Origin of the sequence: Sphingobacterium corticis, from assembly GCF_042684745.1 — a bacterium.
GTDB lineage: Bacteria > Bacteroidota > Bacteroidia > Sphingobacteriales > Sphingobacteriaceae > Sphingobacterium > Sphingobacterium corticis.
The window spans coordinates 227,862-279,743 of record NZ_JBHUMA010000009.1; the positions used below are offsets into that span (position 1 = coordinate 227,862).

A 51,882-nucleotide genomic window follows, 5' to 3' on the forward strand; every position below is an offset into this window, starting at 1 on the left:
AACCGCATAGAAAAAATTGTCTTGATGCGTGATTACCTGAAACGTTTTATCGCCGTAAATAAACACGATGACGGTTTGGAAGAGGATAAATACCGATTCATAGCCCATAATGGCGGGCGTTAAGATTTTGTTGTTCGTGATGGTTTGGAAAATAACCGAAGAATACGCTACGCTAATGCCTACAAGTAGAATGGTCGCCAAACGAACTGCGCGGCGCGGAATTACATAATCCAGGTTTGGACCAGTGTCGTAGGTCATAAATAGCCCGATAAGCGCTAGCAATGCAACGACCAAAAAAATCCATGTACGCTGTTGCTTCATCGGTTACGTTTTAGGATTAATATCAAAAATACTACGCCGCCGATAACGCCGACCATCAATCCGATAGGCACTTCATAAGGAAAAATGATTAATCGGCCCACTACATCGCAAAAAAGCAGGAAAAGTGATCCCACCAAAGCCGTCATAGGCAAGGTACGACGCAGATTGTCGCCCATCATCATACTGACCATATTCGGTACAATAAGTCCGAGAAAAGGAATAGCTCCAGCGGTCACCACGCTAACGCTCACCGTCAACGACACGGCGAACAATCCCAGATTAACAATGGCACTATAAGAGATTCCCAAGTTTTTCGCAAAGCTTTCGCCCATACCAACGATCGTAAATCGATCCGCATAAATGTAAGCCAAAACTACCGTTGGAAGGATGAGATAGATCGATTCATATTGTCCTTGCAACACCGACGAAAAATCGCCAATCATCCATTCTTGCACATTCTGCACAATATCGTACTTGAAGGCAAAAAAGGTCGAAATGGCCGCCAAGATATTGCCGAACATAATTCCCACCAACGGAATGAATACCGAACTACGGAAGCGAACGCGGCGAACCATCATCACAAACAATACGTTTGCTGCTAGGGTAAACAGCAAAGCAGCGACCGACTTGGTGGCAATGGAAGCTTGCGGAATCAGCAGCATGCTGAATAAAATCCCCATTTTGGCAGCTTCCAACGAACCCGCCGTAGTCGGCGACACGAATTTATTTTGCGATAATTGTTGCATGATAAATCCGGCAACGCTTAGCCCCGCTCCTGTTAACACCAGCGCTATAGCCCGCGGAATGCGTGCGATGGTGAAAACCAGCAGTTGATCTGGCGACATCGCGAAAACATCGCGCATAGCGATATTTTTCACTCCTGTAAATAGCGAAACCCAAACAAGAATAAGCAAGCCTAGAATCAGGCTTGCATAAAGTAAAATCGGCGACAAACGCTTTTTAGCTAAAGCTTCCAAACAGAATGATTAAATCTCTTTACAACCTCTAAGAATTGTGTCTCATTTAATTTTACTGATTGTATCACCATTCGTATCCGGTGCTGGCGCTGGCTGCCCTTCTACCGGGCGTGCGCCTTTCGTTTTGTTGATGACATAAGCAACGCCGGTTTTTGGATTTACGCGGACGTGATTCGGATGAGAACCTGTTGCTAAGTCCGCCAACACTTCATAGCTTTTCGCGTCAATAACTGTTGTTGTTCCTGTTTGGCGATTTGCCGAATAGATGCGATTTGATTTCTTATCGTACGTGATGCCGATAGCGCCCGCTCCAGTAGGAATGCTTTTCAAAAGTTCACCCGTTTTAGCATTTAAAACAGTTACCGTTCCTGATTTTTGATTCGCCACGAATAAGCGTTCGCCGTCAGCAACTAAGTTCACCGGCGATTCGCCGCCCGATGCAAAACTTTTTTCTACTTGTCCGCTTTTGATATCGATGATCGCTATTTCATTCGTCCCCATCACGGTCGCGAAAAGCTTATCTTTCTTTTTATTGAATGCTAAAGCGGTGGTCGTTTTGCCAACGTTATCAATGGTACGCACCACCTTATTGGTTTTACCATCGATTACCCAAATATCACTTGGATCACCAACATTGGTTACGTAAACCATATTGTTATCCTCGTCGACGAGCACTTCGCGCGTATGCGATTTCTCGCCACCAGCGTTGAACGTAGCTAACACCTTTTTCGATTTTAGGTCGACGGCGCTTACCGAATTGCTGCGCGTATTTGTGGTGTAAACAACCTGCGTTTTGTTGTTGATACCTAAACCGAACGGTGGATTTTCTTTCATCGGGATGCTATCCACGATCGCCAGCGTCGTTGGATCAATTTTGTATAATGCTCCGCCCGGATTATTTCTGGAACCCGCACTTGAAACGAAGATGTGTCCATCCGCCTGATTGATAACTGCTTCGTAAATTCCCGTTCCGGCTGGTGCAGATTTTTCTACTTCCTGCGCAGCAACGAATTGACCGAAACCTAGCAGCCCGAAAGCTAGCGCAAGGCGAATGATGTGTTTTTTATTATGGATAATGTTCATGATATGTAATGGATATGATTTAAAAAATAATTGATTTATTATTGCTTTTGCATCCACCAATCGTAGAAATTGGGAAATGCTTTTTGCCAATACCAAGCACCATGTCGGCCTTCTGGATTGATCGTCACTTCTACTTCCTTACTACCGCTAGCGCGTAATTGGGTTAATATTTCGTTGATGTCGTCATGCATTTGCACGCGTGTTCCATCCGGTTTCAACCGATTTTCGTTCCCACCGCCATAGAAGTAGAAGTTGGGTTGCGCTCGCTTCTTTTCCACTTTATGGGCGTCGATTGCTTTCGCAATATTGCCTTCATCCAACCAAATGGAGGGCGAAAGAACACCGACTGTACCGAAAACTTCGGGATATTTTAATCCGGCGTAAAAGGTCAATAAACCTCCGACAGAACTTCCCGCCATCGCGGTATGTTTTCTATCCGATTTTGTTCGATAATTGCGATCGATATACGGTTTCAGAACCTCAACAATATCCGCCAGATAATCTCCGCCAACAGGATTAGGAAAGCGCGAGGTTGGCTGTACGAAATATTCATTTTGCCTTTGCTGAATATCCTCCGCATGCGCTACGGCAACAACAATTGCTTTCTTCGTAGCGCGATCGATTGCTTCATCCACTTGCCATTCCAACGGTCCTATTCGGCCTTTCGATGTTGCTTCGTCGAAAAGATCTTGACCATCGTGCATATACAGCACGGGGTATTTCGCATTCGATTTCTCGTAATCTTCCGGCAGGTAAACCCAAACCCGACGATGAACATTCAATTTCGGAAAGTGAAATATCAAATTAATTAGGTGCACTTGCGGACTTGCCGTGGAAGCGGGAAAATCATCGCGCCAGCCATCAATACTTGCGTGCACTGTCGTATCGCCGACGAGATTTACCTTTATTGGTCCTTCCAAAGTACCTTTGGATGTTGAAGCTAAAGTTTCCCAATTACCTCGATTGAACTTGTACTCGAACAATCCTTTTGGCGCAGAAACCGTAATCTCTATTGATTCTCCAAAAGCAGGAATTCGACCGATCAAAACATCCGCTGGTTTCCAATTATTAAATGAACCCGTCAAATAAAATTGCTCACCGATGTGCGCAGAACGATCGTTGTTTTGTATAATAATTGTTACCTGATATTTCTTTTCTTTTTGCTGTGCCACGATGGTATTTCCAGCTATCATCATTAAAACCATCATCACAAAAGCCTTGTACGCTATTCTCATAAGTCGAATAAGGGCATCCGCTCCTTAGGGCAGCTAATTTAGAAATATTCTAAACAAATTACAAAGCTTTTAGCCTCATTTGTTCGAGCAAGTTTAGGTACTATAGTTTGATATTATTAAGATTTAATCTAATTTAGCGGTCATTCAATTAGTTCGCGCTGCATGATAGCAAAACACATCTTACTTCTTCTTTCGTTTCTTTGCTGGAATGTTACATTGCACGCGCAAAATAAGGATCATGTATTCGGACAGGTACATGACAAAAACCAAAAAGCATTATCAGGAATCACGGTGTCTTTGGGTTCTGCTAAATTACAAACTGATAAGAATGGAAGGTTTCAATTTGCGAACATCAAATCGGGCAACTATCCACTTCATCTTTCAGGCATTGGCTATCAGCATTTCCAAGACACAGTGGTAAAAATAGCTAATGAGCCGCTTTATCTAAACATCACGATGTCGGCCGATGATCAGGAAATAGCTACGGTGGAAGTGGTCGGACAATCGGAAACAGAACGCGCAAAGCGACAAGCGATTCGTGCGGTGGTAGTTGACACAAGAGCTGTCGCCGAGCAACCAGTTACGCTGGCGGAATTGATCAATCGGTCTTCGGGCGTTCGCATTCGCCAAAGCGGTGGATTGGGTAACGCGGTAGATGTTTCCCTCAACGGATTTCAAGGAAGAGCGGTTCGCTATTTTAAAGATGGCGTTCCTTTAAATTATTTGGCTGGAGGATATGGCATTCACAACATTCCCGTCAATTCCCTAGAACGTGTGGAAGTATATAAAGGCGTGCTGCCGATTTCCTTAGGAGCGGATGCTTTAGGTGGCGCTGTGAATTTAATTACCAAAAACTCGCCTGCCGGCGATCAAGTTGATGCCAGTTATGAAATCGCATCCTTCAATACGCATCGATTTTCAGTCAACGCATCGACTAAAAGAAAGAGCGGACTTTACACCGGATTAGAAGCATTTTATAATTATTCGGACAACAACTACAATGCCTTCGTGATGGTTCCTGATCCAAATACCGGGAATTCAAGCGAGCAATCCGTCGAGCTGTTTCACAATGGATATCGCGGCGTTTACGGAGAAGCTTTCGTCGGGGTGCAGCATAAACCTTGGGCAAAAGATTTGCGATTTGGGTTAGCTTATTTCAACACAGAACGGCAACAACAGCATCCTATTTTGATGAGTTCGCCTTACGGTGCTGCTTTAGCGAAACAATCGTCGGTCGTGCCGACCTTGCGTTATGCAGGAAGTTTCTTTGACGATCGATTGACCGTGGAACAATTTGCAGTAGCAAATACACTGCAGTTCAATACCGTGGATACATTACAAGGGCGCTATGATTGGTTTGGCAACTTTACCTCCACGCCGGGAAGCATTGGCGAAAGCGGAAGACCTTCTTTATCGGACATTCGCATCCAGCAATTTACTTCACGAACGACAGCCGCTTGGCGATGGAATGATAAAAACACCATCTCGGCTAATTATACCGCTACGGCAAGCAAACGGACAGGAGAAGATCCCTTCGGACCGCGATTTACCGATTCCAATGTAGACGTACTTTCTGCGCGCACGCGATTCAATAAGCAAGTTTTAGGATTAGATTGGTCAGGAAATGTGAACGATCAATGGTCATATTCCCTGATGGGAAAATGGTACAATTACCATTCGCAGGGTACAGAAGCTTGGGCGAGTCGCCCGATTAGCGAAAATGAGGAAGTTCAGGTTTCAAAAAGTTACTTTGGCGCTGGCGGATCCTTGAAATATGCTTGGGATGGAGATCGCCATGTGCGCTTTTCTACCGAATATGCATACCGCATTCCGGAGATCGACGAACTCTTTGGTGATGCCGTTTGGACTGTTCCGAATTTCCAGTTGCTCCCAGAAAGAAGTTTAAATTTCAACTTGGGAATGCGCAATCGCTACCGCCAATTGCATTTCGAGGTCAATACATTTTATCGACGCACGCGTGATCTTATTTTGTTGATGTCCGTACTCGCGCCATACGCGCAGTATCAAAACATCAATAATGTGGAAGGTTATGGCGTGGAGTTGGATCTTTCGCATCCGATAACTTCCTTTTTGGATGCGCGAGGAAATGCCACTTGGCAAAGTTTACGTTTGTTCGGTTTTGATTTACCGAGTGATCAATGGCGAAATGGAACGCGTTTGCAGAACACTCCCTATTTCTTCGCGAACTTGGGTTTGAATGCGCACTTCGATCGCGTCGGAACGCCTTACAATCGATTGGATGTTTACATGAATTATAATTTCGTTCGGGAATTCTATTTGGAGACCATTCCACGCCAAGCCGAGCCCGGGGGTTTTCTGGGCTTATCGGGCAGCGCAAGCGTTCGATCGGAGTTGGTCATACCCAATCAACATTTGCTAAGCGCGGGCGTGAGCTACCGTATCGCACAAGATAAATACCGCATCAGCATGGAGGTAAAAAACATGCTTGATGCGCGCTTATACGACTATTTCCGCGTACAACGTGCCGGACGTAGTTTTCATTTAAAATTCACTTATCAACTATTTAACGCACATGAAATGTCCAAGATTGCCAAGTAAAAACCCCAAAGGGATCACCGAAGGTAATGGTCTGGACATTACATATAGCTAAAAAAAATAAATAACTACTATATGAAAACTAAGTTTATATTTCAGGCAATCGCTATTTCTATTTTTGCCTTATCAGCTTGTTCTGATAACGATACGCCGGAAATCGACGGCAATAACGAAAGCGTGTACATCTTACAAACGATGAGCGAGGTGACACAACAGAAGCCCGGATTTATGAGTTCGTACACCGAATTTCCGACTGGAACAATCAGCAATTCCTCACAACCAACGGCGCTTCAAGGGCAGGCCAACGAAGGATTCCGAAACTACAATGGACAAATCTTTAAAATGTTTAGCTCATCGTTTCAACGTGGAATTTACCGAGTTAATGTTTCCGCGCAGGGAGCCATTTCTTATGGCGCTTCCATTGTAACTGGTAATTCGATTAACGGTTCCGGGAATTTCGTCGTTGAAAACGATACGAAAGGTTATTTCTGGGATGCGAACGAACCTTGGGCAATCCAAACTTTCAATCCATCTGTCGTGCAGAAGACCGGAAAAATTGATCAGGATTTTCAAAGTAAACTTCAAAAACAAGATAGTCGCATCACGTTTCAAGGTATTGGTCAACATTTCTTAGCTATTAAAGGCGGAAAGTTATATGCTGACGTGGTGTATAGTAGCGGTACAGGTTTGCAAAGCGGTATGTTCAACGATGTATTCAGCGAAGTAACCATCGCTGTTATCGATTTAACTACACAGAAATACGAGAAAACCATTACCATTCCAAATACACGCTCGATCGGTTTTATCAATGACAATGAAATGTATTCATTCGATACGAATGGTGATTTGTACATTTTGTGCCAAGGCGGTCCCGGACCATTGGGCGGTAGCTCTAAAATTGCTCGTATAAAAGCAGCAGAAACAGATATCGACAGCACTTGGGAACTGAATTACAAAGATATCTACTCGGAAGATAAAGGTAAATTTACCAGCGTTTTCGCTAGAAATGGACAGCTTGTGGTAACGGCCAATGACGTTCCGTTGTCCACCACGCCAAATAACATTAACACAGGCGAAATCTGGAAATTTTATGTCGTTGATATCGCTTCGGGAAATCATACGGCAGTTGAAGGAGTGGAATTGTCGACAAATTCCGGCGGTGCATATGCAACGTTTGAATTAGACGGAAAAACCATCCTTCGGATTAATGCGCCATCGAAAGCGGGCGTATCTGGATTCTATGAACTAAATGGCACTGCAGCAAAACAACTGTTCCACGTTTCCGATGGGCACGTTACTGGTTTTACAAAAGCTAAAGTTCGGTAAACGTAAATTTGTGTCGCACGAGCAACAAACGCCATCTTTCGAGATGGCTTTTTTATGCGAAAAACTTTTTTCATCTAACTTGCAACATTCTTCAAACTTTATCGACTATAAGATAGAGAACAGCAAGAAAGAATACATCAGCATTACGAAATGTCCATGATTGCCAAACATCAAAAAAATTGATCAGGACATTCCGTATGACAAAAAAAAACAGATCACTTACATACGAAACAGACCAGTGAAAGCCAGTTGGAGCGATAAGGAACTCATTGCATTGTGCATTGCCGGGAAAGACAGCGGATACAGCCGATTGTATGAGCGGTATGCCACATCAATCTATAATTCGATTTATCGACTGGTTAACCATGTTGCGGAAGCGGAAGATTTGTTGCAAGAGGTGTTTGTCAATGTATTTTCAGACGTGAAACGATTGACCGAACTGGATAGTTTTGAAGCGTGGACGAAGCGCATTGCGATTAACAAAAGCATTTCGCATTTGCGTAAAAGAAAGATGTATTTCAGTGATATTGATGAGTTGAAAGGTGATGAATTAGCAGATCAGATTGATGAAGAGGCAGCTTGGCAGGAAAGCCGGATTGAAGATATAGAACGTGCAATTGAGCAACTTCCGGAAATGACAAAAACAGTGGTGAACTTATATCTTTTCGAAGATATGTCGCAGGAAGAAATCGGAAAAACACTCGGGTTATCACACACCGCGGTACGCAGTCAGTACCACCGAGCAAAAAGTAGAATAGCACAAATGATAAAGGAGAAAGCGTGTTATGGAAGATAAACTAAAGAAATTTGTGAGCGAGAACAGAAGGGCATTTGATAATAAACAACCTTCTCCGCTCGTATGGGATCGTATTAAACAAGAATTACCGAAGACGGAATCGGAAATTCCCGTTAAGCAAATACGCTCGAAACGTTTTTGGTACGCTGCTGCGTCCGTCATTGCATTTTTAACCGTTAGCGGCATTATTTGGAAGCAATTGGACATTGCAAAGAACAAATCAGTGGAGGAAACGCGATTAGCAAACCATGAGCATTCGCCGCAAAAAAATGATGTACAAGTTCAGATCGAGGAAAAAGAAACATCGAATGAAGGAAATCAATCTGCGGAACATCGGATAGCAGACGGGTACACATCAAATCATGCGGAATATGCGGTTTCGCAGCAGTCGGTAACGCATGATGACCATCAAATGGGAACATACGCATCAAACGATCCGCTGAAAAAGTCTTTGGCTTTGTTGGATGATGAAAGCTCAACGATGAATCGTATGGACGGCGTGATGCAACTAGCTAGCTTGGAAGAGGTTCCGGATGAAGCGATGGTAAAAATCCAGCATTTAATGAACAATGATGCCAACGAGAATGTGCGCATCGCTGCCTATGATTTATTTGTGGAACATGCCTCACTTCATCAAAAGGAACAACAAATGCAAGATATTTTCCTGCAGCAAAATGATCCGGCCATGCAAATGGAATTGATGCAAGCCATGGCAAAAACGGACAGCCTGCAACTAAATGATGAAACAACACGACGACTGGAAACGATCGCACAGGATCCATTAGCTATCGATCTAGTCAAAGAACAGGCTTATGCCGTATTAATGAAAAATTGGTAACACAAGAAAGATATGAAAACTACAACACAAATCATTTGCGCTATAGCGCTAGCGCTGACCACAAATTTTCTATGGGCACAGAATAATATTGAAGCTGTAAAAGTGACTCGCAATCAAGAGAATTCATCCAAAAAAAATCTAAAAGAATTTAGATTCAAGAAAAACAGTGGAAAACTGGAAGTGAATGTCAACACCATCACTGTGGAGGGTTATGATGGAAACGAAGTGATCATTAAAACGCATATCGAGCAAGAGAAAGAAGATGCACGCGCTGCAGGATTGCAATCGGTAAACAGTTCCGGCTTGCAGGACAACACCGGAATCGGATTCAATCTTACGGAAAGTGACGGCAAAAGCATTTTGCGCGTTATCAATGCGCAAAAGCTGGAGCGCCTACATATTCAATTGCCAAAAAATGTTGGATTGATCGTCAACGGCACACAAAGTAGTTGGATGAGCGACAATAATATGTTTCTAACCAATCTTTCGGGCGAAATCGAAATATCTAATATCATTGGCGATATTAAACTGGATAATGTAAATGGACCTATGGCTGTAAAAACAGTACATGGAAATATCGAAGCGATCATGAAAAATCGCGTCAAAGGGCCTGTTTCATTGGTTACCGTACAAGGATTTGTGGATTTGGCGATACCAACATCGATAGCTGCAAACGTTGATCTTCGCACTACATATGGAGATATATTAGCTGCCGATGAGCTTAAAATGAATATCCAAACGCCAAAGAAAGCAACAAGTGCGTTCACAGCAGTAGCCACGTATGTAGATACCGACGAAATCGAAAAATCTGTTGAAGATGCACTGTCTTCATCATCAACATCGCGTGGCGACTCTCTAAGAGTTGAAGTTAGAGCCAAAGCTATAGCGAAAGCCAAAGAAATAAAAGAAAAAACCAACAAGGTAACCAATGAGCTTATTAACAGCACAATCAACAAAGAAATCAGCGTGTTCGCCGTGGACGGTGTAGGTAATCGTATTCAAAGCACTATCAATGGCGGCGGAGAAAACATCAGCCTACGTACCACACACGGAAAAATCTATTTACGCACAACGGATAAATAAGATGCGTGGGGCAAAGCACAAAAGTCGTCTTTAAAATGCGTAACTTTGCCCCCTGCATAATACAGGAATCCAATGGCAAAAAGCAAGACGATAGATCTGGGTGAACAACGTGAAGTAGAGGTTTTTGGAGCGAGGGTACACAATCTTAAAAACATTGATGTATCCTTTCCGCGTAATGAGTTGGTCGTCATTACCGGATTAAGCGGGAGCGGAAAATCTTCGCTTGCTTTCGATACAATCTACGCCGAAGGACAACGCCGTTATATGGAAACATTTTCGGCCTACAGCCGTCAGTTTTTAGGCGGAATGGAACGTCCGGATGTCGATAAAATTTCCGGATTGAGCCCGGTGATTTCCATCGAACAAAAAACAACTTCCAAGAATCCACGTTCCACCGTCGGAACCATCACCGAGATTTACGATTTCTTACGTTTGTTGTACGCACGTGCTGGTGAAGCTTTTTCCCACATTAGCGGACGCAAAATGGAGCGCATGTCCGACGATCAGATCGTCGACCGTATTATGCAAGAATATGATGGCGACCCGATCTACATTCTCGCTCCGGTAATTAAAGGTCGGAAAGGGCATTACCGCGAACTTTTTGAACAAATTCGTAAACAGGGTTACACCAAAGTGCGTGTCGATGGAGAAGTATTGGATGTTGTAGCCAAAATGCAGGCAGACCGATATAAAATTCACGATATAGAAATTGTAATCGATCGTTTGTATGTCAGCAAAGACGACCGCAAACGCCTGTACACATCCGTTCTTCAGGCTTTGAAAACGGCGAAAGGAATTATAAAAATCGTCAACAAAGAGGATAAAGAAAATTTCTACAGTCGCTATTTGATGGACGCGGAATCTGGAATTTCCTACGACGAACCGCAACCAAATACTTTTTCATTCAATTCTCCTTATGGCGCTTGTCCGAAATGTGATGGCTTAGGTTATGTCTTTGAGATTGACAAAAAAATGGTTATTCCAGATCGCTCAATAAGTATTCAAAAAGGAGCCATTGTGCCGATTGGAGCGCTACGCGAATCCTGGACATCAGCAATCATTAAAGCGGTTGCCGAAAAGTTTGGATTTTCCGTCACAACACCGATCAGCAAATTGAGTGAAGAGCATATTGATTTGTTGCTTTATGGGGATGATGAACCGATTCCATTGACGATTTCGTATGGTAGTTACGGCGCACGCGAATACAAGGTCAATTTCCAAGGTATCTTTACGATGTTGGAGGAACATGCTCCAAAACAACGGGAGGATGGGCTTACGATGGAAGATTTTCGTACCAAAGTGACTTGTCCATCTTGTCAAGGTGCACGTTTGAAAAAGGAATCATTGCACTTCAAGATCGATGGAAAGAACATTTACGAATTAGCTTCGGCTGATATCGATAGCTTGCATCTATGGTTTGATGGATTGGAAGATCGTTTGGATGATCGTCAGCGAACTATCGCGACCGAAATTCTGAAAGAAATTCGCACACGATTGGGCTTTCTGCTCGATGTCGGATTAACCTATTTAACCTTGAACCGTAGTTCCAAAACGCTGTCCGGCGGAGAAGCGCAACGTATCCGTTTGGCGACGCAGATCGGGTCTCAACTGGTAAACGTATTGTACATCCTTGATGAGCCAAGTATTGGTTTGCACCAACGTGACAACGAACGCTTGATTAGCGCATTGAAAAACCTACGCGATATTGGAAACTCCGTACTCGTTGTCGAACACGACAAAGACATGATTTTGCATGCAGATTACGTGATTGACATGGGGCCATTCGCTGGATTACACGGAGGTAAAGTCGTAGCGGAAGGAACACCGGAAGAAATCATAAAAGCCGATACGCTGACCGCAGCATATTTGAATGGCGAAAAAGAAGTAGCTATTCCGGAAAAACGTCGAGAAGGGAATGGCAAAGAATTAGTGCTTTCCGGTGCAACTGGACACAACTTAAAAAAGGTGGACGTCACTTTTCCTTTGGGTAAACTGATTGCAGTTACGGGTGTTTCTGGATCAGGAAAATCATCACTGATTACAGGAACGCTGTATCCGATCTTAAATCACCATTTCTTCCGTGCGAAAGCAACGCCGCTTCCGTACAAATCCATTACCGGATTAGAGCATATTGACAAGGTCATCGAGATTGACCAAAGTCCTATTGGAAGAACTCCACGTTCTAATCCGTCGACTTACACGGGCGTTTTCTCGGATATCCGAACCTTGTTTGTGCAACTTCCCGAAGCGAAAATTCGCGGTTACAAACCGGGACGTTTCTCCTTTAACGTTAAAGGCGGACGTTGCGAAACCTGCCAAGGTGCCGGAATGAAAATCATAGAAATGAACTTCCTGCCGGATGTGCAAGTACCTTGCGAAACGTGTCATGGCAAACGCTACAACCGCGAAACATTGGAAGTACGCTATCGTGGGAAATCCATTTCCGATGTATTGGATATGAGTATCGACGAAGCGGTAGTTTTCTTCGAAAACATACCTTCCATCTTCCGAAAAATTAAAACGTTACAAGATGTCGGCTTAGGATATATCACGTTGGGACAATCGTCGACTACATTATCGGGTGGTGAAGCGCAGCGGGTAAAGCTGGCAACTGAACTTTCAAAAAAAGATACGGGAAGCACTTTCTACATCTTGGATGAACCAACGACTGGATTACATTTTGAGGATGTGAATGTCTTGATGGGTGTGATTAACCGATTGGTCGATCGTGGAAACAGCGTTTTGATTATCGAGCATAATTTGGATGTGATTAAAACGGCAGATTGGATAATTGATATGGGACCAGAAGGTGGTGCAGGCGGCGGAAAGCTAATGTTTGCCGGAGTTCCCGAGGATTTGATTAAGGTGAAGAAAAGTGAAACGGGTAGATTCTTGAAAGTGGAAATGAAATCTTAAGAGAGACGAAGGGTGAAGCAATCTAATAGTTTTATTTCGAAACGAATTAATGCTATCAATTTCAAAAATAGACTGCTTCGTCATGCTTTCTCGCAGTGACGTAATCTTCTGTAGGTCTACCCACAAGCAACGTCTTTGCGAACGCAAGGTACGAGCAGTGAAGCAATCTCAAAGATTTACTTCAAAAGCAAACTAATTAGCTATCAATATTAAAAGTAGACTGCTTCGTAATGCCTCCTCGCAGTGACGTAATCTTATGTAGGATCTACCCAAGCAACGTCTTTGCAAACGCAAGATACGAGCGGTGGCGCCATCTTACAACTTTACACCTCTCAACTTTCTAAACCTTATTAACGCAATAAACCAGCTTCTAAGTCAACGGCAAATCCAACTGATCTCGAAACTCGCCTGATTCATCCAAAATAAACGTCATCGGTGATTCCGGATTTTTGATAATTTCGAACAATGTATATCCCCACGGTTTCCAGAAGTTTTCCAAGACCTGTCCATACGTTTTCACTTGCCAATGGTCGAAAATAGGTTTCATCGTCCAATCTTGTAATGGCATAGGTTCCACATAAATCATCTTTGGCGTATCCATGTAGGTATAATCTGGCAGCTTGTTAAACAAATAAGCAGAATAGAAATAACGCGCGCAAATTTCTTCAAACTGAATCGGATGAAGCACCTTATCTTTCACCGTTGCCAGCGCATCTTCATGGTATATAGCATGGGTACCATTATCCTGTAACGTAGCGATGATTGCAAAATCATTCATCCGCAAGGAAAAAATCAATGTGTTGATTTCATCGCGGTAGATAAAGGTTTCTGGCGCATTTTCCACGGGTAGAACGATCACAGAAAATGGCAAACGATTTTCGAATTCCATAGGATGAATTGCCGACTGCAACATAGCGTGTAAGTTGCGAAACTTATGTACCAGCGCTTGCGAAAAGTTCATGGATTCTCCACTTAAAGCAGCTTGGCGAATACCAGCTTGAATTTCATTGAATACAACACCATACAAGATTTTGGAAACCCACTGAAATAATGTTACGGTGTCGAGTGCTTTTACCGCTTCATAGCCGTTAGCCATGGCGCGTTCGACCGTCGACTCTACGCTTTCCAATTGCAACGCCACTTCCGCAGCACAAGGTAATTTCAACTTTTTGTACGTCGAAATGCTCTCATCCAACATTTTAAACGGCTTTTCTTCCAAATCAAATGCCCGCATCATCCAAACCGGAAATACCTGAATTTGCTCGTCGGCAGATTGCAATTTCGCACCCGTCAAAAAGCAAGTTTGATTATCAAAAGTAAACGTATCGAAAGGATTGTATAAACGTGTTGCCATATCTGTCACAAAGGTAGGTTTTCGAATCATTTTATCTGTTCCACGAGGTTGGAATGACGAAAATATGGCGTTCAACTGTCAAAGATTTCTTTTCTAGCTACGCGATCTATCTAAAATGCCGTACTTTTGCGCCACATTTAATCCGCACTATTGAAATTTCGCTTACTGATATATATCTTCTTCTTACAAATCATTTCTTCACAGGATCTGTTCGCTCAGCATGCGCGTCACTTATTTTCCTTACCGAATGATTCCGTTGCTCGCAAAAAGTCATCAGTCATCTTTGAAATGGAAGTGGAAAATGGCGGAATTCTGCAGCAAAAAAAAGCTCGAATGACGTATGAAGATGCATATTACGAAGGGTTAAACTTCAAAATCGGTTGGCAACAGCGTAATCGTAAAGATCCTTATTTCAAGTTATACAATGAGCCGATTTACGGTGTAGGATTCTATTCCAGCACATTTAACAACGATATTATCGGCAATCCATATGCGCTTTATGGATTTGTGCAAACACCGATCGCGCCCCGTTCCTATAGCCGTTGGTCATATGATTATCGTATTGGTCTGGGACTTTCCGGAAATTTTAACCCATACAACGCGGAAGATAATCCGCTGAATTTGGTGATCGGATCGAAGAATAACGTGTTCATTGACTTTGGTATTCGTGCGCAATATGCTTTTCATCCGAAATGGCGTGCCGGAGTTGGTTTTGCGTTTCACCACTTTTCAAACGGCGCATTAGCTTTGCCAAACACAGGCGTAAACTTGGTTCCATTGACCATTTCGGTTAATTACCAACCCAACCCAACGCCGATTAGTAAAAATAAAGCAGAAATACGTCCTTACAGCCGAAGGGTGCTATTTCATGTAAACTATGGTATCGGTGCAAAGCAACTACGTGAAGAACACGATCATCGCTATCTGAAAACGACATTGAGTGCATACGCCAGTCGGCACGTGAGTCATAAATGGCGAATTGGTGGTGGTGTAGATTTGTTTTATTCGTCTTCGGGTAATGATAATGAAATTGCGGGCGATAAATCGGGTACTTTAGGATCAAAACTTTCGGGTGGTCCTTCCTTTTATTTAGCACACATACTGAACCATCGTTTGGTGCTCAACGGAAATGTGGGTTATTATGTGCATAATCAAGTTTTCAACGGAGAGATCAACAAAATCTTTCTGCGTGCGGGAGCGCGATATTATGTTTACCGCAACGTGAATGCAGGAGTTTCGATTAAAGCACATAAAGGCAAAGCCGATTTTATCGAATGGACCGTCGGTTATACCTTCAATCGAAAACCATAAACGTGGTTATTCAATCGGTTTTACGCGAAAATTTTCCAGCTCCAAACTAGCTTCAACCAGCTGTCCTTGTTTATTTTTCACGCCTTTCAACACCGAAGTTTTGCCTTTTTCCAACAAATTCTTCATTTCCTTTTCGTCGAGAAGAACGCCATTTAACGTTCTCCAAATCTTAAAATCACATCCTTGCGCATAGCGATCGCATTGCGCGATTTTTTCATACAAATGAATTTGTCCCGATGCACATTTCGGACATTTTATTTTCCCCTTTTGCAAAGGCTTGGGCGCTTCATGCGCAATAGCAATTTTAAGCTGCAACAATTCGTTGGTGATCTTCGCTGTGTAATCTTTAATGTGTTTCATAAACACATCATAGGAAACCTTATTGGCGCGCATTTCTTCCAACTTTTGCTCCCATTTTCCGGTTAAAGTAACCTTCGCAATCGAACGATCTTTGACTAATCGGTAAATAATTAATCCTTTATCGGTAGGAACCAATTTTTTCTTTTCGCGTCGGATGTATTCACGTTGAAAAAGCGTTTCGATCGTCGCCGCGCGTGTAGCGGGCGTTCCCAATCCGCAATCTTTCATCGCTTGGCGCATTTCTTCATCTTCGATTTCTTTACCTGAAGTTTCCATCGCTTTCAGCAAAGAAGCTTCGGTATGAACAGGTTTTGCTTTGGTGAATCGTTCAGACAAATCAAGCGACAAGATGGGTTGCTGTTCGCCCGTGATCAGCTTCGGCAATTGCGCATTTTCATTTTCTTGATCATCGTTCCCTTTCTCGTCTTCCACTGTTTCGACTTGATCCGCCGATAATCGCCAGCCATATTGGCGAATTACCGTTCCTTTAGCGATCAATTCCGTATCCGCCGCTTTCAGCGTCACCGTCGTAATATCCTTAATACAGATTTCCGAAAAGCTTTCCACCATTCGCTTCGCGATCATCTGATAAATATGTTGCTGATCTTTCGGCATGGCGCTCGGTGTTTCGTCCGTAACCAATAGCGCGTGGTGATCCGTCACTTTTTTATCGTCGACGGAGCGTTTGTTTAGCTTTGCGCCGATTAAATTTTTGCTGATTACTGCAATATTTTCCGGTCCGGTTGCCGCCAGATGTTGAAACAAGCCGTCGATCGTTTCAAAAACATCTTCTCCAATATAGCGCGATCCGGTACGCGGATACGTAATAACCTTCTTTTCGTATAAAGTTTGCGCAATGCTCAATGTTTGATCGGCCGAATAGCCGTATTTTTTGTTTGCATCTTGTTGCAAACTTGTCAAATCATACAGCAAAGGCGGTTGTTCCTTGGTTTCCTTCGCTTCGACTGCGGTCACTTCTGCCATGTCACCGACTGACAGCTTCGTGAATTCTAGTTCAGCAGCATCTTTCTTTTCGATCTTCGCCGATGTAGCGTTAAATGCGATTCCATCTTTTTCAAAACCAGCCTGAATTTTATAAAACGATTGTGGTTTGAAATCAAGATTTTCCAAATAACGCGCGCAGATCATCGCCAAAGTGGGCGTTTGCACACGTCCTAAAGAAAGCAAACCACGATTTCCTGCAGCAATCGTAATTGCTTGCGTTGCATTAATCCCAATCAGCCAATCCGATTCCGATCTTGATTTGGCGGACATATACAAACTGTCGTATTCCTGCCCTTCTTTCAAGTTGGCAAAGCCCGCTTTGATAGCTTTATCGGTTTGCGAGGAAATCCACAATCTTTTAAACGGTTTATCGGATTTTAAGTGGTAATAGATATTGCGAAAAATCAGTTCGCCTTCGCGTCCAGCATCCGTTGCAACGATTATTTCTTCGGCTTGCTCCAACAAGGATTTGATGGTATTCAATTGCTTCGCGGCACCGCCATCATCAATCTGCTTTCCATCTTTACGCACTTTCTTCACTTCCAAAGCGAAATCCGTAGGAATAATCGGCAAGTTGCCGGCCGACCAACTGTGATAACCGTATGCTTGCGGCGTACACAATTGCACCAAATGTCCGAATGCATACGTGAACGCGTAACCATTTCCTTCGATATAGCCATCGCGAATATTCTTCGCTCCCATCACTCGCGCCAAATCTCTCGCTACGGATGGCTTTTCCGCAATTACAACTTTCATAATATTATTTAGAAATGCTCGACCGATTTAGTCCAATGATGGAATGGTGATTCCTTGAATGCGTCGATATAAATCAACGGCATATACATCCGTCATGCCAGAAACAAAATCCAAAACCGATCGGATTTTGCTATAAACATCATCCGAGGTTGCATGAAATTGTTCGGGAATCATTGCCACAACCTTCTCATCAAATTTCGTTTTTTCCTCTTTTAGATAAGCGGGCAGAAATTCGCCCAATAAGGCATTCATAACTTTAAAACCTGCAATTTCAATTTGCACCACATTGGGCGCATTATAGATCCTTTTAATCGAAACTTTCTCTATTTTTTTCATCTGATCCACCAAAGGTTGATCAAGCGCATCAATCAACGAAGATTGAAATGTTCCGGAAAGAATCTCCGCTTGCTTCTCAGTAAAAACACGAGAACAGTCGTTGATTAACGTATTAATCGCTTTCGCACGAAGCAAAGAAACCTTGCTCCCAACATCTTTTAATCCATCCAAACGTGGACGTAATTGATCATCCATACACAGCGGCAACAATAAATCTTCGACTTCCTCGTAAGATAGAATACGTAGATGATGTGCATCTTCGAGGTCGATAATATTATAGCAAATATCGTCGGCTGCTTCCACTAAATATACCAAAGGATGGCGTAGGTAGCCGTCGGCGTTTTCTGGATCGACCTGCAAGCCAAGTTCCGTGGCAATTTTATCAAAAACTGGCTTTTCACCTTCGAAAAACCCATATTTCTTGCGATGATGACTACCTTTCACATGCCCATCAATAGCGCGGCAAGGATATTTCACAATCGCTGCCAAGCTGGTGTATGTTAGCGCAAAACCTTTATCGTCTTTCCCATTAAATGGATGCGTCAGAATACGCAATGCATTCGCATTTCCTTCGAAGTGCGTCAAATCCTCCCACTGCTCTTTGGTAACCAATTCTCGGTAAGCTAATCCGGCACCTTGCGTAAAATACGATGAGATAGCGGCTTCGCCGGAATGTCCAAAAGCGGGATTCCCTAGATCGTGCGATAAACAGGCTGCAGAAACGATATTGCCCACTTCCTGCAAAAATGGAACTTCCACATCGATGTTTGAGTTTTGCTTTTTGGTCATCGTATAAAACAAGCGCCCCAGCGATCTTCCCACACTGGCTACTTCCAAGCTATGCGTTAAACGATTGTGCACAAATACGGGACCTGGCAAAGGAAAAACCTGCGTTTTATTTTGCAAACGACGGAATGGCGACGAGAAGATCAGCCGATCATAATCGCGCTGAAACTCAGAACGTGCATCAATTTGATCACTCAACTTACGCGTTTCGTAGCCCCATCTTTTAGCTGATAATAGCTGTTTCCATTCCATGTAATACCGTGTTTTTGCCTCCAAATATACGTTTTATCCGCTAGATGTCGGCTGATGCGCCACAGAGAAAACGTGTTTGCCGAGGTGCTGAAAATTCAGTACCTTTAGTCACCAAAATATATGAACGCACCTTCATGACCAAATACGCAATACCTGATACTGATCGCTTCAAAACAAAACATCGCGATAAAAACACACATCTTATTGTGCTTCAAAATCAAGCCGGCATGCAAGTCGCGCTAACGGATTATGGCGCACGCATTGTCAGCATTCTTGTCCCTAATAGCCAAGGAGAAGCGACTGATGTTGCTTTGGGATTTGGCTCCATCGCCGATTATCTAAAGGCGGAATCTAAATTCTTAGGTACTACCGTGGGACGATATGCCAACCGCATCGCCAATGCACGTTTTGAGTTGGACGGCCAAACCTACCAGCTCGAACAGAATAACGGCAGCAATTGCCTGCATAGCGGTAAGGATGGATTTCATGATCAGGTTTGGGACAGGCAAACCAGTGTACAACGCAAGGTCGATTTCTATTATACGGCGAAAGACGGCGAAAGTGGTTTCCCTGGGAACCTGAATGTTCACATTTCTTATGAATTAACGGATCAGAATGAATTGAAGATTGCTTATCGCGCCGTAACCGATCGCAAAACGGTACTCAACCTGACGAATCATGCTTATTTCAATTTACATGGAGAAGGCCAAGGCGAAATATTAGATCATCTAGTTTACATTCCATCACAAGAGTACATTACGACAGATGAAAACCAAATTCCGTCCAGCGCAGGCGAATCCGTAGAAAATACGCCATTCGACTTTCGGGAGCGCACACGCATTTCTGATCGCTTGGATTTAGATCATCCGCAATTGAAGGTTGCCGCAGGATTCGATCATAGCTATGTCGTTGTTCCAAGTGCGGAGCAGTTAGTTGCATCGGCGCTTTCCGAGCAATCGGGCATACAATTGGATGTTTTTAGCACCGAACCGTCGGTTCATTTTTACATTGGCAGTCATTTGTTGGGAAAGGATACAGGTAAATCGGGCGTAGCATATCAGCCGTATTCGGGATTCTGTTTTGAAACGCAACATTTCCCAAATTCTCCAAATGATTCGAAATTTCCTTCGGTGACACTTGACAAAGGGCAAGAATATCAGTCAAAGACTACGTACAAGTTTTCGTTAAATAAAAAATCGTTAATTTAGATTATTATCCCAAACAAGAAAATATGAAAAAGGCAACATGGATAGCGCTAGCATGCAGCGCCGCATTGTACTTCCAGCAGGCACAAGCGCAGGAAGTGGTTTCCGCGACAGACACAGTAAGCTACCAATCTGCGATGAAACAAATCAGCAAATTGGCGAGCAGTGGAACGGAAGAAGACAAAGCTTTATTGAAATTGGAAGCAGAAGCATTGTCCAAAAAATCAAGCGAAGATTTATTGACTTTGTCCGCGATGGTTTACGAGCGCGCGTTGGACAATAAAGAAGAAGCAGAGAAAATCCGCAAAGAAATTGAAACAAAATTCCCAAATGGTGAATATGTTCGTGATAAAGAATTTTCAGCCACTTTCGGCGGTGGTAAGCCAGATAAAAGTCTGACAGGAAATGACCTAGAGCAAAAATACCTAGAATTTGCTAAGAGGTTTCCGGCGGAAAACAAAGATGGAAAAGGTTCTAAGCACGAGAAAACAGCTTACTATTTAATTTCTACGCGATACGCGGAAGAAGGTAATCCCGCAAAATTACAAGAATCTTTGGGCAAACTAAAAGGAACCGACTACTACCTTCCTGGTGTTGCAAATGCATTGGATGATTTTCCTGAAGACAAAAAAGATTACAAAGTTTTCGGACCGATGCTAAAAGAGGCATACGACAGCAGCAAACCGAATCCGGATGCAGCTACTCCACAGTCTGAAAACGATGCATATTTCCACGGCGCTTTAACGCCACATTATGCGAATGCATTGATTGCTGATAAAAATTATGACGAAGCGATTTCAGTTACGAATGCGGCTTTGGAAGAAGCACATTACGGCGGATACCATGCGTTGAAAAACACGAAAGTTTTAGGTAAAGCGTATACGGACAAAGGAGAGAAAGAAAAGGCGTTGCAAACGTATGAGAAGTTTATGGTGGCTAGCGGTAAAGATTCGACAATCGTAGCTGATGCTCAAAAACTTTATGGCGATATCCACGGTCCTTCTGCAGATTTCAACGTTTATTTAGCTGATTTAGACAAGCAATTGACGGCTAATTATTTGGCGAAGTACGAAAAGGAAATGGTGAAGAAAGAAGCGCCAAACTTTACTTTGATGAATCGCGATGGTAAAGAAGTTTCCTTAAGTGATTACAAAGGAAAAGTGGTTGTTTTGGATTTCTGGGCAACTTGGTGTGGACCTTGTATCATCTCATTCCCAGGTATGCAAGCAGCAGTTAATAAGTACGCGGATGATAGCGAAGTGGAATTCCTATTTATCGACACGTGGCAACGTGAAGAAAACTACAAAGAGTTGGTGGCTGAATTCTTAACAAAAAACAATTACAACTTCCACGTATTGTTCGACGAAATGAAAGATCGTTCGAAAGCAGCGGTTACCGCTTACGGCATCCAAGGTATTCCTGCGAAAGTAGTAATTGACAAAGAAGGATTTATTCGTTTTCAAAATTCTGGCTCTGAGGCTAACGTAGAAAAGTTGGTTAAAGAATTAGACACGAAAATCGAGTTAGCAAAACGCGGATAAGCATTTTTGAATTCCCGCTACTTAGCGCAAGCTAATCAAAATAAAAACGCCTAGGAATGAAGATCATTTCTAGGCGTTTTTTCGTGGAATATCCAGCAATTACTCCGCTAATAATGCCTCCAACGCTTGCTCTACTTTTTCGAAACCAAAGGCGGCTTTGCTTTCTGCAAACAAACGAACAATCTCCTCGTTGCATAAGTTTCCAATACTACCTTCGTGCGTATGATTTACCGATTTTTCCGGATTGAATGTTCCTTCCTCAATGGCCAATCCAATGTTTTTATACGCTTCGCGGAATGGAATTCCTTGAAGCACTTCATTATTCACGACTTCGACGCTGAATAAATAATCATATTTCGGATCATTCAAGATGTCATTCTTGATATCGATGTGTTGCAACATAAACGTCGCAATCTCCAAACAATCGTTTAGTGATTGAAATGCCGGAAACAAGTTTTCTTTCAACAATTGCAAATCGCGGTGATAACCAACAGGGAGATTTGTCGTCATCAACGCAATTTCGTTCGGTAGCGCCTGAATTTTGTTACAGCGAGAACGAATCAATTCAAAAACATCCGGATTTTTCTTGTGTGGCATAATACTCGACCCAGTGGTCAAATGCGCTGGGAACGAAATAAAGCCAAAATTTTGGTTGATGAACAAACATACATCCATGGCAAACTTCGCCAACGTCGCTGCGATGGAGCTCATCGCTTGCGCAAGCACGCGCTCCGTTTTTCCGCGCCCCATTTGCGCATAAACAACATTGTAATTCAGATCTTCAAAACCCAGCAAATTGGTGGTCATCGTACGATTTAATGGAAAAGAAGAACCATAGCCAGCCGCCGATCCTAATGGATTTTTGTTGCATACTTTCCATGCGGCGTTCAACAAATGCAAATCGTCCACCAAACTTTCCGCGTACGCGCCAAACCAAAGCCCAAATGATGAAGGCATAGCAATTTGCAGGTGCGTGTACCCCGGCATGAGCACATTCGCATGCGTGTTACTCAACTCAATTAGCTGATTAAATAGTTTCTCCGTTTGTCCGACCAAATTTTGAATTTCTGAACGGAAGTACAATTTCAAATCCACCAAAACCTGATCATTTCTAGAACGTCCAGAATGAATTTTCTTTCCAGCATCACCCACGCGTTGCGTCAGCAACATCTCGATTTGCGAATGCACATCTTCCACCACATCTTCAATCTCGAACTTCCCGTCCAACACATCACGGTAAATATTTTTCAATTCCTTTTGCACCGCTTCCAAATCTTCGGAAGTCATCAAATCAATGCTGTACAACATTTTGGTATGCGCCAACGAACCCAAAACATCTGCGCCAGCAAGATGCAAATCCATCGCACGATCATTCCCTACCGTAAAATTCTCCACAAAAGAATCTACGTCTATATTTTTTTGCCAAATCTTCATATCTGATTCATTTTTCTACACCAAATCCCAGTAAATACGAGCTACTGATTATATTTGTGCGAAGTCCGCACATTTTTAGGGCACAGATTCATTTTAAAACTAACAAAAATACCAATTGCAGTCCGAAATTCAATATATTCGGCAGTCCAATTTAGAACAACATCTTTACTTATGAATTTCAAACCTCTCGTTTTATTAAGTGGTTTATTGTTGAGCTCCTTGACAGGAGTTGCGCAAGAACAAAAACCAGCAATCACTTGGAAAGACATTCCGAAGTGGGAATACCTGCGCTTGAATGTATTGGCGATCTCAAACGATTCCAAATGGTACGCATACGCTGGCGGACCAACGCAAGGCGATCTTAAATTGCAACTGAAAAGTGCCTTTGACACGACATCTTACCACTATAATATCGGCGGAGCTACTGGACCAATTCGCTTCAATGAAGGTTCGAGCCACGTTGCTTTCTTCGAATCACCATCTTACAAAGAGATTAAGGCGAACGAAAAATCGCGGAAGCCAAACAGCAAGAAATTACGTTTAGTAACGATCAAAGATACGAGCAGCGTACTTTTTGAACGCGCGACCTCATTTGAGTTTTCTAATGATGGTGGCAATTGGTTGGCAGTACGTTTCGAATCCGCCGGACCAGCACAGAAAGGCTCGGACGCTGCGAAGGGCAGTGATCTGCTTTTATACAACCTAAACAACAAGCAATCCTTCAACGTCGGTAATGTCAACGAATTTCAATTTAACAAATCCGGACAATATTTGGTGTACACGATTGATGCGAACGGCAAAAATGGAAATGGTGTTTTCCTTCGCAACATGCAAACGGGAACGACCTACGCGCTAGACAACGACAAAGCGAATTACAGCAAATTGAACTGGAACAAAGAAGGAACAGCATTAGCCCTGCTGAAATCGAAAACGGATAAATCGTATAAAGATCCGGTTTATACCTTGATTGGTGTGAAGGACATCAAAGGCGACCAGTTCGATCTTACTTCTTACACAGGATTGGATGAAAAAGAAATCACGGCAGGATTTGGTATTAGTGAAAATAGCACGCCCTATTGGTCGAAAGATTTAAGTGCCTTGTTTTTCGGGATTGCAAAATTGGAAAAAACAGAAAAAGCCGAAGCCGATACAACGGCGAAAGATTCGACACAAATCGCTGATAACAAACCGCAAAAAACAGTAGCTAAAGGAAATAAGGATACCGAAAAACCCGATATGATTATTTGGAATTGGCAGGACAAGCGATTACAATCTGCGCAGCGTAAACAAGCCGAAGGCGATAAAAATCGCACCGTACAATCTGCGTATTTTATTAAGAACAAACGTTTTGTTTCCTTAGCCGACAGTGCATTGAAGAATATCACCTTGTCGCCAAAACAAGATATGGGTTATGCATTCGATTATTCGCCTTACGAGCGCGAAGCGAACTTAGATGGACAACAATTTGCCGATTTATATTTGGTGGATATCGCATCAGGCGATAAACGGAAAGCCATCGAAAAGCTGTATTTAAATGCGATCCGAAACATCCTCTTTTCACCAGATGGGAAACAGCTTTTGTACTACCGCGATGGCGATTACTACAACCTAAATACGCAAACGCTAAACTCCGTCAATCTGACGAAAAACATTTCAACAAGTTTCGTTGCGGAAAAAGTCGACAATAACGTTACTAAGCCGGCTACATCCAGTTTCGGTTGGACGGCAGACGGTAAATTTGTGCTATTGAAAGATAACTTCGATTTGTGGAAAGTTTCCGCCGATGGCAAATCCGCTGTTTCTGTCACCAAAGATTGGAAGAAAGAGCAATGGACGCCAATGCGCTTGTTGAGTAACTTCTACAAAGACGACGATTTCACGGATTTGAAAAAGGATCAATATTTTGTTGTATTTAATGATGCGACAAAGCAATCCGGCATCGCTACTTGGAAAGCTGGAAGCAATACGGTATCGATCAACATCCATTCTGACGACGTGTATCGATCGGTAGAAAAACCAAAAGGAAGCAACACCATCTATTATACGAAGGAGAACAATACGACAGCGCCCGAACTTTACATCGCGGAAAAGGGCGATTTAAGCGCGGGCAGAAAATTAACGGAAAATACGCCGACGGCGAAAGATTACGCGCTATCGAGCGGATCAAAATTGATAGAGTACGTGAATGACTTTGGCGACACGTTGCAAGCAACGATATTCCTTCCAGCCAATTATGTAGAAGGCCAATCCTACCCGACCATCACGTACATTTACGAGCGATTGACAGACGGAACGAATAATTATGCACAACCTGCATTTCCGGGCGGTGGATTCAATCGCGCCGTGTACACCAGCAATGGTTACGCCGTTTTGATGCCTGATATTGCTTACAAGCTAAACGATCCGGGTATGTCGGCAGTTGCTTGTGTTGTTCCAGCGGTGAAGGCAGCCGCAGCGACGGGAATTGTTGACAGCGCGCGCGTGGGAATCCATGGACATTCTTGGGGCGGTTACCAAACCTCGTTTTTGATTACGCAAACCAACATCTTTAAAGCTGCGGTAGCAGGTGCGCCATTGACAAACATGATTAGTATGTACAGTTTGATTTATTGGAATTCAGGCAGCACGAACCAAAGTATTTTCGAATCGTCACAAGGTCGATTAACAAGCGGATATTGGGATAATTGGGATGCGTATACGCGTAACTCACCAATCTATCACATTAAAAATGTGGAAACGCCGCTGGTTATTTTGCATAATGATAAAGATGGCGCGGTAGATTACACGCAAGGTATTGAATACTTTAATGGCCTGCGCAGATTACAAAAACCGGTAACCATGCTTACCTATAATGGAGAAAATCATGGATTGATGAAGGAAGTTAATCAAAAAGATTACGCCGTTCGGATGATGGAATTTTTCGATCATTACTTAAAAGGTTCGGAATCGCCAGACTGGTGGGCGAAAGGAATTGACTATTTAGATATGGAAAAACATTTGGAAGCAAGATCGTTTTAGCAAGATGTTGAAGGATATGTATGCGTTTTAGATTATTAGATTTGGTCATCAAATTATCACAGACTAACAATAATATTAAAAAGTAACCACTTACTTTTTTTTAAAATATAGTTTGTAGGCTTAATTCAAAAGCCTATGTTTGTGATGTAAAGGGAGATGAAAAAAGCTGTTTGAGTAAGTTTATCCTTACTTGAATTACTGCCAAAGCTAAACTTTAAACATGATAGACCTAAAAAGTCTTAAAACTTACACGAAATTCATGCTATCCAATTATAAACTAGTTTTTGATGAAAAGCTTGTCTAGTCCTTAGACAAGCTTTTTTGTTTTTAAAAGGTGCTTGGATGAAGTGTTTATTATTGTTTCTACTATCTTTTTAAAAAATCAGTGCGCCAAGAAGTTATTCAAGGGCATTTAAGACTTATGTTTTAGATTACCCACAATTCCGCCAAATACCATATAATACTATTTGATTATATTTGCTAGGTATTAGCAGTAAGCTATAATTCCTATCATCATGGCAACGGAGAGCAAGAGACAACAACGATTTGCTGGAGTAATTCAGCAGGATTTAGCGGAAATATTTCAACGAGAAGCACAGCAGTGGGCGCCAAATGCATTTATCACGGTGACGCGTGTACGCGTTACGCCGGATTTGGCGATTGCTCGCGTTTACTTGAGTTTCATCAATACCGCTACCGCGAAAGAAGATTTGGAAAAAATCAAATCGAAATCCAGCGAAATCCGCTACAAGTTGGGCACAAGAATAAAGAACAATGCACGCATTGTCCCCCATTTGGAATTCTTCTTGGACGATACCAACGAGTATGTGGAACATATGGATAAGTTGTTTGATCAAATCAGCAAAGAACCGCGCCAACCCGACGAAGATTAGTATGCTATCTGTTACAGCATGATCTTTCAACTGGAAACTGATCCAAGTATTCTACCTGATCCGGCCCTTGCCGAGGAAGATGGATTGCTTGCCGTTGGCGGAGATTTATCACCAATTCGATTGCTACACGCTTATCAAGCCGGTATTTTTCCGTGGTACAGCGAAGACAGTCCGATATTGTGGTACGCACCGCATGAACGCTTTGTATTATTTCCGGAAAACATTCGGATAAGCAAAAGCATGAAATCCATCTTGCGGAGCGATAAATTCCATTATACGATAAATCAGGTGTTTCCAGAAGTGATTCAAGCTTGTTCGCAGATTGAGCGAAAAGAACAAGACGGTACTTGGATTGTCAACGATATGATCCAAGCATACTGCGAATTGCATACCTTGGGGTTTGCACATTCCGTAGAAGTTTGGAACAACAATAAAGAATTAGTTGGCGGATTATACGGCGTACTTATTGGTCAGTTATTTACTGGAGAAAGTATGTTTTCCAAAGAATCGAACGCGTCGAAATACGCGCTAATTCAGTTAGCACAGAATTTCGACCTCCAACTTATTGATTGTCAAATCCACTCTGCGCATTTGGAACGTTTAGGTGCGGAGATGATTACGCAAAGTGATTTTTTGGGGATTTTGGATCAACAGGAATACCGAAAGAATGGTTTGTCATTATTAACAAAAGAACATCATCGAGAGATATGAAATTTAAAATAGGCGATTTCGTACGATTTGTAGACGAGGCGATTGAAGGGCACATCACCTCATTCCATAGCGAAGAAATTATGGGTGTGACCGATGAATCGGGATTTGAAATTCCAGTTCACGTCAGCAAAGTAACTGCGGTGCACGGCGATATGAAGCGAGCGGACGATGAGGAAGTTGAGACGGCTGTGCCAACGGGACAGTTTATTGAGAAAGGCGTTTACATCGCAGTAACTGGAGAACAGCGAGAAGGTTTGGCGCGTTTTCATGTGATAAATGAAACTTCCTTCCGACTTGTTGTTGCTATCTCGGAAGTGCAGGGAACGAAACATAAAGGACAGTTTGCTTCTATACTTTCGGCTCGAAGCACGGAAGAGTTTTACACGGCCAATTTCTCCGCGGTAGGCAAATGGCCAACCTTTTCTGTTCGCATTATTAAATATACAGACAGTTTACAAACTGCCCATCGCGTCATCGAAGAAGAAGTGAAGATCAAAGCTGGGCAAATCAATCAGTCCAAAGGGCGTTTGGATTTGCTTTCCGAAAAAGCGTGGATTTTCCCTTTGGATGCGGAGAAAAAGGACATCGGTCTAGATCGGCTAAAACAATTTGGCAAATAGCAAGCAGAATTTTCTGGCAACGATCGTATCAGGCACGACCAACAAAGCTAAAAACCACTGACATACAGTATTTTATTAAATTTTAAGCGCTATTTAAAATCGTTCTAAATTTATCCGTTTGACAGATTTTTGACAGAAACAATGCCCTTTTGATCTACATTTGCAGGACGAATCATAGCGCGAGAAGCAGACTTTGGAAAATTTAAAAGTAATAGCGTTTACCCACAAGCATGTCGAACTAAAAGACTTGGGAAACTTGGTTATCTGCAACGATGAGTTGAATCACAGATTGATCAATCTAAAAAACAGCTTAGATATTCCGGAAATTTTTTACATCGGTACATGTAACCGTGTTGAGTTTGTTTTCTATGGCGCACACGAACTTACTGATGAGTTTGTTGCCGCATTTATGCATGGCATGAATTTCTGCGTACCAAGTGAGCGTTTGCAATGCTATCTCGGACAAGTTAATAAATACAGCGGTTTAGAAGCTTTGAACCATTTGCTTCGTATGTCTTGCTCGATTGAAAGTTTAGTCGTTGGCGAGAAAGAAATTTTAGCACAAGTTCGTCGCGCATACGAAAGATGTCGCGATGCTGGTTTTACCGGAGATTTCATGCGTTTGATGATGGATCGATTGGTAAAAACGGCGAAAGAAGTTTATACGCATACCAATATTTCCAGAAATCCAATTTCGGTGGTTTCCTTGGCTTACCGCAAACTTCGTGAAGTAAAATTGGTAGATGATCCACGCATTTTAGTGATTGGCGCTGGTGAAACCAACCAAAACTTGGCGAAATATCTTAAGAAGCATAAATACAAAAACTTCGTTATCTTCAATCGTACAGTGGAAAAAGCGCATGCTTTAGCGGAAGAACTGCAAGCGGTAGCGTATCCACTTACTGAATTGGAGAACTACAAAGGCGGATTCGATGTGATGATTACTTGCACTGGTTCGTCAGAACCGATTGTTAATGCGGAATTGTACACATCCCTTTTAGCTGGAGAAACGGACAAAAAAGTCGTTGTCGATTTGGCTATTCCAAACGATATCGACGCCGAAGTCATTGCACAAAACCCAATCCACTACATTGAGGTAAGCAGCCTTCAGGCAATCGCACAAAAGAATATCAAAGAACGCTATGATGAATTGCATCATGCGGAAAAAATAATACACCAAAACATCGAGGAGTTTCTTCCGATGATCAAACAGCGTCGTGTGGAAGTAGCTATGCGTCAGGTGCCGGATAAGATTAAAGAAATCCGCGCTATGGCGATGAATGAGGTTTTCGCTCGAGAATTGAATGGTCTTGATCCACAAGCACGCGAAGTGCTGGAGAAAGTCATCAATTACATGGAGAAAAAGTACATTAAAGTTCCTATGGTTATGGCTAAGGAAATATTGGTACAATCTTCTGCTGTAGAACAAAACTAGTCGAATTTCCCCGTTATTTTCCGGCCGCTTTGTATGGTGTTTACGCATCGTTTTGGGTAACTTTGCCCTACATCTTTATAATTTCGTTGTGAAAAGAAAACTTACAATCGGCACGCGTGGAAGTGCTTTGGCGTTATGGCAAGCGAATCACATTAAGGACAGATTACAAGAAATCGGCATAGAATCCGAACTCAAAATTATCAAAACGCAGGGCGATATTGTTCAACATCTGCGGTTAGACAAATTGGAAGGAAAAGGATTTTTCACCAAAGAACTGGAGGAAGAATTATTATCCAGCCAAATTGATTTAGCGGTTCATTCACACAAAGATTTACCTACCGTTAATCCGCCAGGATTAATTATCGCTGCTGTATCTGAACGCGAAGATCCGTCTGAATTGCTGATCATCCGTAAAGAAGCTTTCGACATTACACAGAAATTCTCCCTAAAAAAGAACGCAACAGTTGGCACATCGTCCAACCGCAGAAAAGCACAGTTGCTATCTTTCCGTTCGGATTTGGAATTTGATGACCTACGAGGAAATATCCAAACGCGTGTGCAGAAACTACGCGATGAAAAATACGATGCTATTATGTTGGCGAAAGCCGGAATCGGGCGCGTAGAAATGGATTTGTCGGAATTTCATGTAGAAGTAATTTCTCCGATCAAAATTATTCCTGCTCCGGCGCAAGGCGTTTTAGCTGTACAAATTCGCGAAAATGATCGAGAATTATTCGAAATGCTACAGCCGATTAATGATCAATCCGTACAGGAAACCATCGCTGTGGAACGAAAAGTTTTGAACCTTTTCGATGCAGGTTGCCATGCTCCGCTTGGCTCCTACTGCCGGAAGCACGATGGCAAATACGAAGTTTGGACTTCCGTTGCGGAGGACAATGAAGAATTTCCGGATCGTTTATTTGTTCGATCAGCATCCACGGAAGGACTATCGGAGCAGATTTTCAATAAGTTTCAAAAAGACCGTAAGCTACCAAGCTCCGTATTCATCACGCGCGATTTAGACGAAAAAGGTTACTTAGCTCGCTTCTTGCAGAAACACAATATTGAAATTGAAGGCAGATCGTTGATCAAGATATTTCCGATCATCAAGCATTTGGATTCTTTCATTTTAAAACATGCAGATTGGTTATTCTTCGGCAGCAAAAATGCGATTGAGTATTTTTTCCAGCTAGAGCCTTTCTTGATGAAGAAAACAAAAATTGCCGTTCTAGGCCAAGGTTCTGAGCAAGCATTACGCAAATACAATCGCGTCGCGGACTATTCGGGCGACCGCGCTGGTTTGACGGTGGAAGAATTTGCCATTGAGTTCGCCAAAATCGCAGACGGTACAAAAGTCGTGATTCCTTGTGCGAAAGAAAGCTTAGGAACGATTCGCGATGCATTGAGCGCAGAAACCGAAGTGATTAGTATTCCGGTTTACGAAACCATTCAGTTGGAAGATGTCGATAAAACCAACGCACAAGTTTTGATTTTTACGTCGCCAAGCAATGTAGAAGCTTATTTTAAAGAGCATTTACTTGATCCCGGACAAAAGATCATTTCGATTGGAACTTCCACCGGGAAAAAGTTCGAAGAAATGGGGATTCCTTACGTTATGCCATTTTCTCCTGATGAAATTGGTTTGTCGGAGGCGGTGTTTGGCTTAGATATTTAATATTATGATGATTAGACCACGTAGAAACAGAAAATCGGCGGTGATCCGCGATATGGTACAGGAAACACAATTGCAAGCTGCAAACCTGATTTTTCCGTTATTTATTATCGAAGGCAATAATCAAAAAACGGAAGTGAAATCGATGCCCGGTATTTATCGCTACAGCATTGATAATCTACTTCGCGAAGTAGAAAGCTGTCTAAACCTAGGTTTGAAAGCATTCGACTTGTTTCCCAATATCGAAGATTCGCTGAAAGATAAATATGCTACGATAAGTTATCAGAAAGATAATTTATACTTACGCGCTATCGAAGCCGTGAAGAAAAACTTCCCGGAAGCTTGCGTTGTAACCGATGTAGCGATGGATCCATACAGTTCAGATGGGCACGATGGTATTGTGGAGAATGGGGAAATCCTGAACGATGAAACGTTGGAAATTCTGGGCAAAATGGCTTTAGCACATGCGGAATCCGGCGCTGATATTATCGCTCCTTCTGACATGATGGACGGTCGTATTGGATACATCCGTCAGGTTTTAGATCAAAATGGGTTCACTAATGTTTCGTTGATGTCCTACACCGCTAAATATGCTTCTGCATTTTACGGTCCATTCCGCGATGCGTTGAATTCTGCACCTAAATCCGGTGACAAGAAATCGTACCAAATGAATCCGGCCAACGTGCGCGAAGCGCTGATTGAAGCACAGCTTGATGCTGAAGAAGGTGCAGACTTTTTAATGGTAAAACCTGGACTTCCGTACTTGGACGTGGTCAAAATGTTGCACGATAATTTCGATCTTCCAATCGCAGTATATAATGTAAGCGGCGAATACGCAATGTTGAAAGCTGCCGCGCAAAACGGCTGGCTTGACGCAGAACGTTCCACGATGGAAACTTTATTGAGCTTCCGTCGCGCTGGCGCTACTGCCATTCTTACTTACCATGCTAAAGAGGTTTTGGCGAACGGTTGGTTGACACGGTAACTGTAACGTCATCGCGCGGAGGCACGACAAAGCGATCTTATAATTATGTCTGAAAATACGAGCAACATGTTTATATGATGTGAGATTGCTTCACCACTCGTTCCTCTGGGTTCGCAATGACGAAATAATTAGAATAAAGAGCTTATAACAACATTATACAATAAACAGAAAACGGGTTCTCTTCAATTGAAGAGAACCCGTTTTCTATGTTATCTAAACCGTTCTAAACGCTTATTGTGCATTCAAGAACATCGATTTTTGACTGTATAATTCGCGGAAGTGAGGATCGTTCAAATCTTTGATAAAGCGAATTGCTTCACCTGTTGATTTCATCTCAGGACCTAATTGCTTGTCAACTTCTGGGAATTTAGAGAAAGAGAATACCGGCTCTTTAATCGCGTAACCTTCTAATTTACGAACGATGTTGAAATCGCTCAACTTTTTCGCGCCTAGCATTACTTTCGTTGCGATATTGATGTAAGGAACATCATACGCTTTTGCGATGAATGGTACTGTACGCGATGCACGTGGATTCGCTTCGATGACATAAACTTTTTCATCTTTGATAGCGAACTGGATGTTTAACAATCCACGAACGTTTAACGCTTTAGCCAATTTTTTCGAGTATTCTTCCATGTGCGCTTGTACCGATTCAGAAAGACTGAATGGAGGTAATACCGCCGATGAATCTCCAGAGTGAATACCTGCAGGCTCGATGTGTTCCATCATACCGATGATATGTACATCTTCTCCATCACAGATTGAATCAGATTCAGCTTCCTCAGCACGATCCAAGAAATGGTCAATCAAAATTTGATTACCTGGAAGGCTGCGTAATAATTTCACGACTGCTTTTTCCAAATCTTCATCGTTGATGACGATACTCATTCCTTGTCCACCCAATACATAAGAAGGACGAACTAATACTGGGTAACCTACTTCATTTGCCACGCGAATCGCTTCTTCTGCGTTCGTAGCTACGCCGTATTTCGGATAAGGAATATCCAATTCTTTCAATAAATCCGAGAAGCTTCCGCGATCTTCTGCTAAATCCATGTTTGCGAACGATGTTCCGATAATCTTCACACCTAAATCTTCCAATTGTTTCGCCATTTTCAACGCTGTTTGTCCACCTAACTGAACAATAACGCCTTCCGGTTTCTCCAATTCGATGATTTCACGTACATGCTCCCAGAAAACAGGCTCGAAATATAATTTATCCGCCATGTTGAAATCCGTAGATACGGTTTCCGGGTTACAGTTGATCATAATCGCCTCGTAACCACATTCTTTTGCTGCCGACAAACCATGCACACAAGAATAATCAAACTCGATACCTTGGCCGATACGGTTAGGTCCGGAACCTAAAACTACAATTTTCTTGCGATCAGAAACTACAGATTCGTTCTCATCTTCGAATGTTGAATAGTAATATGGCGTTTGTGCCGGGAATTCAGCCGCACACGTATCTACCATTTTGTAGACGCGATTGATGCCTAATTCTTTACGGCGATCATACACTTGATCTTCCGTTACGTTGCCTAACAACCAAGAAATCTGTACATCAGAATATCCTTTTTGTTTCAACGTTAAGAAGAAATCGCGTGGAATATTATTCAATTGATAACGGCGTAATTCCGTTTCCAATTGTACCAATTCTTGGATTTGAACCAAGAACCATTTGTCGATATGTGTTACTTTACGGATGGATTCTAAAGGCACGCCCAATTCAAATGCATCTTTCACATGGAAAAGACGATCTGCACTTGGATGCTCCAAAGAATACATAATTTCTTCCAAATCGCGCGACTGACGACCATCAGCACCTAAACCTGCTCGACCAGTCTCCAAAGATTGCGCTGCTTTCTGCAAAGCTTCGATGAATGTACGACCGATGGCCATTACCTCACCTACCGCCTTCATCTGCAAGCCTAATTCTTTGTTAGCACCTTTGAATTTATCGAAGTTGAAACGAGGAATTTTCACGATTACATAATCCAACGTTGGCTCGAAATAAGCTGATGTCGTTTTTGTAATCTGGTTTTGCAATTCATCTAAGTTATAGCCGATTGCCAATTTCGCAGCAATCTTCGCGATTGGATAACCCGTTGCTTTAGAAGCTAACGCTGATGAACGAGATACGCGAGGATTGATTTCAATCGCAATAATCTCTTCATTTTCCGGATTTACCGAGAATTGTACGTTACAACCTCCGGCGAATGTACCAATCGAGCGCATCATCAAGATTGCTTGATTACGCATATCCTGATAACATTTGTCCGACAAAGTCATACCCGGAGCTACCGTAATGGAGTCACCGGTGTGAATACCCATTGGATCGAAGTTCTCGATCGTACAGATGATGATCACGTTATCGTTTGAATCGCGAAGCAATTCTAATTCAAATTCTTTCCAACCTAAAACCGCTTGTTCTACCAAAACTTCATGCGTTGGAGAAGCGTGTAAACCGCGGTTCAATGCAGCATCAAAATCTTCTTTCTTGTGCACGAAACCACCACCGGTTCCAGCCAAGGTATACGAAGGACGAATAACCAATGGAAAGCCGATCAGCTGAGCTGCTTCTTTACCTTCTAAGAATGAGTTCGCAATTTTAGAGTTTGCGATACCAACACCGATATCGATCATCAACTGACGGAATTCTTCGCGGTTTTCCGTTTTTTCAATTGCAGCAACATCAACACCAATCACTTTAACGTTGTATTTGTCCCAAATACCGCGATTTGAAGCTTCAATACATAAGTTTAATGCTGTTTGCCCCCCCATTGTTGGTAATACCGCATCGATTTGTTGTTCTTCCAATATTTGCTCGATACTCTCGCAAGTAAGTGGCAATAAGTACACATTGTCCGCCACGATGTTATCCGTCATGATCGTAGCTGGATTGGAGTTAATAATCGATACGCGAATACCTTCTTCTTTTAGAGATAAGGCTGCTTGAGATCCAGAATAGTCGAACTCGCATGCTTGTCCGATTACAATAGGACCCGAACCGATAATTAAAACCGAGTTAATGGAAGTGTTTCTTGGCATTTCTTTTAATTCAAAATGTTAAAATACAAATTGTTAATTGTGGGACAGCGCAACGAAATGTGCAGTGTAGAGTGCGGAATTCCGACTGCTTTGTCGGAGTGCAAAATTATATAATAATTTGCAATAATCCATCAATTATTTACAGACTTTTAGTTGCTATCCTCAGGAATGTACATTTGTAGATCAAAATGCTGATTAATATATCTTTTAACATCGGGAGTAAGTACCACCTTCTCTTCCACAAGTGGCAACAAAGCAGTATCTATCGCCAACCGTTGATGATAATCATTAATCGCTTTCACGGTAATTTGATATAAAAACTCCTGCTCTTCATCCGATTTTTCGCGATACAGATATTCGCCATCATCGTATTTCGCATCCGCAACATTATCGCAGGAATCTTGTATGGTGTAGTGATAATATTTGTAAAAGTCGCCAAATAAGACGTTCTGCTGATCCAACGTATTTAGCACGCTGTTAAAAGCATCTGCGGTGTCCTTTTGAAAGTTCATTTCTTCAACCAAGTTTCGGAGTTCATCATTTGGTTGAGGTGCTTTGCTACAGGCTACTAAGCAAACAACCGCGGTAAAGATCATTAAGGTATATTTCATTTTGGCAGATTGGGTTTTAATCGATAACTACTTCGTCGATAAATAAAAATGATTTCTTGGTATTCTTCGCCTGAAACTTCACAAACTTCGCCATGATTGGCTTATCAAACTTAATCTCAAAAGATTTAATATCCATCACAGGCGGACGTTCTTCCGCACGGATTTTGAGCGTTCCCGCTTCGCGATAACTTTTCCCATTATCAGAAACTAAAACTTTGATTTCTCCCGGAAAATGCACTCCAGGCCCCGGCATCTGCATAAATCGCGCTGCGACGCGCTTCAATTCTTCGCGACGATCCAAATTCACCACCACATCAATATCGGAAGTAAATCCTTGCCAATTTCCATCTTGATAAGTTACACCACCTTTGCGACCATCCACCAACGTCGTTTCGCCTTTTGCTGCATAACGCTCGTTCCACGGACTATTATAATGCACCGCTTTGCCAATCGCCTTATGAATATCTAAATCAATGACCTTCACCGGACTCATTCGCGCAGAACCCAAAAAAGTTGCCGCCTTCAGCGTTGCGCTAACCGCCATATCAATCGGTGCAATGTACAAAGGAGAATCGTTATCGGGATCCGAACCATCCGTGGTATAGCGAATGGTTGGGTCAAATTGTTCTGAAAAGAGCGTAATGTGATTTGATCGCTTTTGCGCGTCATATTCCACTTCGTACGAAACATGGAAACTTGGACGATGATAATTCACCTCCAGTTGCTGCAATATGGCGTAATGTTTTTGCAACCTTCTTTTAAAATCAGGAAAATCCCGTTGTTCTTGATCCGTCCAGTTTACTTCCGCTAACGCCAAAGCGCGCGGGAAAGCCATGTATTCCACGTGCTGTGGATTAGGCATAAATTCGGTCCACACATTCGCTTGCGCGCCCAAAATGTGATGCGCTTTCTCCGGATCGATCTTTTCCGAAATGGGATTATAACTGTAAACCCGCTCCAAAGGAAGGTAACCACCAAAAGCGGTCGGTTCAGTACGCGGATCAAATTGGTAGAAATCAAAGTAAAGATGGCTTTGTGGAGTCATAATCACGTCGTGTCCTTTGTTGGCAGCTTCGATACCACCTTCCTCGCCGCGCCAGCTCATCACGGTAGCACCATCCGTCAATCCACCTTCCAAAATCTCGTCCCAACCAATCATCTTGCGCCCTTTGGATTGCAAATATTCATCCATCTGCTGGATCGCATAACTTTGCAATTCTTCCTCCGTTTCCACACCCAGCTTTTCCTTCAACGCGCGACATTTCGGACAGGTTTTCCAATGTGTTTTGTCGGCTTCGTCGCCACCAATATGAATATATTCCGATGGAAAAATAGCGATTACCTCATCCAAAACATTTTTCAGGAAGGTAAATGTTTCTTCATTGCCGACGCAAAGTTCGTTTTGTCCGTGCGCTAATCCTGTACAGGATAATTGCGGATAAACGGCAAGCACTTCTTCGGAATGACCCGGCATTTCAATTTCCGGGATAATATTTATGCCCTTCTTCGCCGCATAATCCACCAATTCGCGAGCTTGCTGTTGGGTGTAAAAGCCGCCGTTCGCATTGGATGAACCTTGTTCGACATACCGTTTTCCATAATGCTCCCAATCTTTAAAGCTGGCGTGCGGACGCCAAGCTGCTTTCTTAGTCAATTCTGGATACTGCTTTATTTCCAATCGCCATCCTGCACCGTCAGTCAGATGCCAATGAAATTGATTGAACTTATATAATGCCATTACATCGATGTACTTCTTTAGAAATTCGAATGGCATAAAATGGCGCGATACGTCCAAATGCAAACCACGATATCCGAATCGCGGCTTGTCCTCAATTTCCACGAAAGGCAGCGCATTTCCATCTTGTAATAAGCGAAGTTGATGCAGTGTTTGCATACCGGCTAAGGCGCCAGCTGGATCCGAAGCTTTGATCAAAATGCCCCGCGCATCAATTTTTAAGGAGTATGCGCCCTTACCGATCTGCTCGCCATCTTTAGGTTGCAGTAGCCAAATGCTGGTTGGCGGCTGCTTGCGCGATCGTTTGTAGATCTCGTAATTGTAGATATTTAATCCCGGAACATCCGACGCCAATCGAGCGATCTCCCCAAAAGGTTCTTGATAGTAAACGAACAAAGGTTGGTTGAGATCCAAGCTACCGTCATTAATCACGACACGATCCGGACGAGGAATAATATCGGCGTTTAATGTTTGAGCAGATATACGCAAACTAAACAATATGGACAGGGAAAAGAGCCCTAATAACCGCGTAAATAACATAATAGATAAGTGATTTGAGTATGTCAAATATCCTAAATAAACCAGCAAACGCCAACGTCGGTTTGTAAAACTTTTATGAAACTTGGTCGACAAATCTCGTGTGGAAAAAATGAAATAATGTGTACCTTTGTTTTATGATTGAATTACCCGTTATTCCAGTACAACAAACTCAAAGAAAACCCGATTGGTTGCGTGTTAAGCTACCTGTGGGCAAGGAATATCGCCACGTGCGCGGGCTAGTTGATGAGCACAAACTACACACGATATGCGAAAGTGGCAATTGTCCGAATATGGGCGAATGCTGGGGAGCCGGCACTGCGACTTTTATGATCTTAGGCAACATCTGTACGCGCTCATGCTCTTTCTGTGCGGTAGCGACAGGAAGACCATTGGCAGTGGATTTGGATGAGCCGAATCGTGTCGCGCAGTCCGTAAAATTGATGGAAGTAAAACACTGTGTTATTACTTCTGTAGACCGCGATGATTTGAAAGATGGCGGCTCAACAATTTGGGCAGAAACAGTCAACGCTATCCGTCGCGAAAGTCCACAAACGACGTTGGAAACCTTGATTCCGGATTTTAAAGGACAATGGGATAACCTAGATCGCGTTTTGGCGGTTCGTCCGGAAGTCGTTTCGCACAACTTGGAAACCGTTCGCCGTTTAACGCGCGAAGTGCGTATCCAAGCGAAATACGATCGTTCGTTGGAATGCTTACGCAGAATTTCTGAAGCCGGGCTTCGCACGAAATCGGGCATTATGCTTGGATTTGGCGAAACCGAGGAAGATGTAATCGAAGCGATGCGCGATTTGTATGAAGTTGGGGTTGATATTTTGACAATCGGGCAGTATTTGCAACCTACGAAAGGACATCATCCGGTTGTGGAATGGATTACGCCAGCACAGTTCAAACGTTACCAAGAAATTGGTTTGGAAATGGGCTTCAAATACGTAGAATCCGGACCATTGGTTCGTTCTTCGTATCATGCAGAAAAACACCTTTTCGATATGCAATAATCGCACAGCAGATGATTCTTTGTGAAACCACCTATTTTTAGGTAACTTACAGAGGATCATGCAGGGCAAAAGAAAATATATTTTTACAGGAGCAATGCTATTGGCATTGCTTTTTGTTTTGGTAGTGCTCGCCATCGGCTACGCGTATTATATCCACACAAGCGATGATACATTTCCCGAATTATTCACGCGCGTTGCCATTCCCTCGTTAGTTGCATTTGTCCTCTTCTCCATCATATTGCCTTATTTTATTTCTCGAAGCACATTTAATCCGAAATGGCGCTGGTTGAAGGAAGAACATCGCTCCAAATATACAATTACGACAATACAGGTGTTCTTTGCCGTTGTGCTATTTCAACCTATTGCGACAAGTCTACAATATAATGTCGGAAAGCTTTTGCATTTGCAGCGCATCGACGAAATGCCGCCGCACCAACAACCGCAATTTCTATCTTTGGAAGAATGGCATATAGATCGTTTGCGCGTCATTCCTATCCATACCTACGATTATGGAAAATGGTGGAATTACAAAAAAGTACATCTAACCTCGTTATTTCTACTTCCGATTTTTTCCAAAGAAACGGCTTATCGGCAATCTGCAAAAGCTTGGCTTGCCTTTAAATACGAGCATAGCATTTCTGAAGAAGAATTTAAGGATAATGCCGGGCGCCCCTACTTTTCCCAATCGTTAAATCATTTTAAGAAAATCAACGTCGGTGGTTTCTTGTATTTTGAAAGGTATCCGGCCGGAACAGAAAAACAGGTGCTCGCGAAGTTGGCAAGCAACCATTCTTATTTTCAAAGTTCTTATGCAGGTGTTTACCGCGGACAAAGTGTGGATCAGGATTTGATTTCCTTACGTTATGCCCTTTATTTCCTGATTGGATTTCTATTCTTCGCTGTACCGAGTTACTGGATAATTTTCACGCACATGTTACGCGGATCATTTCGATCGGAAGATTAACGTTTAAAAACCGTTTCGCCGCCAACAACTGTACGCACCACTTGAATGCCGCGTAGTTCTTCATTCGGTACGGTCATCATATCTTTCGACAGCATAACGAAATCGGCATCCTTCCCACGCTGAATGCTGCCGCGTTGTGAATCTTGAAAACAAGCATGCGCCGCCCAAATCGTCATTGCCATAAGCGCTTCGCGCCTAGTCAACGCGTTTTTCATTTCATAACCTCCGCTCGGTTCTCCATTGGCATCCACACGCGCTACCGCGGCATGAAAGCTAAACAAGGGATTATAGCTTTCCCCGGGAAAATCACTTCCTATCGCTACCATTCCATAATTATCCACCAAACGCTTCAACGCATACGCATTGCGAATACGATCCGAACCGATGCGATCCGTCGCCCAATACATATCTGTTGTTGCATGAATCGGTTGCACCGAAGGAAAAACACGGAAACGTTTAAACTTTTCGAAATCAGATTCATTAACCACGTTCGCATGTTCGATGCGCCAGCGTCTGTTATTGTTAGTGCCGATATATTTGCCGTACAAATCCAATATTAACCGCGTAGCAGAATCTCCAATTGCGCGTGTACTCAATTGGAACTTGCTATCAGCCACTTCTCTGATGGCCTTTTCCAAATTCTCAGTCGTTTGCAGCAAAAAACCATTATTCGTACTATCGTCGGAATATGCACTCAATAACGCAGCACCGCGCGTACGTAACAAACCATCTGCCGTTAGTTTCACACTACGAATCGTCAATCTGCCATCATCGTAAAAACCACTGCGCATAATCTTGCGAATAGTACGTTGATTATCTTCAATCATTGCATAATTGCGGATTTTGAGTTTCTTATCGGTATAAAGGTTGCGAAGAAATTCCAAGTCCAATTCGTTCACTCCTGCATCTACAATCGATGTTAAGCCAACAGAAAAAAGCAGCTCTTCCGCTTTGGTTAAGGTGCGTAATTCTTCTTCATCGCTGACTTCCGGAATGTGCATACGTACCAATTCCATCGCATTATCCATCAAAACGCCACTCAAATTCCCAACGGAATCTGTAGAAATTAATCCGCCTTCCACATAAAATGCAGAATCAATGTTTGCGATATTTAACGCACGACTATTCACGGAAGCAGCCTGATAATCTACGCGCGATAGATAAACTGGAATATCCGGAAAGTATTTATCTAATGAATCTTTCACTTGAAACGTAGAATCCTTCCATCGATCTTGATCCCAACCGGCGCCGACAATCCAACTGCGATCTGGATGCGCCTTCCGATGTGCATTTAATCGCTGCAATACATCGGCAAATGAATCTGCTCCATACAGGTTAGCCATGTTCAAAGAAGATGCAAAAGACAGAAAATGTGCGTGCGAATCGTAAAAACCGGGATAAATGGCGGCCCCTTCCGCATCCCAAACATCTTTAGCCTGATATCGCTTGAGAAGTTGTTGAGAATTCCCAATCTCTATAAAAACACCTCCACGAATTGCCACGGCATCCGCGATCGTGAAAGCGGAATCTACGGTATAGATCCGAGCATTGTGCACAATCAAATCTACTTCATGATTAGTGGTACAGGAGGTAAATAATGCCAATATGCTGAAGATATACAGGATGAATTTCATGTGCTTTTGTGCTTGGCGCAAATTTACGAAAGAATTGATTGTCATTATAGCCGACAACTCGTGTATTTTGCTATTTTTGAGTTACTAACAAAATTACTTTCTATTATGGAAATCGCCATTATTATCATTGTAGTTATCCTTATTGCCATCGTTTATTACAATAATTTGGTACGGAAGCGAAATCAAGTGGAAAATGCATTTTCTTCCATTGATGTGATGCTCAAAAAACGTTTCGATCTGATCCCCAACTTGGTGGAGGTTGTCAAACAATACACGAACTACGAAGAATCAGCATTGACGAAAATCACGGAACTTCGACAAATTGCTCTAGCCAGCGGAAAAACAGAGAACCGAGCGGAGATTGATCGCGAAATTGCTGCATCTGTTCGTGGCATGATGATTCAAGTGGAAAATTATCCAGATTTGAAGGCTAATCAGAATTATCTCAATCTGCAAAAAACATGGACGGAAAGCGAGGAACAAATTGCTGCAGCCCGACGCGCCTTTAATAGCAACGCAACGGTGTACAACAATGCCATCATGACTTTCCCCGGTAATCTATTCGCTGGCATGTTTTCATTCAAACACCAAGCTTTGCTAGAAACGCCCGCCGAAGAACGCGTTAATCTAAATGCCCGCAACTTATTTAATTCGTAGTGGAGATTAATCAGGGATCTCTTCAGGTGGATATTGCCGCATTGGAGGAACGCCGAGCACGCTTGTTTACAGAAGGTCGACGCGTCCGAATAGCATTTTTTATTGCGTTAGTATTGTGCATTTCTTTGTTTGCTTTCGGATGGCCGGAAGGTGGATTTATCTTTTTGATCGTTGGCGGAATTACGCTTTTAGTATTCAATCAGCTTTTTGTCAATAGAAGAAAGAGTTTTGCCAAAGAAGTCAAAAACACGCTGATTAATAGTGCGCTTGGGCAAGTCGGCTACGGAATCAGGTTATTCCCAGATCGAGGTATAGGTGCCGATGAGTTCAATAAAGCCGAATTATTTTCGAACAACAGTGATCGACATGAATCTGAAGATTTAGTGACAGGAACGTATCACCATACGCCGTTTCACTTCGCAGAAGTTTGTGCAAAATACCGGGATGAAACGACGGATTCAGATGGAAAAAAGAAAGTAAGCTATCAAACCTTTTTTCGAGGAATAGTATTAGCAGCCGATTTCAATAAGAAACTGAAAGGACAAACAATTGTACGTCCGAAACGCGCTGGAATGTTGGGTAATGCTATTGGGGATTTTTTTAATTCTTTCCGTGGTAATGTGGTGCATTTAGAAAACCAGCAGTTTATGCAACGTTTCGTAACTTATGGCAACAACGATATTGAAGCGCACTATGTGCTTACGCCATTATTGATGGAGCGCATTATAGAATTGGAAGATTCTTTCAATAAACGGATCAATCTTTCGTTTGGAAATTCGTCGGTATATATGGCGATTCCGTTTCAGCAAAATTTCTTTGAACCAGCCCTAAACCAATCGCTACACCACAACCAATTTTCGGAAGATGTTGCTTTGGTGAAAAGCATGCTGAATGTGATCGAAGCATTGGATTTGAATACACGCGTTTGGGAAAAATAAAAAAAGGCTTTTCCGCGATTGGAAAAGCCTTTTCACATTCAAAAACAAAATAAAATCTTCGATTAGCAATATTCGTCGAATGCTGCTACCAAGTTATCGGCGATCATTTGAGCCGGACGACCTTCGATCATGTGGCGCTCGATCATGTGTACCAACTGACCATCTTTGAATAAAGCCATTGCTGGAGAAGATGGAGGATAAGGCAACATATATTGACGTGCTCTATCTACGGCATCTTTTTCCATTCCTGCGAAAACAGTCACTAACTTATCTGGATGTTTTCCATTTTTAACAGCTGCCTTTGCTGCTGGACGAGCATTCGCTGCCGCACAACCACAAACAGAATTCACAACAACGAAAACAGTTCCTTCTGAAGGAATGGCAGATTCCACCGCGTCAGCTGATTTTAACTCTTCGAAACCTGCGTCTACAAGTTCTTGACGCATAGGTGCTACTAAATATTCTGGATACATATCTTCTCTAGTTTTGATTGGTACAAATATAACACGAATCCTGCCCGTCGTCAAGCAAATGCAATCAGAACAATGTAAGTTTTGTGTTTTGGATGAAATGAAGAATACGGACGTAGTAAAATTGACATTCTATTTACCTAATCCGATTGATAAGGCACAGCTTTTGCAATTCTAGTTTTATAAAATCAAATACTATGAGTACCATTTCTAAAAATCAGATAAAACCGGAAATCGGGTTACAAGAACGTGATATGGCAAACGTTGCCGAATTCTTGAATAAGCTTTTAGCGGATTATACCGTGTTGTACACAAAAATTAGACATGCACATTGGAACGTGGAAGGTCCGGATTTTCATTCGCAGCACCTTTTCTTCGAAGGAATCTACGATCAATTAGCTGTAAATATTGATGATGTGGCAGAACGTGTTCGTATGTTGGGACATTATGCTGTCGGTTCTTTGGCGAAGTACTTGGAGTTTACCCACTTGTCGGAAATCCAATATACAGGAACGGATAGCAAGGGATTAATCAAAGAATTGACATCAGATTTCGAAACTGTAATTATGGTGATTCGTTCGGGAATTGAGCTATCACAATCAGCGGGTGATACAGGAACGGAGGACTTCTTAACCGGACTAATGGAAGAGCACGAAAAAACAGCTTGGATGCTACGCGCCCACCTATCGTAATAACGATAAACGAAAAATTAGTATAGTTTATTCATAGAAAAGCCGCTAACGAAGTTGATAAAACTTTTGTTAGCGGCTTTCGCTTTATAGTAGGTTTAAGACCTACAAGTGAATTACTTCTCCATAAGCATCAGCGGCAGCTTCCATGATCGCTTCGCTCATCGTTGGATGCGGATGTACCGATTTAATAATCTCATGTCCAGTTGTTTCCAATTTACGTGCAACAACTACTTCCGCAATCATTTCGGTAACGTTTGCTCCGATCAAATGTGCCCCTAGGAATTCGCCGTATTTCGCGTCGAAAATCACTTTCACAAAACCATCTTTCGCGCCTGCCGCAGAAGCTTTACCAGAAGCAGAGAATGGAAACTTACCTACTTTGACTTCGTAGCCAGCATCTTTAGCCGCTTTTTCGGTGTAGCCAACTGAAGCCACTTCTGGCGAGCAGTATGTACATCCTGGAATATTTGTATAATCGATTGCATCTACGTGCAAGCCTTTAATTTTTTCTACACAAGTAATAGCCTCAGCAGATGCTACGTGCGCTAATGCTTGACCTTTTACAATATCACCAATTGCATAAACGCCATCGATATTTGTTTTGTAGAAATCATCCACCAAAACACGACCTTTATCCACTTTAACGCCAACTTCTTCCAAACCTAAGTTTTCGATGTTTGGTGTGATACCAACTGCTGACAATACAATTTCCGCGTCGATCGTCTCCTCGCCTTTCGCCGTTTTGATTTTCACTTTCGAAACATCACCTTTCGTATCTACTCCAGTAACTTCAGATTTTGTCAAGATATCAATGCCTGCTTTTTTCAAAGATTTCTCCAATTGTTTCGAGATTTCTTCATCTTCAACAGGAACAATACGATCCATGAATTCTACGATCGTTACTTTTGTGCCAATCGTATTATAGAAATAAGCAAACTCCACACCGATTGCACCAGAACCTACAACAACCATTGATTTCGGTTGCTTTGGTAAATTCATCGCTTGGCGGTAGCCAATGATTTTCTTACCATCCTGTGGCAAATTAGGCAATTCGCGAGAGCGAGCGCCTGTAGCTAAAATAGTATGTTTAGCGCTGTATTCTTTTGTTGCGCCATCCGCACCTTTTACTTCTACTTTACCACCTTTTTTGATTTTTGCAGTTCCCATGATGACGTCGATTTTATTCTTTTTCATCAAGAACTGAATGCCTTTGCTCATGCCATCAGCAACACCACGGCTTCTTTTTACAATAGCACCGAAATCTGCCTCACCGCCGTTTACCTTAATACCATATTCTTCGGCGTGGTTTAGGTATTCAAAAACCTGCGCACTTTTCAAAAGCGCTTTGGTTGGGATACATCCCCAGTTCAAACAAATTCCTCCAAGCGCTTCGCGTTCTACAATAGCCGTTTTGAAACCAAGTTGAGACGCTCTGATTGCAGCGACGTATCCGCCTGGCCCACTACCAATAACAATAATATCGTAACTCATAAAATTATAACGTTGACGTTTTGATTCTTGTAAACAAATTTATCAAAAATACACTTTTTTGATTTTATATCGGCTAAAATCCATCCCTAAATCGTATTGCTTACAGTAATTATACTTTGAAGGCATGTTCAATTGTCAAGCTTTCGTCAGTTCACGAAATAAACTTCCGCACGCATCGATTAATCCCTTTCTTTGCTATCCATCGAAATTTACTATTTATCTAACATGCTTAGAATTACAAGACAAGTTGCATTATGGGAAGCCATCTCGGCGATTATTTTATTTTTCGTAGCTATGCCGATCAAGTATATTTTACCTCGTTTTATGGAAGTCCCGGAAGATATTAGAATGAATACCGTCCGTATTGCAGGTTCCATCCACGGTTTTCTATTCGTTCTTCTTGTCGTACTGATCGTTGCCTGTTGGCAATCCTACAATTGGAAAATTCAACGCGTTCTGCTGTATATTGTTTTATGTATTCCTCCAATAATCTCCTTCTGGGTCGAACGCGATCTGCAAAAGATCATCAATAAGGAAAAGATATAATACAATTCCGCTTATTTTTCTTCAATACTCCCTATTTTTGTATTCTTGCATAATCAATGTGCGCTATCGCACGAGGTATAGAATATAAACATGGAACACACACGTATTAAAGAGCTGCTGATCGCAGAAAATTTTGGCAAAGAAGTCATCGTAAAAGGTTGGGTTAGAACTTTTCGTAATAATCAATTTATCGCCATCAATGATGGATCGACATTGAATAATATCCAAGCTGTTGTTGATTTTGCTAATACCGATGAGCAACTTTTACGTCGCTTAACGACAGGCGCAGCGATCCGTGTGAAAGGCGAACTCGTGCAATCGCTGGGTAAAGGACAACGCGTAGAGATAAAAGTGACTGAACTGACTATCTTGGGCGATTCCGATCCGGAAAAATATCCTTTGCAACCAAAAAAGCATTCGTTAGAATTTTTAAGAGAAATTGCGCATTTGCGTTTCCGCACTGGCACATTCAATGCTGTATTTAAAGTACGTCATGCATTGGCTTTTGCTGTACACCAATTCTTTAACGAGCGGGATTTCGTTTATATGCACACGCCAATCGTGACGGGATCCGATGCCGAAGGTGCTGGAGAAATGTTTCGCGTAACTACCATCGATTTCGATAATGTGCCACGTAATGAAGATGGTACGGTAAATTATAAGGAGGATTTCTTCGGAAAATCCACTAACTTAACTGTTTCTGGCCAGCTAGAAGGCGAATTGGCGGCTATGGCTTTTGGAAACATCTACACATTTGGCCCAACGTTCCGCGCAGAGAATTCAAACACAACACGTCACTTGGCGGAGTTTTGGATGATTGAGCCTGAAATGGCTTTCTACGAGTTAGAAGACAACATGGATTTGGCGGAGGATTTGTTAAAATACGTGATCGGTTACGCTTTGCAACATTGCCCGGAGGAGATCGAATTCTTGAAAAATCGTTTATTGGAGGAGGAGAAATCAAAACCACAAAACGAGCGTTCGGAATTGAACTTGGTGGAGAAATTGCAGTTTGTGTTGACGAATGATTTTGAGCGCGTAAGCTATACGGATGCTGTAGAAATTTTGAAGCGTAGCAAGCCCAACCAAAAGAAACAATTCAAATATCTGATTGAGGAATGGGGTGCAGATCTACAATCTGAACACGAGCGTTATTTGGTGGAAAAACATTTCAAAAAACCAGTGATCTTGACGGATTATCCGAGAGAAATCAAATCCTTCTACATGAAGCAAAATGAACCGGATGCGCAAGGTCGTCACACCGTTCGTGCGATGGATATTTTGTTCCCGGGAATAGGCGAAATGGTGGGTGGATCTCAGCGGGAAGAAAACCTAGAAAAGTTGTTGAAACGTATGGACGAAGTAGGCATTCCGGAAGAGGAAATGGATTGGTTCTTAGATACGCGTCGTTTTGGATCAGCACCTCACTCCGGTTTTGGTGTCGGTTTCGAACGTTTGGTACTTTTCACCACCGGTATGACGAATATCCGCGACGTGATTCCTTTCCCTCGCACACCGAAGAATGCAGAATTTTAACAAAAGATAATACAAATCGCAATAATAGAAAAGCGAGGTCGGAATTCCGACCTCGCTTTTTACTTATATAATAGTTAGTGTATTTTCTATCTTACTCGCCCACATGGAACTGATCTGCGCGCAGTGAGTTAATCGCACGAATACCTGTATTTCCACCGCCGTCCAAGCTCAAATTAACAGGAGCATTCGTTTTCCAATGTCCACGCGTGAAGTCCGGAAAATTTAGCTGACGGCTCTTTTGTTTCGAAGATTGTATGCTCAACGGAACGATAGCGCTCCAAGAAGCTGCATCGTACACATCTTGATCCAGAGGTAGCCCATTTCGTAAGCAATCGATCAATCGCCAATCCATAATGAAATCCATCCCTCCGTGTCCACCAACTGCTTTTGCTTTTTCACCGATCAACTTGACCATATCTGGCATATATTTATCTTCCAATTGTGCTAATTTTTCATCAGGAATATATGCGTGTCCATTTTTGTAATCACTAAATGACATACCCGTCTTTGGATACTTTTGCGCGAAGCCAGTCGTTCCGCTAAGCATGTGAATGCGCGAATATGGTCTTGGAGAACTCACGTCATGTTGAACCATAATAGATTTTCCTTTCACTGTTCTCATCATCGTTACGTTCATGTTTCCACGATATGATTTACCGACAAATGGTTGGAATTCCGGATGCTCTTCGGCTAACTCTTTCGCTTTGCGCGCCATGTTGAAATCGCCGCTTTGCACGTTTACGATAGTTTCTAATTGATCTCCACGATTGATATTTAAACACTGTGCAATCGGCCCAATGCCATGTGTAGGATACAGATTACCGTGCAATCGGATATTCTCTTTCAATCGCCAAAAATCGTCGTAATAGGTTTTGCTGAAATTAAGGTCAAGAAGATCGTGGATGTAAGCGCCTTCCGCATGAATCAATTCTCCGAATAAACCTTTTTGCGCCATGTTCAGTGTTAGTAATTCAAAAAAATCATAGCAACAATTTTCCAGCATCATGCAATGCTTTTGTGTTTTCTCTGATACACGAACGACTTCCCACAATTCATCCATCGTCAGACCAATCGGCACTTCACATCCTACATGCGATCCATTTTCCATCGCAGCGATAGCTATTGGCGCATGCAAATCCCAAGGCGTACAAATGTAAATGAGATCACATTTCGCTTCTGCGACCAGCTTCTTCCAACCATCATTACCCGAATATTGCTTCGGTTCGGGCAATCCTGCTTTAACCACTTTTTGTTGTTCTTTGGCAACTCGATCCGCATGCCGATCACACAATGCGACAATTTCCGCGCCCTCGATGTAAGTAAACCGCGTTATCGCTTCCGTTCCGCGGTTGCCCAATCCGATAAATCCAACTCGAACTCGATCTATCTTCGGCGCGCGAAAGCCCGACATATTTGTACCAGTTTTGAATGACTGACTTGATGCAATATTTGGCAACGATAACGCCAGTCCGGATAATAATCCAGCTTGCCTTAAGAATGAACGTCTTGATGAATCCATAATAGGTGTTTATAAATGTGACTATTGTTATGTTTCGGTTTCTCAAAACCAACACAACCTCTGTGAAGCAAGTATAAACGATTTATTAGAGATATTAAAGGCACGATCGAACGCAAACGTTTGTGTAATCTGTTCTTGTGTAGCTCGCACACGACATTCGTCCTAAACTATGAAAATATGAACTACATATCCGGAACTCCTAAATCTAGAAAATTACCTAGAATTGGAAACTAACTCCTAGCGATCCACTAGCATGCGTCATGTTAGCACCGTTGAATTGGGTAGTGAGCTCCCCTCGGCTTCTTGTGTATAACTGATCTAATCCAGTCTTTGTAAATGCATCAGCATAAGTACCAACCAGCTCAATAGCAATCGTTGGAGTTATATCGTACCCCAAACACAGTATCCCGTTATGTTTCATACCAAGTGCGCTGTGTCTAAAACTTACAGGCTGCTGAAAATCCTCAATTAAGTTCCAATTAGCTTTAGCTTTATAGTCGTACAGACCAAATCCATAGGTTGCAGATCCATAAAAGTTAATATAGCGAAAACCAAGTTCTAATGCAGCTTGCCCACCATACCAATCCGTTTGGTACGTCGTACGTAAATCAAGATTTTGGCTAGCATCGGGGAGTGGTAACAAAAACAATTCGTTGCCAATTTGTTCATATCCCAATAGAATTTTAGGAGAAATTATGCCCAGCTGTGGTAACGCGTACCGAAGGGAAGTACGGAAATTGTAGAAATATCCATCGTCGCTACTAAATCGTTCGTCATAGAAAGAATTGGTTCTATTATCCCCGCTGTAGTCAGTATCCCGTACTTTACCTGATTTCGTATCCATGAAATTGCCCTCCAGCAAAACATCAAATTGAGGTGCAATCTTGAATGCCGCATCGAGACCGTAGTTGATTCCGCTTACCTGCTTCCAGATTAACTCAGAGTAAATATTTGGATCCGTTCCCATCGTATTACCCGCGATTGACCAATCTAAGTTTTGAACGCCATATCCAACGCGAACACCACCCTTGAAAAAAGGTTGTTGCCCCACTGCCGTGATACAAGAAAATAAACATACGAACAAAATTATTGCCTTTGCAATATGTTGAAATTGAAGGATCATCGTTTCTAGATCGTTTAGAATGACAAGTTACAATATTTATGCCGTATGTCGACAAAACAGATAAGGTCGATCGCGTTAATGATTGGTAAAGTTTTAAGACAAGAAAGGTGTTGATTAGCAACGTTCGTTGCGCGAAGTAACGTTATCGGGATGGAAGGGTTGACATGGTCGTACAGCAAGAAGTAATAGTAACTTCAAGCGTGAGTTTATTTTATAAATGCTGCCTCCCTACGAAATCGCTAATCTTCGCCAAGTAGGAAATCATCTATTGGAGGTAGGGATTGAAATAATAACGGGCATCAAAGGCATTTACTCTATTCTAAAATAACCTGTGTAACCCCTTAACTAGTATCGCTGGCCACGAATAACTACTATCATTCGAATATAGAAATGTAAACCTATAAACACAAAAAAGCCCTTGCGATTAAGCAAGGGCTTTTAGTATAAAATTAGGCACCGACCTACTCTCCCACCTGTTACGGCAATACCATCGGCTCTGGCGGGCTTAACTACTCTGTTCGGAATGGGAAGAG

General features: G+C 42.4%; 39 protein-coding genes and 1 rRNA gene (1 of these 40 cut by a window edge). 23 read left to right on the top strand and 17 right to left on the bottom strand.

What is annotated here, in order from left to right; genetic code table 11:
• The 4 genes in view from ACFSQ3_RS15680 to ACFSQ3_RS15695 are tightly spaced (at most 42 nt apart) and all read right to left on the bottom strand, a layout consistent with a single transcriptional unit that may run on beyond the window.
• Nucleotides 1-321: the beginning of an iron chelate uptake ABC transporter family permease subunit gene (locus tag ACFSQ3_RS15680; protein ID WP_380870521.1), read on the bottom strand. The gene continues 630 nt to the left of window position 1, outside the view; 321 of the gene's 951 nt are visible here — the first part of the coding sequence; the start codon lies at nucleotides 319-321; its stop codon lies beyond the left edge, outside the window.
• Nucleotides 318-1,298 carry an ABC transporter permease gene (locus ACFSQ3_RS15685; RefSeq protein ID WP_380870522.1) on the bottom strand — a complete coding sequence of 327 codons (981 nt, stop codon included), beginning with the start codon at nucleotides 1,296-1,298 and terminating at the stop codon, nucleotides 318-320. The genes ACFSQ3_RS15680 and ACFSQ3_RS15685 overlap by 4 nt, the downstream gene beginning before the upstream one ends.
• A 42-nt stretch (nucleotides 1,299-1,340) precedes the next feature.
• Complete coding sequence (locus ACFSQ3_RS15690) at nucleotides 1,341-2,381, bottom strand: YncE family protein (protein ID WP_380870523.1); 1,041 nt, start codon at nucleotides 2,379-2,381, stop codon at nucleotides 1,341-1,343.
• A 38-nt stretch (nucleotides 2,382-2,419) separates the two neighbouring features.
• A complete protein-coding gene (locus tag ACFSQ3_RS15695; protein WP_380870524.1) occupies nucleotides 2,420-3,616 on the bottom strand; it encodes an alpha/beta hydrolase in 1,197 nt (398 codons plus the stop codon).
• Nucleotides 3,617-3,778: 162 nt separating this feature from the next.
• On the opposite strand from ACFSQ3_RS15695, the gene ACFSQ3_RS15700 reads away from it, so the two are divergent.
• The 6 genes from ACFSQ3_RS15700 (at nucleotide 3,779) to uvrA (ending at nucleotide 13,152) form a co-directional block, all read left to right on the top strand.
• The gene (locus ACFSQ3_RS15700) at nucleotides 3,779-6,196 is read left to right on the top strand and encodes a TonB-dependent receptor plug domain-containing protein (protein WP_380870525.1); all 2,418 of its coding nucleotides are present in this window, start codon (nucleotides 3,779-3,781) and stop codon (nucleotides 6,194-6,196) included.
• Nucleotides 6,197-6,268: 72 nt separating this feature from the next.
• Nucleotides 6,269-7,519, top strand: coding sequence for a hypothetical protein (locus ACFSQ3_RS15705; RefSeq protein ID WP_380870526.1), 1,251 nt, complete (start codon nucleotides 6,269-6,271; stop codon nucleotides 7,517-7,519).
• 160 nt (nucleotides 7,520-7,679) lie between these two features.
• On the top strand, nucleotides 7,680-8,315 hold the full coding sequence (locus tag ACFSQ3_RS15710; protein WP_380870527.1) for an RNA polymerase sigma factor: 636 nt from the start codon (nucleotides 7,680-7,682) through the stop codon (nucleotides 8,313-8,315).
• A complete protein-coding gene (locus ACFSQ3_RS15715; protein WP_380870528.1) occupies nucleotides 8,305-9,153 on the top strand; it encodes a hypothetical protein in 849 nt (282 codons plus the stop codon). Before ACFSQ3_RS15710 ends, ACFSQ3_RS15715 begins: the two co-directional genes overlap by 11 nt.
• A gap of 12 nt (nucleotides 9,154-9,165) precedes the next feature.
• Nucleotides 9,166-10,236 carry a hypothetical protein gene (locus tag ACFSQ3_RS15720; RefSeq protein ID WP_380870529.1) on the top strand — a complete coding sequence of 357 codons (1,071 nt, stop codon included), beginning with the start codon at nucleotides 9,166-9,168 and terminating at the stop codon, nucleotides 10,234-10,236.
• A gap of 72 nt (nucleotides 10,237-10,308) precedes the next feature.
• The gene (gene uvrA / locus ACFSQ3_RS15725) at nucleotides 10,309-13,152 is read left to right on the top strand and encodes an excinuclease ABC subunit UvrA (protein WP_380870530.1); all 2,844 of its coding nucleotides are present in this window, start codon (nucleotides 10,309-10,311) and stop codon (nucleotides 13,150-13,152) included.
• A gap of 370 nt (nucleotides 13,153-13,522) precedes the next feature.
• On the opposite strand, the gene ACFSQ3_RS15730 is transcribed toward uvrA, so the two are convergent.
• Nucleotides 13,523-14,581: a hypothetical protein gene (locus ACFSQ3_RS15730; RefSeq protein WP_380870531.1), complete on the bottom strand. Its 1,059-nt coding sequence runs from the start codon at nucleotides 14,579-14,581 to the stop codon at nucleotides 13,523-13,525.
• Between the two features lie 75 nt (nucleotides 14,582-14,656).
• On the opposite strand from ACFSQ3_RS15730, the gene ACFSQ3_RS15735 reads away from it, so the two are divergent.
• The gene (locus ACFSQ3_RS15735; protein WP_380870532.1) at nucleotides 14,657-15,817 is read left to right on the top strand and encodes an acyloxyacyl hydrolase; all 1,161 of its coding nucleotides are present in this window, start codon (nucleotides 14,657-14,659) and stop codon (nucleotides 15,815-15,817) included.
• Nucleotides 15,818-15,823: 6 nt separating this feature from the next.
• Here the strand turns inward: ACFSQ3_RS15735 and ACFSQ3_RS15740 are convergent, their stop codons facing one another.
• On the bottom strand, nucleotides 15,824-17,938 hold the full coding sequence (locus tag ACFSQ3_RS15740; protein ID WP_380870533.1) for a type IA DNA topoisomerase: 2,115 nt from the start codon (nucleotides 17,936-17,938) through the stop codon (nucleotides 15,824-15,826).
• Between the two features lie 27 nt (nucleotides 17,939-17,965).
• Nucleotides 17,966-19,312 carry a deoxyguanosinetriphosphate triphosphohydrolase gene (locus ACFSQ3_RS15745; protein WP_380870534.1) on the bottom strand — a complete coding sequence of 449 codons (1,347 nt, stop codon included), beginning with the start codon at nucleotides 19,310-19,312 and terminating at the stop codon, nucleotides 17,966-17,968.
• A 134-nt stretch (nucleotides 19,313-19,446) separates the two neighbouring features.
• Here ACFSQ3_RS15745 and ACFSQ3_RS15750 point away from each other — a divergent pair, with 134 nt between their 5' ends.
• Both ACFSQ3_RS15750 and ACFSQ3_RS15755 read left to right on the top strand, forming a co-directional pair.
• Complete coding sequence (locus ACFSQ3_RS15750) at nucleotides 19,447-20,520, top strand: aldose epimerase family protein (protein WP_380870535.1); 1,074 nt, start codon at nucleotides 19,447-19,449, stop codon at nucleotides 20,518-20,520.
• 23 nt (nucleotides 20,521-20,543) lie between these two features.
• Nucleotides 20,544-22,058, top strand: a complete 1,515-nt coding sequence (locus tag ACFSQ3_RS15755; protein ID WP_380870536.1) for a redoxin domain-containing protein — start codon at nucleotides 20,544-20,546, stop codon at nucleotides 22,056-22,058.
• 99 nt (nucleotides 22,059-22,157) lie between these two features.
• Here ACFSQ3_RS15755 and argH read toward each other — a convergent pair whose 3' ends face one another.
• Entirely contained in the window at nucleotides 22,158-23,492 is a 1,335-nt protein-coding gene (gene argH, locus ACFSQ3_RS15760) for an argininosuccinate lyase (protein ID WP_380870537.1), read from the bottom strand.
• Nucleotides 23,493-23,663: 171 nt separating this feature from the next.
• On the opposite strand from argH, the gene ACFSQ3_RS15765 reads away from it, so the two are divergent.
• The 7 genes from ACFSQ3_RS15765 to hemB all read left to right on the top strand — a co-directional run bounded on the left by ACFSQ3_RS15765 (nucleotide 23,664) and on the right by hemB (nucleotide 32,826).
• Nucleotides 23,664-26,510 carry a S9 family peptidase gene (locus tag ACFSQ3_RS15765; protein ID WP_380870538.1) on the top strand — a complete coding sequence of 949 codons (2,847 nt, stop codon included), beginning with the start codon at nucleotides 23,664-23,666 and terminating at the stop codon, nucleotides 26,508-26,510.
• Between the two features lie 515 nt (nucleotides 26,511-27,025).
• Nucleotides 27,026-27,403 (top strand): 30S ribosome-binding factor RbfA, encoded by a 378-nt coding sequence (gene rbfA, locus ACFSQ3_RS15770; protein ID WP_380870539.1) that lies wholly within the window; start codon nucleotides 27,026-27,028, stop codon nucleotides 27,401-27,403.
• 18 nt (nucleotides 27,404-27,421) lie between these two features.
• Nucleotides 27,422-28,114, top strand: a complete 693-nt coding sequence (aat, locus tag ACFSQ3_RS15775; protein ID WP_380870540.1) for a leucyl/phenylalanyl-tRNA--protein transferase — start codon at nucleotides 27,422-27,424, stop codon at nucleotides 28,112-28,114.
• Nucleotides 28,111-28,734, top strand: coding sequence for a hypothetical protein (locus ACFSQ3_RS15780; RefSeq protein WP_380870541.1), 624 nt, complete (start codon nucleotides 28,111-28,113; stop codon nucleotides 28,732-28,734). The genes aat and ACFSQ3_RS15780 overlap by 4 nt, the downstream gene beginning before the upstream one ends.
• A 193-nt stretch (nucleotides 28,735-28,927) precedes the next feature.
• Nucleotides 28,928-30,169: a glutamyl-tRNA reductase gene (gene hemA / locus ACFSQ3_RS15785; RefSeq protein ID WP_380870542.1), complete on the top strand. Its 1,242-nt coding sequence runs from the start codon at nucleotides 28,928-28,930 to the stop codon at nucleotides 30,167-30,169.
• An 88-nt stretch (nucleotides 30,170-30,257) separates the two neighbouring features.
• Nucleotides 30,258-31,844 (top strand): hydroxymethylbilane synthase, encoded by a 1,587-nt coding sequence (gene hemC, locus ACFSQ3_RS15790; protein WP_380870543.1) that lies wholly within the window; start codon nucleotides 30,258-30,260, stop codon nucleotides 31,842-31,844.
• A 4-nt stretch (nucleotides 31,845-31,848) separates the two neighbouring features.
• Entirely contained in the window at nucleotides 31,849-32,826 is a 978-nt protein-coding gene (gene hemB / locus ACFSQ3_RS15795; protein WP_380870544.1) for a porphobilinogen synthase, read from the top strand.
• A 231-nt stretch (nucleotides 32,827-33,057) separates the two neighbouring features.
• Here hemB and carB read toward each other — a convergent pair whose 3' ends face one another.
• The 3 genes from carB to ACFSQ3_RS15810 form a co-directional block, all read right to left on the bottom strand.
• Nucleotides 33,058-35,877 (bottom strand): carbamoyl-phosphate synthase large subunit, encoded by a 2,820-nt coding sequence (carB, locus tag ACFSQ3_RS15800; protein WP_380870545.1) that lies wholly within the window; start codon nucleotides 35,875-35,877, stop codon nucleotides 33,058-33,060.
• 149 nt (nucleotides 35,878-36,026) lie between these two features.
• Nucleotides 36,027-36,488, bottom strand: coding sequence for a hypothetical protein (locus ACFSQ3_RS15805; RefSeq protein WP_380870546.1), 462 nt, complete (start codon nucleotides 36,486-36,488; stop codon nucleotides 36,027-36,029).
• 16 nt (nucleotides 36,489-36,504) lie between these two features.
• On the bottom strand, nucleotides 36,505-38,763 hold the full coding sequence (locus tag ACFSQ3_RS15810; RefSeq protein WP_380870547.1) for a glycoside hydrolase family 20 protein: 2,259 nt from the start codon (nucleotides 38,761-38,763) through the stop codon (nucleotides 36,505-36,507).
• A 134-nt stretch (nucleotides 38,764-38,897) separates the two neighbouring features.
• Between ACFSQ3_RS15810 and lipA the strand changes: the two genes are divergently transcribed.
• Nucleotides 38,898-39,779, top strand: a complete 882-nt coding sequence (lipA, locus tag ACFSQ3_RS15815; protein WP_380870548.1) for a lipoyl synthase — start codon at nucleotides 38,898-38,900, stop codon at nucleotides 39,777-39,779.
• 58 nt (nucleotides 39,780-39,837) lie between these two features.
• Nucleotides 39,838-40,743, top strand: coding sequence for a hypothetical protein (locus ACFSQ3_RS15820; RefSeq protein WP_380870549.1), 906 nt, complete (start codon nucleotides 39,838-39,840; stop codon nucleotides 40,741-40,743).
• Here the strand turns inward: ACFSQ3_RS15820 and ACFSQ3_RS15825 are convergent.
• Entirely contained in the window at nucleotides 40,740-42,377 is a 1,638-nt protein-coding gene (locus ACFSQ3_RS15825; protein ID WP_380870550.1) for an amidohydrolase, read from the bottom strand. The two genes, ACFSQ3_RS15820 and ACFSQ3_RS15825, sit on opposite strands and share 4 nt — an antisense overlap.
• Before the next feature lie 105 nt (nucleotides 42,378-42,482).
• Between ACFSQ3_RS15825 and ACFSQ3_RS15830 the strand changes: the two genes are divergently transcribed.
• A complete protein-coding gene (locus ACFSQ3_RS15830; protein WP_380870551.1) occupies nucleotides 42,483-43,034 on the top strand; it encodes a LemA family protein in 552 nt (183 codons plus the stop codon).
• A complete protein-coding gene (locus ACFSQ3_RS15835) occupies nucleotides 43,034-43,972 on the top strand; it encodes a DUF3137 domain-containing protein (protein ID WP_380870552.1) in 939 nt (312 codons plus the stop codon). The genes ACFSQ3_RS15830 and ACFSQ3_RS15835 overlap by 1 nt, the downstream gene beginning before the upstream one ends.
• Nucleotides 43,973-44,034: 62 nt before the next feature.
• Here ACFSQ3_RS15835 and ACFSQ3_RS15840 read toward each other — a convergent pair whose 3' ends face one another.
• Nucleotides 44,035-44,445, bottom strand: a complete 411-nt coding sequence (locus tag ACFSQ3_RS15840; protein WP_380870553.1) for a BrxA/BrxB family bacilliredoxin — start codon at nucleotides 44,443-44,445, stop codon at nucleotides 44,035-44,037.
• A 194-nt stretch (nucleotides 44,446-44,639) separates the two neighbouring features.
• Between ACFSQ3_RS15840 and ACFSQ3_RS15845 the strand changes: the two genes are divergently transcribed.
• Nucleotides 44,640-45,134, top strand: coding sequence for a Dps family protein (locus ACFSQ3_RS15845; protein ID WP_380870554.1), 495 nt, complete (start codon nucleotides 44,640-44,642; stop codon nucleotides 45,132-45,134).
• A 102-nt stretch (nucleotides 45,135-45,236) separates the two neighbouring features.
• Here the strand turns inward: ACFSQ3_RS15845 and lpdA are convergent, their stop codons facing one another.
• Nucleotides 45,237-46,625: a dihydrolipoyl dehydrogenase gene (lpdA, locus tag ACFSQ3_RS15850; protein WP_380870555.1), complete on the bottom strand. Its 1,389-nt coding sequence runs from the start codon at nucleotides 46,623-46,625 to the stop codon at nucleotides 45,237-45,239.
• A 225-nt stretch (nucleotides 46,626-46,850) separates the two neighbouring features.
• Here lpdA and ACFSQ3_RS15855 point away from each other — a divergent pair, with 225 nt between their 5' ends.
• Complete coding sequence (locus ACFSQ3_RS15855; RefSeq protein ID WP_380870556.1) at nucleotides 46,851-47,171, top strand: DUF3817 domain-containing protein; 321 nt, start codon at nucleotides 46,851-46,853, stop codon at nucleotides 47,169-47,171.
• A gap of 90 nt (nucleotides 47,172-47,261) precedes the next feature.
• A complete protein-coding gene (gene asnS / locus ACFSQ3_RS15860; protein WP_380870557.1) occupies nucleotides 47,262-48,707 on the top strand; it encodes an asparagine--tRNA ligase in 1,446 nt (481 codons plus the stop codon).
• A gap of 91 nt (nucleotides 48,708-48,798) precedes the next feature.
• Here the strand turns inward: asnS and ACFSQ3_RS15865 are convergent, their stop codons facing one another.
• From ACFSQ3_RS15865 to rrf, 3 genes are all read right to left on the bottom strand, one after another.
• On the bottom strand, nucleotides 48,799-50,226 hold the full coding sequence (locus ACFSQ3_RS15865) for a Gfo/Idh/MocA family protein (RefSeq protein WP_380870558.1): 1,428 nt from the start codon (nucleotides 50,224-50,226) through the stop codon (nucleotides 48,799-48,801).
• A gap of 217 nt (nucleotides 50,227-50,443) precedes the next feature.
• Nucleotides 50,444-51,349, bottom strand: coding sequence for a hypothetical protein (locus ACFSQ3_RS15870; protein WP_380870559.1), 906 nt, complete (start codon nucleotides 51,347-51,349; stop codon nucleotides 50,444-50,446).
• A 448-nt stretch (nucleotides 51,350-51,797) separates the two neighbouring features.
• A 5S ribosomal RNA gene (gene rrf, locus ACFSQ3_RS15875) occupies nucleotides 51,798-51,882 on the bottom strand; the annotation flags it as partial.

What these genes read in the sequence shown, in the direction of transcription:
- uvrA (WP_380870530.1), top strand. Translation starts at nt 10,309, where the DNA reads ATGGCAAAAAGCAAGACGATAGATCTGGGTGAACAACGTGAAGTAGAG.
- carB (WP_380870545.1), bottom strand. Translation starts at nt 35,877, where the DNA reads ATGCCAAGAAACACTTCCATTAACTCGGTTTTAATTATCGGTTCGGGT.
- ACFSQ3_RS15820 (WP_380870549.1), top strand. Translation starts at nt 39,838, where the DNA reads ATGCAGGGCAAAAGAAAATATATTTTTACAGGAGCAATGCTATTGGCA.
- ACFSQ3_RS15755 (WP_380870536.1), top strand. Translation starts at nt 20,544, where the DNA reads ATGAAAAAGGCAACATGGATAGCGCTAGCATGCAGCGCCGCATTGTAC.
- ACFSQ3_RS15720 (WP_380870529.1), top strand. Translation starts at nt 9,166, where the DNA reads ATGAAAACTACAACACAAATCATTTGCGCTATAGCGCTAGCGCTGACC.
- ACFSQ3_RS15715 (WP_380870528.1), top strand. Translation starts at nt 8,305, where the DNA reads ATGGAAGATAAACTAAAGAAATTTGTGAGCGAGAACAGAAGGGCATTT.
- lipA (WP_380870548.1), top strand. Translation starts at nt 38,898, where the DNA reads ATGATTGAATTACCCGTTATTCCAGTACAACAAACTCAAAGAAAACCC.
- ACFSQ3_RS15870 (WP_380870559.1), bottom strand. Translation starts at nt 51,349, where the DNA reads ATGATCCTTCAATTTCAACATATTGCAAAGGCAATAATTTTGTTCGTA.
- ACFSQ3_RS15745 (WP_380870534.1), bottom strand. Translation starts at nt 19,312, where the DNA reads ATGGAATGGAAACAGCTATTATCAGCTAAAAGATGGGGCTACGAAACG.
- ACFSQ3_RS15810 (WP_380870547.1), bottom strand. Translation starts at nt 38,763, where the DNA reads ATGTTATTTACGCGGTTATTAGGGCTCTTTTCCCTGTCCATATTGTTT.
- ACFSQ3_RS15865 (WP_380870558.1), bottom strand. Translation starts at nt 50,226, where the DNA reads ATGGATTCATCAAGACGTTCATTCTTAAGGCAAGCTGGATTATTATCC.
- asnS (WP_380870557.1), top strand. Translation starts at nt 47,262, where the DNA reads ATGGAACACACACGTATTAAAGAGCTGCTGATCGCAGAAAATTTTGGC.
- hemB (WP_380870544.1), top strand. Translation starts at nt 31,849, where the DNA reads ATGATGATTAGACCACGTAGAAACAGAAAATCGGCGGTGATCCGCGAT.
- aat (WP_380870540.1), top strand. Translation starts at nt 27,422, where the DNA reads ATGATCTTTCAACTGGAAACTGATCCAAGTATTCTACCTGATCCGGCC.
- ACFSQ3_RS15830 (WP_380870551.1), top strand. Translation starts at nt 42,483, where the DNA reads ATGGAAATCGCCATTATTATCATTGTAGTTATCCTTATTGCCATCGTT.
- ACFSQ3_RS15705 (WP_380870526.1), top strand. Translation starts at nt 6,269, where the DNA reads ATGAAAACTAAGTTTATATTTCAGGCAATCGCTATTTCTATTTTTGCC.
- ACFSQ3_RS15695 (WP_380870524.1), bottom strand. Translation starts at nt 3,616, where the DNA reads ATGAGAATAGCGTACAAGGCTTTTGTGATGATGGTTTTAATGATGATA.
- ACFSQ3_RS15700 (WP_380870525.1), top strand. Translation starts at nt 3,779, where the DNA reads ATGATAGCAAAACACATCTTACTTCTTCTTTCGTTTCTTTGCTGGAAT.
- ACFSQ3_RS15750 (WP_380870535.1), top strand. Translation starts at nt 19,447, where the DNA reads ATGACCAAATACGCAATACCTGATACTGATCGCTTCAAAACAAAACAT.
- ACFSQ3_RS15840 (WP_380870553.1), bottom strand. Translation starts at nt 44,445, where the DNA reads ATGTATCCAGAATATTTAGTAGCACCTATGCGTCAAGAACTTGTAGAC.
- ACFSQ3_RS15855 (WP_380870556.1), top strand. Translation starts at nt 46,851, where the DNA reads ATGCTTAGAATTACAAGACAAGTTGCATTATGGGAAGCCATCTCGGCG.
- ACFSQ3_RS15690 (WP_380870523.1), bottom strand. Translation starts at nt 2,381, where the DNA reads ATGAACATTATCCATAATAAAAAACACATCATTCGCCTTGCGCTAGCT.
- ACFSQ3_RS15740 (WP_380870533.1), bottom strand. Translation starts at nt 17,938, where the DNA reads ATGAAAGTTGTAATTGCGGAAAAGCCATCCGTAGCGAGAGATTTGGCG.
- lpdA (WP_380870555.1), bottom strand. Translation starts at nt 46,625, where the DNA reads ATGAGTTACGATATTATTGTTATTGGTAGTGGGCCAGGCGGATACGTC.
- ACFSQ3_RS15780 (WP_380870541.1), top strand. Translation starts at nt 28,111, where the DNA reads ATGAAATTTAAAATAGGCGATTTCGTACGATTTGTAGACGAGGCGATT.
- ACFSQ3_RS15765 (WP_380870538.1), top strand. Translation starts at nt 23,664, where the DNA reads ATGAATTTCAAACCTCTCGTTTTATTAAGTGGTTTATTGTTGAGCTCC.
- ACFSQ3_RS15845 (WP_380870554.1), top strand. Translation starts at nt 44,640, where the DNA reads ATGAGTACCATTTCTAAAAATCAGATAAAACCGGAAATCGGGTTACAA.
- ACFSQ3_RS15805 (WP_380870546.1), bottom strand. Translation starts at nt 36,488, where the DNA reads ATGAAATATACCTTAATGATCTTTACCGCGGTTGTTTGCTTAGTAGCC.
- argH (WP_380870537.1), bottom strand. Translation starts at nt 23,492, where the DNA reads ATGAAGATTTGGCAAAAAAATATAGACGTAGATTCTTTTGTGGAGAAT.
- rbfA (WP_380870539.1), top strand. Translation starts at nt 27,026, where the DNA reads ATGGCAACGGAGAGCAAGAGACAACAACGATTTGCTGGAGTAATTCAG.
- ACFSQ3_RS15825 (WP_380870550.1), bottom strand. Translation starts at nt 42,377, where the DNA reads ATGAAATTCATCCTGTATATCTTCAGCATATTGGCATTATTTACCTCC.